This is a genomic window from Arthrobacter sp. UYEF36 (assembly GCF_040547025.1).
In the GTDB taxonomy this organism is placed as follows: domain Bacteria; phylum Actinomycetota; class Actinomycetes; order Actinomycetales; family Micrococcaceae; genus Arthrobacter.
The window spans coordinates 225257-281081 of sequence record NZ_JBEPOX010000003.1 but is presented as its reverse complement, the minus strand read 5'-3'; the positions used below and the strand labels follow the sequence as shown (position 1 = coordinate 281081).

Below are 55825 nucleotides of genomic sequence, written 5' to 3'. Positions count from 1 at the left end.
GGACGCCAGCAGGACGGCGCCCAGGGAACCGTACGTCAACAGCCCGGGACGGCGGATGTCTCCCGCGCCGCCCCGGTTCCGGGGCCTGCCCCCGCGAGGGTTCGGCCGGTTGGCGGCCGCCTTGGCGGCCCCTTTGCCTGCGGTCTGTCGGATCATGGGGATGGAGCTCATTTGCGGCCTCCCTGGTTGGCGATGCGCCGGGTGAGAAGGAAGTTCACCAGGGCGATCAGCACAATCATCAGGAACAGCAGCCACGCCACCGCGGATGCCCTGCCGAAGTTGCGCTGGCCCCAGCCGAGCTCCCAGATGTACATGGTCAGCGTCTGCCACTGCCGGTCAGCGCCGCCGAGTCCGGACTGGTCGAACACCCGCGGCTCGTCGAAGATCTGCAGCCCGCCGATGGTGGACGTGATGGCCACGAAAATCACGGTGGGCCGGAGCATCGGAACCGTTACGGACAGGAACTGGCGGACACGGCCGGCTCCGTCGATGGTGGCGGCCTCGAAGACATCGCGCGGGATCGCCTGCATCGCAGCCAGGAAGATCAGTGCGTTGTAGCCGATCCAGCGGAAGTTCACCATGGTGGCGATTGCCAGGTGGCTGGCGAGCTGGTCGGAATGCCAGCGGACCGGGTCAAGGCCGAGGAGGCCCAGGAGCTCATTGACGAGACCGAACTGGTCCGCGAACAGGTTGTTGAAGATCAGTCCAACCGCCACGGGCGCCACAACGAAGGGCACCAGCACTCCCATCCGCCAGAACGTCTTGGCCCGCAGGTTGGCGTCCAGCACCGCTGCAATCAGCAGCGCCAGCACCACCTGCGGCACGGAGGAGAGCAGGAAGATGCTCAACGTGTTGCTTACGGCGTTCCAGAAGTACGGCTGCCCGAGGACAAAGCCGAAGTTCTCCATGCCGATGAACTTGCCCTGCCCGCCGATCAGGTTCCAGTTGTGCAGGGATACCCAGCCTGTGTAGAGCAGCGGAAACAGTCCCGTGAGCGCAAACAGCAGGAAGAAAGGCGAGATGTAGAGGTAGGGCGAAAACTTGACGTCCCACCTCGACAGCTGCTGCGAAAACGCGAGCCGCCGGACGCTCCTGTTGCTGGGTTTTTCCTCGTCAGATAATTGGCCTTGGGGCCTGACCCGGTCCGTTACCGACATGACTTAGAGGGACTTCACAGCCGTGAGGAACTTCGCCCAGGAGGAATCGGCGTCGTCCGACTTGTCCACGTCCACGCGGGTGAGGGCCTGCTGCATGGCGTCGTTGATGGCAAAGAATTGCGGTCCCTTGAACGGGGAGTCGCCGACGGCCTTGGCGCGCTCGGCGAAGATCTTGCCGGTGGGGGCGTTGTTGAAGAACGCATTGGTCTGGCCCAGCAGGGCGTCGCTGGTCAGCGCCTCAACCTGGCTCGGGAACGTGCCCTTGGCAGTGAAGGCCTTGACCTGCTGCTCAGGGGCGGTCAGCCATGCGGCGAGCTTCTTGGCCTCGGCCTGGTTCTTGCCCTGCGCCGGGACGGTCAGGTACGAACCTCCCCAGTTTCCGCCGCCGCCCGGGAAGACGTTGGCGACGTCCCAGCCCGTGACGCCGGCGGCGTTGCCCTCGATCACACCAAGCATCCAGCCCGGGCAAAGGGTCGTGGCGAACTTCTGGGACTGGAAACCGGCCACCCAGTCGCTGCTCCACTGGCCCAGGTGCGCCGAGAGGTTGTCCTTCGTCGAGGCGTCGAGGACCTTCGTGTAGACGTCCTTGACCTCAGGGTTCTCGGCGGCGATCACAGTGCCGTCTTCGTTTTCGTATGCCTTCTCCATCTGGTTGCTCATGCCCTGGTAGATGGCTCCGGCGGAATCGAACCATGCCGGGCCGGTCCCCGCGGCGACAAACTTCCGGCCGGCGTCGAAGTAGCTGTCCCAGGTGGTGCCGAGCATCTTGGCGACAGACTCGCGGTCCGCAGGCATCCCGGCCGCTTCAAGCAGTGCCGAGTTGTAGCAGACAGCCTCGGGTCCGGAGTCGGTACCGTAGCCGATGAGCTGCCCGTCCTGGGTAGTGGCTGCCTCCGTCTTCCACTCCAGCCAGCGGCCCTCCACGGCAGGATCCTTCAGATCCACGAACTGATCGGGGTACTGCTTAAGTTCGGAAAGCCAGTCGACCTCGATTGCCTCGACGTCCGAGAGGCCTGATCCCGCGGCCATGCGCGTGGTCAGGTTGTCGCGCGCCTCGTTCGTGGTGGCGGCCTTCTTGTGCTGGATCTTCACGTTGGGGTTGAGGGTCTCGTATTCCTTGAGCAAGTCCTCGTAGCCGAACTCGTTGAAGGTCGCGAGGCTCAGGGTCACCTGTTCCTTGCCGGTTTCGCCTGAGGCGCCGGTGGTTTTAGGGGCATCTGCTCCACAGGCGCTTAGGGCAAGGGTGAGGCAGGCAGCTGACGCCGACAGGGCGGCAAGCTTGCGGGGGAATTTCACGCGGGGACTCCTTTGTCAGGGTGTGGGGAAGGGTGCAGGGCTGGCAGCCCCGGGCCGTTTCATGGGAGCGCTCCCAGGCTGTTCGTGGGAGCGCTCTCACAAGCATGGTGTCGTACATCACTTCCGATTGTCAAGGCTGGCATAGCGGGACGTTTCGAGCTCTTGCCCGACGTCGGATGCGGTGTTACGCTTCCCCGACGAGAGCGCTCCCACACCTCTTGGGGTGACCGGGATGGGGCTCTCCTTGTTTGGCAGTCCGATCATCCGACCCGCGTCTTCATCCACCGGCACCCCCAGCGCCGCCGACGCGGTCCCGCGCTTCCCCGTGCCGCTGGGCCCGATTACACAGCAGCCCGTCACGCAGCCCGTGTGGAGCCCGCGCCCCCACAGAGAGCAGGACCAGCAATGCCGCTAGCCCACATCCGCCCACGATCCGAGGCCTTGCAGCCCCGACTCCGGAGGCCTTTGCGCCTCCACAGCCGGCTTTTCGCCGGTACCGTCGCCGTGTTGCTGGGCGTGCTGTCCACCGGCGCCGGTGCCGCCTCCGCTGCCGACGTCGCCGTACCAGGAAAACCGACCCCGGCCCAGCCGCAGCCCGCCGCGGCGCCTGCTTTCGGTCCCAACGTCCGGATCTTCGACCCCAGCATGCCAGTGGCTGAGATCCAGGCAGAAGTCGACGCCATTGCGGCCACCCAGGTCGACGACGAAATGGGCACCAACCGGTACTCCCTGCTCTTCAAGCCCGGCATCTACGGCAGCGCCGAGGAGCCTCTCATCGTCCAGGTTGGTTACTCCACGGAGGTCGCGGGCCTGGGCGCCTCACCCACGGACGTCACCATCAACGGGCACGTCGACGTCTACAACCGGTGCCTGACCGCGGACAACTGCATCGCGCTGAACAACTTCTGGCGCTCGTTGTCCAACCTCACCATCAACGTCACCGGCCTCGACGGCTGCCGCGGATCGGCCAACTTCTGGGCTGCCTCGCAGGCCTCCCCCATGCGGCGGGTCAACGTCACCGGCGGCAACCTCTCCCTGATGGACTACTGCACCGGCGGGCCGCAGTTCGCCAGCGGCGGCTTCATTTCCGATTCGAAGACCGGCCCCGTCATCAACGGCTCACAGCAGCAGTACTTCGTGCGCGACAGCAGCATCGGCGATTGGTCCAACGGGGTCTGGAACCAGGTCTTTTCCGGAGTGGAGGGGGCCCCGGCGCAGTCCTTCCCGAATCCGCCGTACACAAACCTGGCGAGTACCCCGGTCAGCCGGGAGAAGCCGTACCTCACCTTCGACGACGCAGGCCAGTACGGCGTCTTCGTTCCTGCGGTCCGTAAGGACTCCGCCGGAACCACTTGGGAAAACGGTCCGACGGCCGGCCGCAGCATCCCGCTGTCCGACTTCTACGTGGCAAGCCCCGCCGATTCGGTGAAGACCATCAACTCCCAGTTGGCCCGCGGCAAGAACCTGCTGCTGACCCCGGGGGTCTACGACATCGACCAAAGCATCGAGGTCAAGCGTGCCAACACCGTCGTCCTGGGGCTCGGGATGGCAACCCTCACCGCCGTCAACGGCGCCGTACCGCTGACCGTCGCGGATGTCCCCGGCGTCGACATCGCCGCCGTCACAGTGGATGCCGGCGAGGTGAACTCGCCCGCGCTGATGCGCATCGGCAAGGCCAAGAATCCAGAGGCCGGCGGATCCTCGAATTCACTGAATCGCAGCGATCCGGCCAATCCCACCACGCTCCACGACGTGTTCTTCCGTATCGGCGGCCCGCACGTGGGCAAGGCCTCGCTCAGCCTGGAAGTCAACAGCGACAACGTGCTCCTGGACCACATCTGGGCCTGGCGCGCAGACCACGGCAACGGCGTCGGCTGGACCACCAACACGGGGGACAACGGCGTCATCATCAACGGCGACCATGTCACGGCCACCGGCTTGTTCGTGGAGCACTACCAGCAGTACAACGTCATCTGGAACGGCGAGCACGGCAAGACCGTCTTCTTCCAGAACGAACTGCCCTACGACGCCCCCAACCAGGCCGCCTGGCAGCATGACGGAGTCCTGGGCTGGGCGGGCTACAAGATCGCCGATTCGGTCAAAAACCACGAACTCTGGGGCGGGGGAAGCTACGTCTACAACAACGTCGACCCCACCATCCACGCCACCCGGGGCTTCGAAGTCCCGGTCACGCCCGGAGTGAAGCTCCACGGCCTGCTGACCGTCAACCTCGGCGCCGGGACCCTGGACCATGTCATCAACGACACCGGCGCGCCGGTCTCGACGGACGCCGTCGGGGTGCCCAGCTACGTCGCCAGCTTCGGCTAAGACAACGTCCGGCGGGCGGGACACCATGTCCCGCCCGCCGGACAGGCACAACTGCGCCGCCCGCCGGCCAGTCCGCCCGGCGTGCCGCGGAAAGACGCCCGTGCACGGAGGCCACTCCCCAAATGGTCAACAGGCAGGCCACCAGCAGCAGCCCCGCCTCGCCCAGATCGATCTGTCCGAGCCAGGTGGTCACAGGATCCTCGAGCCCGAAGGCGCTGTTGAAGAACCCGCCCAGGGTGATGAATGAAATGGCCAGGGCCGACACGGCGGAGACGCCGGTGATCAGCGCGTTGAAGCCCAGCTTCCGCTGCGGATTGTGGATGGCGGAGCTGTACATGCGCATCATGGCTACCCCGTTGGCGGTGTCGCACAGCGTCATCGCCGCCGTGAATGCCAGCGGAAGCGCCAGGAGGGCCAGCGGGGAGACCCCGGCCAGGGACGCGGCCGTCGCCATCACCAGCAGGCCGATCGTGGTGGCTGTGTCGAAACCCAGCCCGAAAAGGAAGCCAATGACGTAGATGTTCCGCGGCCGCTGCACGCGGGACAGGGGTTTCGCCAGCAGCCGGGCCACGAATCCCATGGCCTCAAGATCCTCCGCCCGCACTGCGCTTCCGCCCTGCACTCTCCGGTAGGCCTGCGTGGCCCGGATGAAGGCGGATCCGTTGAACAGCCCCATGGCCAGCAGGAAGATCCCCGAGACGCCGCTGCCGATCAGCCCCAGCACGAGGTTTCCGGTAGTGCCGTCCTCCATAAACTGGCCCACCATCGCGGCGCCGCCCACCACGAGGGTCCCGGCCAGGATCACCACCGAGCTGTGGCCGAGGCTGAAGGCGAAGCCGACGCTCACCGGGTCCTGGTGCTGGGCCACGAACTTGCGCGTCGAATTGTCAATGGCGGCGAGGTGGTCCCAGTCGTAGCTGTGTTTGATGCCCGCCAGATAGGCAGTCAGCACCAGGCCCAGCGCCAGCGGTTCACCGGCCGTCACCAGACCGGCCAAGAGAAGCACGACGGCGGCCGCGTGCAGGGCGACTACGGCGCCGAAGGTGGCAAGCAGCCGGGTCCGCAACGGGAGTTGCTCGCGCCCGCGGTACAGAGCGGCGAATCCGGTCAACGTGGTCATCAGTATTTCCTGAGGTCCAGGGGCGCCGTGCCGTGCCATCGCTGCCGGAGAAGGGCGCTGCAGGCGCCCAGCAGCCGGTTGAGGTCTTCGGTGCTGTTCGAGAGGGACCGGAGCACCAGGCCGCTGATGCCGTCAACCGTGGCAGTCAAGGAGACGCCGGTATAGGCATCATGCCCATCGGTCAGCACGTGGAGTTCGTCCGCGAGGGCCTGGTCGACCCGCCGGTCAACCACGATCAGGGATCCCACATGGCTGAATCCCTCCATGAATCCCAGCCCTGTCACGTCATACGTCGGCGGCCGGATCAGCAGGTTGTCGAGGGCCAGCAGACCGCTCCTTCCTGAGGATTCGACCAGGATTTCGGTCCGGAGCCGCAACTCCTCGTAACGGAACGAGGCACCGTCCGGAGACCAGCCGGGGGTGATGACCTCGGACATGACCAGGCTCGACGTCGGGTGAAGGCTGATGTGCGTGTTCTGCCGGTAGCTGGCCTCCCGGTAGGCGATCAGCTGGTCCGGGGCCAGCTCCAGCTGCGATCCCTCCCCCAGCCGCAGCCGCAGCCGCTGCTCCGCAAAGGAGCCCGGCGTCCGGTAGATCTTGGTGGCGGACTGGGTGGTGAGCAGCAGCTTCGCCCCCTCTTCCACCTCCACGTCAATGACAAAGAGGTCAGCCCCCAAATACGCCCCGCCAGGATTGACCACGACATAACAAACCTGCCCGGAGTCATCCAAGTAATGCGGCCGCAGTATTCTCAAGGCGCCTTGATGAAACTGATGCGAGGCCACCGACCGTCCACCCCGCACGCCGATGCGCAAAGCAAGCTCCCCCATTGGCGCGACAACAGCAGTAGGGGAAACCGCCGTCGTGCTCATGACGCCAGGTCGAGCATCAGGACATCGCGCCGCACCCATTCGATGACGCGGTCCAGTCCTTCGTCGGTTTTGAGGTTGGTGAAGCAGAACGGCTTCACGCCCCGGAATTCACGCGAGTCCCGTTCCATCACGGACAAGTCCGCGCCGACGTGGGGTGCGAGGTCGGTCTTGTTGATGATGAAGAGGTCGGACTTGATCATGCCCTGGCCGGCTTTACGCGGGATCTTCTCGCCTTGGGCCACGTCGATGATGTAGATGGAGAAGTCCACCAGTTCGGGGCTGAACGTCGCGGAAAGATTGTCCCCGCCGGATTCCACAAAAATCACCTGCAGGTCCGGGTGCCGCCTCTTGAGTTCCTCGATGGCGGCCGTGTTCATGGAGGTGTCCTCGCGGATGGCTGTGTGCGGGCACCCGCCGGTTTCCACACCGATGATCCGGTCGATCGGGAGGATGCCGTTGGCCGCAAGGATCTTGGCGTCCTCGATCGTGTAGATGTCGTTCGTGATCGCAGCCATGGAGATCTCCCGGCTCATGTGGCGGGTGAGGCGCTCGACGAGCTGGGTCTTGCCGGCGCCCACCGGGCCGCCGATGCCGATTTTGATGGGCTCAGACATATTCTTCTCCAGACATATTTCTTGTGTGGCTAGCTCATGAACATGCGGGCACGCTGGCGCTCGTGCCGCATCTGCGAAATTTCCAGGCCGGGGCTGACCGCGCCGAAGTCGGACCGGTCCAGGCTGCCGGCGCGCCCCACCGCGGCAGCGACGTCGCCGGCCGCCTTCCGCAGCAGCCGCTGGCCGGCGTTCTGTCCCAGCGGGATGGCCCGGACGGCGTTCTGCGTCAGCGACGTGACCGCGGCGAACAGGTAGGCGGCCAGGGCCTCGGGCAGCGGAACACCGAGGGAACGCGCCACGACGGCGAACGCCAGCGGCTGGTGGCCGGCGGCGCGGCCGGAACCCACCAGCTCCCGGTACTCCGCCAGCTCAGGTGACGGAAAGATCTCCGCACCGATCTCGAGGAGCCGGGTGCCCATTTTGATGCTGGCCTCGCGCAGCTGCCGGGGCAGCAGCTGGGCCGTCAGCAGCGAATCCAGCTCGGACAGCGGGGCGCCCTCATAGAGGAAACGGATGGCCAGGGCGTCCGAGTAGCTCAGCTGCTGCCCCACAAAGGCGGACAGCCACACGCCGAAGGATTGCTCGTCGTGCACCAGCCCGCGGTCGATGTAGCTCTCAAACCCCAGTGAGTGAGCGAACGCCCCGGTGGGCAGCGCCGAATCACACAGCTGCTGCAGGGCCAGCTGGTAGGACGCCGGGCTAGTGGGAGTGTTCGGCATGGCGGAAGGGGACGGGCATCACGCGCTCCTGGCGGTCGTAGGGCGCTCCGACGTGTTTGAGGTAGTCCTCCACAGTGTGGTCGTACTGGCAGACCATGACCTCGGCCCGGTACTCCGAGGATGCGTCGAAGAACTGGGCCTGCAGGTGCCGGTTGCCGAGCGAGTGCGCCACCACCCCCATCTCATGGATGGAGCGCGGCGCGATGACGAGGACATCGGTGGGCAGCACCGACACCACGATCATGTTGGTCTCCGCGACGTGCAGGATGTCGCCGTCGCGCAGGTCCCCGGAACCGGAGGGGAGGCGGATGCCGAGTTCCTTGCCGTGGTCGGTAGTGACACGCTGGAGACGTTTGACCAGCTGGGCGCTGGGGAGCACCACCTTTTCCCGGTGCAGCCCGGCATACGGGTCCGGACCCGGAGGAAGGTCGTGCGTGTTGCCGAGGACCTTTTCAATAATCATTCCTGTCTCCTCTGGTCGCCTAGAAAAGGAAGTAGCGCTGCGCCATGGGCAGCACGTCGGACGGCTCGCAGGTGATGTCCTCGCCGTCGACCGTCACCTTGTACGTTTCCGGGTCCACCTCGATCTCCGGGGTGGCGCCGTTGTACTTGAGGTCCGCTTTCGTGAGGCTGCGGATGCCGGACACGGGCCGGATGACCTTCTCCAGGCCCAGCTCCGCCGGGACCCCGGCGTCGATGGCGGCCCGGGAGAGGAAGGTAATGGAGGACTGCTGCAGGGCCTTGCCGTAGGCGGCGAACATGGGCCGCATGGTCCGCGGCTGCGGGGTGGGGATGGAGGCGTTGGCGTCCCCCATGAGCGCGTAGGCGATCTGCCCGCCCTTGAGCACCAGTTCCGGCTTGACCCCGAAGAATGCCGGGTCCCAGAGCACCAGGTCCGCGAACTTCCCGGCCTCCACCGAGCCGATGGAGTCCGCCATGCCCTGCGCGATCGCCGGGTTGATGGTGTATTTCGCCACGTAGCGTTTCAGGCGGAAGTTGTCGCTCTCTGCGCCCCGGCCGGACGCGGCGCCGTGCACACCACCGTCCGGGTCCTTGAGCACCCCGCGCTGCTTCTTCATCTTGTCCGCCACCTGCCAGGTGCGGATCACCACCTCGCCCACCCGGCCCATGGCCTGGGAGTCCGAGGACGTGATTGCGAAAATCCCCAGGTCCTGGAGCACGTCCTCCGCGGCGATGGTCTCGGCGCGGATGCGCGAGTCCGCGAACGCCACGTCCTCCGGAATATCCGGGTTCAGGTGGTGGCAGACCATGAGCATGTCCAGGTGCTCTTCGATCGTGTTGCGGGTGTACGGCAGGGTGGGGTTGGTGGAGGCCGGCAGGACGTTGGGCAGCCCGGCAATCTTGATGATGTCCGGGGCGTGCCCGCCGCCGGCGCCCTCGGTGTGGAACGTGTGGATCACGCGCCCGTCGATGGCCCGGATGGTGTCCTCCACAAAGCCGCACTCGTTCAGGGTGTCGGTGTGGATGGCCACCTGGACGTCGAAACTGTCCGCGACCTTCAGCGAGGTGTCGATCGAGGACGTGGTGGATCCCCAGTCCTCATGGACTTTCAGCCCGATCGCGCCGGCGCGGATCTGCTCGGCCAGGGGCTCGACGGCGGACGCGTGCCCCTTGCCGAACAGGCCGATGTTGATCGGGAGCCCTTCGGCCGCCTGCAGCATCCGCTGGATGTGCCATTTTCCGGGGGTGACAGTGGTGGCCTTGGTGCCCTCGGCGGGGCCGGTGCCGCCGCCGATCATGGTGGTCACGCCACTGCACAGGGCGGCGGGGACCTGGTCCGGGGAGATGAAATGGATGTGCGAGTCCACGCCGCCGGCGGTCAGGATCTTCCGCTCACCGGCAATGATTTCGGTGCTGGCACCGATCACGATGTCCACGCCGTCGGTGATCTGCGGGTTGCCGGCCTTGCCGATCCGGAGGATGTGGCCGTCCCGGAGCGCGACGTCGGCCTTGTAGATCCCGGTGTAGTCCAGGATGACCACGTTGGTGATGACGGTGTCCGGGACGGCTCCCACCTGGACGTCCCCGTCCCTGGTCAGCTGGCCGTTCTGGCCCATGCCGTCGCGGATCACCTTTCCGCCGCCGAAGACCACTTCCTCGCCGTACGCGGTGAGGTCTTTCTCGATCTCGAGGAAAAGGTCGGTGTCGGCGAGGCGGATGGAGTCCCCGGTCGTGGGTCCGTACAGATCCGCGTATTGCCTGCGGGATATTTCGAAGCTCATTTGCGTACTCCTTCAGCCGGTGTAAGGCGGCCGTTGACCGCGTTGCTGAGGCCGTAAACCTCGCGCCGGCCGGCGAGTTCGATCAGCCGGACGGTCTTGCTGTCCCCCGGCTCGAAGCGGGCCGCCGTGCCCGCCGGGATGTCCAGGCGGCGGCCGTAGGCGGCCCTCCGGTTGAACGTCAGGGCGGCGTTCGCTTCGGCAAAGTGGAAATGCGAGCCCACCTGTACGGGGCGGTCGCCAGTGTTGGTCACGACGACGTCGATCGCCTCCCGGCCGGCGTTGACCAGCACGGGCTCCGGGCTGAGGACGTATTCTCCGGGAATCATCTTGGCTCCCCTAACGGATGGGATCATGGACGGTGACGAGCTTGGTGCCGTCCGGAAACGTGGCTTCGATCTGGACGTCGTGGATCATCTCGGGCACGCCCTCCATGACGTCCCCGCGGCGGAGCACGGTGGTGCCATAGCTCATCAGCTCCGCCACCGTCCTGCCGTCCCGGGCGCCCTCGATCAGCTCGTAGCTGATGATGGCCACCGCCTCCGGGAAGTTCAGCTTCAGCCCCCGAGACTGGCGGCGGCGGGCGAGATCGGCCGCGACCACGATCATGAGCTTTTCCTGCTCACGGGGCAGAAGATGCATTACGGAGTCCCTTCACGGCCGGCGGTCACGGGCCTGGCGGCGCCGCGGTGTTGCCAGAGTAGACGGAGAACGTTTCATGCAGGTTTCCGGCCGACACAACTTGCTTGAGGTAAAGAACATCTCCGCCTACTACGGCGACGCGCAGGCCCTCGAAGACGTCAGCCTGAACCTTCCGGCCCACGGCGTCACCGCCTTCCTCGGCCCCAACGCTGCAGGCAAGTCGACGACCTTGCGGGTCATCAGCGGCCTCATCCCTGCAGCGACCGGAACGATCACATTCGAGGGACGGGACATCACCAAATCGTCTCCGCAGGAACGCGTGGCCATGGGCATCGTGCACGTTCCGGAAGGCCGCCGACTCTTCAACACCATGACAGTTGAAGACAACCTGATCCTGGGTGGATACACCCAGCGCAAGGACCGAAAGACGACCGAACGGCTCAACGACATCTACGACCACTTCCCGAAGCTGGCGCCGGGCTGATGTCCGGCGGCGAGCAGCAAATGTGCGCCGTGGGTCGCGGGCTCATGGCCAACCCCAAGGTGCTCATGATCGACGAGATGTCCCTGGGACTGGCACCTTCTGGTGGAGCAGCACGTCAAGAATGCCCTGGAGGTCGCAGACTTCGGGACCATCATCGACGGCGGCATCACCCGCGTTTCGGGCTCGGCAGCCGAGCTGCGCGAGAGCGATGTCGTCCGGGAGTCCTACCTTGGCCACTAGCGCCAGCACGATGGCCGCACTGCGCAAGCGCAGTCAGGTGCCGCGCGACTTCGGTGTGGGGCAGCTGCCGGTCCCGGTCCCCGGGGCCGGGCAAGTCCTGGTCCGCTCCATGGCGGTGGGCCGGCGGGCTTGAGTGCATACGGCGCGGCGCCGACGTCGTGATGTACGGGCCGGAGACAGAGGGCGAAGCCCGGCTCGAGTTCGCCCGAAACCTGGGCATGCGCCTCGGAAACCCGGTAGGACCCCGTGAACCCGCACACCACTGGGTCGAAGCGTCCGGCGCCGGACCTGCCCTCGCAAGCGCGATCACGGCGACCCGGATGCAGGGGCGCATCGTCATGCCGGCGATGTATGGACGGCTACCTGAGGTTGACCTGAACCAGGTCGTGCGCAAGGGACTGTCAATCCACGGCTCTTATGGTTACACCCGTGAAGACTATTCGGGCGGGGCCGCCATGGTCTCCGAATTTCGCGGAACGCTCGAACGAATGGTTTCGCTGTTTCGCTGGACGAAGGCGTGGAAGCGATGAACCGCACAGAGCGCGCAGAGCTCATCAAGGCCGTCGTGTTGCCCACCGGCGTTCCGGCCGGGCAGGACTGAAAGGAACCCATGATCTTTCCGACTGAGCAGGATGCACTCGAGCTGTTGACCACCCACGGGCTGGGCACCTGGGACACGGCGCTGGCACAGATTCTCTACACCAAAGCACAGGGGGCCGGGCGGGGCGTTACACTGCCTATCGATGGCGCCCCGACAGAAGGAAGGCGATAAGAAATGGCTGAACGCATCGGCATCGTAGGCGGCGGTATCGTGGGAATCGCGATCGCGCGAGCCTTGATGAGAACCGGAGACTTCGACGTGACGGTCCTCGAGAAGGAATCAAGAGTCGCGCAACATCAGACCGGACACAATTCAGGGGTGGTGCACGCAGGCCTTTACTACCAGCCCGGCTCACTCAAGGCGACGCTCTGCGCCCGCGGACGACAGCTGACCCGTGAGTTCTGCCAGGAACGCAACCTGCCCTACCGTGAGCTAGGCAAGCTCGTCGTCGCAGTGACCAACGCGGACCTGCCAAAGCTCGACGATATCGAGCGACGCGCCCGGGAGAACCAGGTCCCTGGCTTGAAACGGCTGAACGCCCAGGAAATGCGCGAAATAGAACCCCACGTCGCCGGTGTCGCTGCAGTGCATTCACCTGAGACCGCGGTCGTCGACTACGCGGCAATCACCGAGGCCCTGGCCGAGGACGTCCGCCGCGCTGGCGGCAAGATCATGCTGGGACAAGAGGTCACCGCCGTGAACATCGCCGGCGGGACTGTTAATGTCTCCACCACTGCCGGTGCCCACTCCTTTGACCGGTTGATCGTCTGTGCCGGCCTGCAGTCCGACGTCGTCGCCAAGATGGTCGGGGCCTCACCGTCGCCGAAGATCCTGCCGTTCCGCGGCGAGTACTGGATGATGGCTACGGACCGGCGGGACCTCGTCAAGGGCATGATCTACCCGGTGCCGGATCCACGCTTCCCGTTCCTGGGCGTTCACTTCACCCGCGGCGTCTACGACGAGGTGCACGTAGGTCCGAATGCTGTGCCGGCACTGGCCCGCGAGGGCTACAGCTGGGGCAAGATTTCGCTAAAGGACACCCTTGAATCGATCCGGTGGCCCGGCGCGGCAGCCTTGGCGAAGCAGCACTGGCTTATGGGCGTGCGCGAGATTTCCTCGTCGCTGGTCAAACCGCTCTACTTCCAGGAAGCCCGCAAGTTCGTCCCCGAGCTGCAGTCAAGGGACCTCGTTTCCAAGTCGGCCTCAGGCGTGCGCGCCCAAGCGTGGGACAAGGACGGCACACTGCTTGACGACTTCGCCGTCGACCAAGTCGGTCAAGTGACCTTACTCCGCAACGCGCCGTCACCGGCAGCGACCTCCGCGATGTCCATCGCCGACTACGTACTAAAGGAATACCTGAAAATCACTCCCAAAGTGGAGCGCTCTTAGGGAGGAATCGGAGCTGCGCTGCTGAACCCTGTCAGAGCCTCCCGCATCCCGGTACCAGCCGTGCTTGTTAGGGTGGATGAATGAAACTCCGCCTCGCCGCCCTGTCAGCTGCCACCCTCATGATTGCTTTGACGGGCTGCGGCCAGGTGCAGGACGCCGCGAACAAGGCCGTCAGCGACGGCGCGTCCCAGGTTGCCACGGCCGCCGGCAGTGAAGTGAAGAAGCAGGCCTGCACACTCGTCGAGGACGGGCTGGTCAGTGTCCAGGACAAGGAACTGCTCGGCGGCCTGGTCGCCGGTGCCGAGACCGCAGGTGTTCCCGCCGAGATCACCACCCCGCTGCGCCAGATCGCCGACTCCGGCGACCAGGTTCCGGGCGACTCCGTCAAGGCCCTGCAGGACGCCTGCGCGAAGTAGGCCATCCGGGCAGGGCAGCGTCCTAGCGTTTGCCCTTTTTCCGTGATCCCTTGCCGCGGCCTTTGTCCGGGTTGGGCGCGTAGCGCTGCGCCACCTTGGGCTTCTTGACCGCGGGACCGCGCCGGTCCGGCTTCGGTTCCTTCTTGGGCTTTTCCTGCTGGGCGGAGGGCTGGCGGGAGCTCGCGGCGGTCCGCCCGCGGACTATCCCAATGAACTCCTCGATCACCTCGTCCGTGCTGTCGCTCGGCCATGCCACGGCGATCTCGGTCGTCGGCGCGCCGGTGAGCTGGCGGGCCACGGTGCCTTTGACGTTGAAATGGCGTGCCACGGACATCGGCAGGATCACCAGGCCGGCTCCGGAGGCCACCACCTGCAGGGCGATCTCCGGTCCGCCGAGTTCGGCGACGTCCAGGAACGTCTCCGCGGACAGGTCGGCGAAGGCCACCTCCTCGAACACCGAGATCTCGTGCCCTTTGGGTGCCACCACCACGGGTTGTTCCTCGTACAGGGGGATGACGCTCAGGCCTTCCCGGTCCACCGGCAGCCTGACGAAGCTCAGGTCAGCGGACCCGTCCCGCAGTACCGTGAGCTGGGCGCCCTCGTTGGACATAAAGGAGTGCAGCGGAACATCGGGCATCCGCTCTTCCCAGCGCCGGGTCCACTTGCCGGGCGTCACGCCGGCGACATAAGCGAACCGCAGCTCCCGTGCTGCTGCTTCGGCCGGGACGGCGGCGGTTTCGTCGGGGGTCTGGGGTGTTTCTTCTGCTGCGGACACATGTTCACAGTACCGCCCGGGCTGGCGCCGGGCTCAGCGCCGGTGCCCGGCGGTGTAGTGCCAAGGCCCGGGCCGGATACCCTTGAAGCATGACCTCTGCAAACTCCCAGTCCATGAAGCCGGCCACCGTTGCCAAGAAGCTTGGCATCTACCTGCCCGCAACACCTCAGGAGTTCCAGGATTCGGTCATCACCCGCGCCGATTTCGCCGAGCTCCAGGCCAACCCGCCGGAGTGGCTCGCCGAACTGCGCCGCAACGGCCCGCACCCCCGCCCGGTGGTGGCGCAGAAGCTCAACGTCTCCATCAGCGGCCTGGCCCGCGGCGGCGTTGAGGAAGCGCTGACGACGGCGGAAATCACCGCGCTGCTGCAGGCTCCCCCGGCATGGCTTGTCGCCGAACGCTCCACCCACGCTGCCGTCCGCGCCGAGGCCCAGCGGGTCAAGGACGAGGCTGCGAAGAAGGAAACCAAGAAGGCACGCGCCGCAGCCGAATAGCAGCGGCTTCCGTCCAGGGCACGCCCAGGATCCCGGCCGCCGCCTGTCCTGCCTCAGTCCTGGTGGAGCTGGACGAAGTTCCCGCACCCGTCGTCGAACACCGCTGTGGTGCCGCCCGGACCGTCGGAGGGCTCGCCCTGGAATATCACGCCCTTGGACGAGAGCCGCTTGTACTCTGCCCGGACGTCGGTCACACCCAGAACTATCGCGGGCATCCCGGCGTCGTGGAGTGCGTTCATGTAGGTGGACCCGATCGGGTTGTCGCTGGGCTCCAGCAGGAGGCCGACTGATCCGCCGCCGGACCCGGCCGGGTCTTTTACGATGAACAGGTTGTGCTCCGGCATGGCCAGGAGGCTCTCGAAGCCCAGGATTCCGGTGTAGAACTCGTAAGCCGCAGCGGGGTCCCTGACGTGGATGCTGCACATTTTCAGTCGCATGGGCCCTAGGCTACGCCGGGACGGACCAGGTGTGAACCGGACTCACGGTGCCGGGCTCCCGCACAGTGCTGGGACCATTGACGGCCCGCCTTCAATGGATTCCAATGGAATCAGCGGAACCGCGCCCGCCCGGGCCGGATCCCTGGAGGTGTTGTAATGCCGTCCCTGTTCGAACCCGGACCCTATGCGCTGTGGCAATTGTTTGCCCTGGCCGTCGTCGTCGTGTGCGCGTCGGGAGCCGCCGTTTATCTCATCCGCAAGCATGTGGCCGCCGACGGCGACGGCCTGCCGGATGCCGTGTTCTGGGACCTCTTCGCCGGGCTGGCCATTGTGGCGCCGGCCGTGATCCTCCCCGCCCTCGCCGCACCGTGGGCCGGCCTGCTGCTTGGTGTCCTCGCCGTTGCCGCCGCAACTGCCTCCTACTTCTGGACGCCCCGGGTCCTCAGCCGGCGCGAGGACCGGCGCGTTTTCCGGCACATCGCGGCCAGCAATGAGGCGGCCGCGGCCCGGCACCGCAGCGCCGTGGCCCGATGGCAGCGCTACGAACTGGATCCCGCGCACGGCATCGATTATCCCGCCATGAGTGATCCGCGGCAGCCCGAGACGGCGGCCCTGATCCGGGCGATGAAAGCCGCGGAGCGGCTCCGCGGCGGGACGGACGCCGGTTATGCCCCGGCGGTTGCGCGGCTGGAGCAGGCCCTCGCCGACGCCGAACGGGCCGCCGGGGTCGGGCAAGACACCACGACCCGACCCGCCGGACGTCCCACCGCGGATCCGGCGCGCGGCTGAGCGCACGAACCGCAACAGCTGAACCCCCACCTGCCGCATTCCACGTCCCGCAATCCACGGTCATCCCCGGAAGGAAGCACCATGGCAGACATCACCATCATCGGCAGCGGCAACATGGCACGGGCGATCGGAACGCGCGCCGTGGCCGCGGGACGTTCGCTCCAGATCCTCAGCCGGTCCCCGGAACACGCGGCCAAACTCGCGGCAGAGCTGGGTGGTGACACTGCGTCCGGAGGACTGGGCGATATCCCGGAGGGCGACATCGTGGTGCTGGCCCTCTACTTCGGACCGGCCAAGGAAGTGGCGACGCACTACGGCGACACCCTAAGCGGCAAGACCGTGGTGGAGATCAGCAACCCGACCAATGCGGAGACCTTCGATTCCCTCACTGTGGAACCTGGGTCCTCCGCCGCCGAGGAAATCGCCGCCCTGCTGCCCGGGGCAGAAGTCGTCAAGGCCTTCAACACGACGTTCGCCGGCCCGCTGACGGACGGCGCAAAGGGCGGGATGCCACTGGATGTCTTCATCGCCTCGGACTCCGAGGAGGCGGCCAACAAGGTCGCGTCGTTCGCGGCGGCCGCGGGACTGCGGCCCCTGCGTGTGGGCGGGCTCCGGCATGCCCGCGAGCTGGAGGGATTCCAGCTCCTCGTGATGGCCCTGCAGGCCAACCCCGCCTATGAGGCCTTCAATTGGGCCAGCGGGCTCAAGATCATCGACTAGTCCGACGCCGGTACGCCCGCGGCGGGTCTGCTGACCCGCCGCGGTGCAGGACGGGCCTAGAGTTCGACCGTGCCGCTTTCCCCCACGCTCATCCGGCTGTGCGTGACCTTGGACTTGACCCACTGCAGCACCGTGGCGGCGGTTCCGCCCGGGCTGGTCCAGTACTCGGCGGAGTCGGAATCGACGTGCAGCAGGACCACCTCCGGGGTGTCCGGACCGTCCGGGAACCAGGCCTCCACCATCTGGTTCCAGAGCTCGTGGATCTTCTCGCGGTCGTCGACGACCTCCGCCGTCCCGGCCACCGACACCCATTCCGTGCCCTTGCCGAAGGAGACGTGACTCGCGGGTGCGCCCGGACATGGGCCACCTGGGAGGTGGTGGCGGAGGTGAAGAACCACATATCGCCGTCGTCCTTCACGTCCTGGACGGCCAGCGGCCGGCTGACGAGGGCACCTTCTTCGTTGACGGTGGTGAACATCCCGATCCGCGAATCGTTGATGATGTCCGTAACTTTGCTGATGTTTTCTGCGTCCGACATGCTGTCACCTCGTTCTGGTTCCGAACGGGGGAAGGTCCCCCTCCCGCCAGCCTATTGGTAAGTTTGCTTACTTTCCAGTGGCTGCCGGAAGGAGGACCGTCCTGGCGCGTTTACGGCGCTGGCCTAGTACCCGGTGGGCAGGACCTTGCCCTTGAAGAACTCCGGGCGGATCTTGGCCATGACCAGCATGAGCACTACACCCAGCAGAATCACACCCATGCCCAGGATGAACACAAGGCCAATGCCGCCGACAGATGATCCGGAACCGTACGCCGGGTCCAGGGAGTCATAGGCGGTCTTGACGAACATCACCAACAGAATGACGCCGCCCAGGAGCGGGGAGAGGAACTTGAAGAAGAATGCCCGTGCCCCGCTGAAGGCCTCGCTCCGGAAGAACCAGACACAGGCCAGGGCGGTGATGCCGTAGTAGAAACAGATCATCATGCCGAGCGCGGTGATGGTGTCCCACAAGGCGTTCTCGGAGGTGGTCCGGGTGATCACGTAGAACCCCGCCGCGGCAATGGCCGCCGCGATCGTGGCGTAGCTCGGGGACTTGAAGGTAGGGCTGATCCGGCCGAACTTGGTCGGCAGCGCCTTGTAGTGGCCCATGGCCAGCAGTGTCCGGGCCGGAGAGACGAACGTCGACTGCAAGGACGCGGCCGAGCTGCTCAGGATGGACAGGGACATCAGGATGGCGAACGGGCCCATGACCGGTCCGGCGAGGACGGCGAAGATGCTGCCCTGGTTTTCCGGGTTTCCGGCTCCCAGGCCCTCCTGCCCGATGCCGGCGAACGCCAGCGTGGCCAGAGCGACGGTCATGTAGATGATCACGATGACGAGCACGGTGACGGTGGCCGCGCGGCCCGGGGTTTTCTCCGGGTTCCGGGTTTCCTCGTTCATGGTCAGGGTGACGTCCCAGCCCCAGTAGATGAAGATCGAGAGGGAGACGCCGGCGGCAAAGGCCGAGAAGGATTCGACGGCGAACGGGTTGAACCAGTCGGGGGTGATCGCGGTGGCATCGAAGGCGGTGCCGTTGGCCACGTGGCTGAAAGCGGCGACAGCGAACCAGCCGAGCACGAAGAGCTGGAACGCGACCAGCACATACTGCACACCCTTGGTGGTTTCCATACCGCGGTAGGAGATCCAGCAGGCCAGCGCGATGAACACCAGCGTGGTGGCGATATTCAGCGGCAGGTTCAGGGTCAGGTCAGCCAGCTCGGGGTTGCCGAACAGCTGAGCCAGCATGAGGTAGAAGAAGTCCACCGCCACGGCGGCCAGGTTGGACAACACAATGATCGTCGCGGCGATCAGTCCCCAGCCGCCCATCCAGCCGATCCAGGGGCCGAAGGCACGCGATGCCCAGGTAAAGGAGGTTCCGGCGTCGGGCATGGCGTTGTTCAGTTCCCGGTAGCCGAACGCGACGAGCAGCATCGGAATGAAGCCCACCAGGAAGATGGCCGGCAGCTGGACGCCGACTTCGGCGACCGTGGGGCCCAGGGCCGCGGTCAGTGTGTAGGCAGGGGCAATACAGGACACCCCGATGACCACGGCGCCGATCAGGCCGACCGATCCGGCTTTGAGGCCCTTGGCGCTCAGTCCTGCGTGGGTGTCGTGCGAGGCCGTGGCCGTCACGTGTTCGGTGCTCATTGGGGTGCCTCTCCGGACGTGTCATTCGATGTTGACGGATTCTGGTGCTTGAGTTCGTAGCCGCTGGGGACCACGAGCATCGGCACCGGCAGGGCGCGCAGGATCCGGTTGGCCGTGCTGCCGAGGAAGATGGACCGGCCCTGGGCCAGGCGGCTCGAACCGATGACCAGGACCTCGCCATCCTCCCAGTCGAGACCGTCCACCGCCTCTTCGATGCTCCGGCCCTGCGCGACGACGACGTCCGTCGTGGCTGCCAGCTGGACGCCCGACGGGCTGACCGGCGCAGCGGCCGCGACGGTCTTCTCCGCGTACTCGCGGGCGGCATCGGCCGCGCCCGGGTCCCCGCCGTCGAGGGCAAGCAGCGACACCACCCGCAACGGGACCGCCCGGTTCGCCGCCATGCCGATGGCGAAATCGAGCAGCTTCTCCGCTCCCGCCCGGGTGCCGAGTCCGCAGCTGATGCGGGTCAGGGCCTCCTGGCGGTAGTAGCCGTGCGGCGCCAGGGCCACCGGAACGGTGGACGCGTGAAGGAGTGCACTGGCCACCGAACCGATGGTGAACCGCCTGAACAGGCCGGTGCTGCTTGCCCCGATGACCAGGACGTCCGCCCCGAGTTCCTCGGCCGCCTCGATCAGCGCCTGGGCGTCCGAGTCGCCGCTGCGGATATGCGCCTGCGTCGGAACCTCCGCCGGGACGAGGGCCAGGGCCTCGTCGAGCCATTGGCGGGCCTGCTCGTTCAGGAGGTTCTCGAAGCCTGCCTTGGGCGCGTGGGCGGCGCCGAACTGCTGGACTTCGGGCACCACCAGGACGAGATCCAGGCTGGCACCGCGGCCGCGTGCCAGCGCTACGGCCAGATTAACGGCATCGTGGCCTCTGGCATTGGCTGAATACCCCACTACATAACGCATCTGGCCGGTCCTTTCTGAACTGTTGGGCGGGGGTGGGAGCGCCGGGCTAATGGGAGGCCACGGGGGTTCGGTCTGCCGCTGCGACGATCCGGACCGCCGTCTGGCGTCCCATCCGGACCGCGCCGTCGACGTGCTGGTAGCCCTCGGCAGCGAGGTCCGAGGAGGACCAGTAGATCGGGCCGACCGGGGCGTGCTGGTCCTTTCCGTAGCGGTGCAGTCCGCCAAGGTCGTAGCTGGAGGCATAGGCGCCGCGGGTCCACTCCTCGGAGCCCCAGTCCGACTCGTAGTAGACCTCCGGCTCGAGGGCCTTGTCACCCAGGAATCCGGCCATCGATTCGAGGATGGCGCGGCGGCGTTCCCCGGCGCTGAGCTCGAACATTGCATCCGCCTTCTCATCCGAGACAAAACCGACCAGGGTGCCGCGGGTGTCTTCGTGGTTGGTGTTGTCGTAAACCTCCTGGACCAGGGCGCCGGCGCCGAAGCAGGTTCCGGAGAGGCCGTCCTCGCGCCAGAACGGCGTGCTGTAGACAGCGTGCACCTTGATGACCAGGCCGAGTGACTGGTGCTGGTGCATCTGGTGCTGGCGGCGCGGCAGCGGCGGGTTGAAGGAGACCCTGGAGTAGAGGTTCGGCGGCACGGCCATGATGACGAAGCGCGCGTTCACGGTGGCACGCTCCGAAACAGCGGTCACGCACTGGCCGGCAGTGCTTTCCTGAGTTCCTCCTGCGGAGGACGCCGCCCAGTTAATGGTGCGCACCGGACTGTCCAGCACGACGTCGTCACCCAGTTGCGCGGCGATCAGCTCGGAGAGCTGCTGCATTCCGCCGACGACGCGCTTGTCCAGGATGAAGTCCTCATCGGTGAGGTGGCTGAAGGATCCGGCGGAGGCAGCCATCAGCACGGCCTGCAGCGCGGAGAACGCATGGGCCGGCTTGGTGAGCATGCCGCCGGCAATGAAGAGCCCGATGTTGTTGCAGGCTTCCTCATCCGAGGAGTTCTGCCGCAGCCAGTGGTGGAAGGAGATGGTGTCCAGCTCGCTGGCCTTGGGGTGCGCCCACGGCTCGGTGGGGCCGATGTCGGCGGCAAGGGAATCCAGCAGGGCGGTGAGTTTGTCCATTTCGGCGGCGGTGGTTTCGCTGACCGGGAAGGTATCGCCCGAGTACAGGGTGCGTTTGCCGTCGGAGCCGATGTAGACAGATTTGCCGTCGCGGTAGCGGGAATAGGTCTGCAGGCCGAGCTCGTCGAGGAGTGCCAGCAGTTCGGTCTGGTCCGGGGAGACCCACTGGCCGCCGATTTCCAGCATGGCGCCGTCAATCGTGTCGGTCCAGGTGCGGCCGCCGACGCGGTCGCGCGCCTCCAGGACGGCCACACTGAGGCCGGCCTTCTTCAGTTCCCGGGCGGCGGTCAGCCCGGCGGGGCCAGCTCCGACGATGACGACGTCGCGGTCAAGTTCCAGCATGATGTCCTCTCTGTGGCCGCTGAAGTGATGCGGACCACTAAATGAATGCCATTCATTTAGCTTGACTATAGCCCCTTCGCAGACATCAGGGAAGACCTCCCGCACAAGAAATTTCACTGGCGATGTGGCCGTAAAGTTGGGGACACAATGGGAGCACCCAGGAAACCGACCCCCAGAAAGGCCAGCAATGCCGGCATCAACCAGCGCCCCTGCAGATCCACACCGCCACGACGCGAACCCGCGCCGCCGGGTGGGCAGGCCCGCTGCCGCCGTCCTCGACCAGGACGGCATCACCGCGGCGGCGCTGCAGCTTATCGGGAAGAGCGGCTACGACGGGTTCACCATGGCTGCCCTGGCACGCACGCTGAATGTGGCGCCGTCGGCCCTGTACAACCATGTTTCGTCCAAGCGCGATGTCCTGGTCCTGGTCCAGGACCATCTGACGTCGTTCGTTGACGTGTCCGCCTTCGAATCCGAACCGTGGGACCAGGCCGTGCGCAGTTGGGCCTGGAGCTACCGCGACGTCTTCTCCAAGCACACGCCGCTCATCCCGGTGATCGCCGTGCTCCCGGTGACCGATGCCCCCAAGACGCTGGCCATGTACGAGGCCGTCAGCGCCGGATTCAGCCGCGCGGATTTCCCCCAGGGGCAGATCGTTTCCGCAATCGTGGCTATGGAGTCCTTCATCTTCGGCTCCGCCTATGACGTCACCGCGCCGGCGGACATCTTTGACTCCGGCAGTATGGCGGACTCGACGCCGAACTTCACCGCTGCAGTCAAGCAACAGGACCTGGAAGGCTACGAGAAGCCCGCCGACGTCGCCTTCAACCTGGGCCTGGAGGCGATGATCGCGCGCTTCGGGGCGCTCCGCGGCTGACCCCCAGAAAGCAACGCGGGGTCACTTCCGGCCCATAATTCCCTCCGGGATGGGCGGGGAGTGACCCCGCGTTGCTGGGTCCGGCCCCCGACCACCGGCGCGCCCGGCCAGTTATGCCGACGTCGACGGTGCCTGCCCGGATCTCCTCAGCATGGCGTCCTCCAGCAGGGCGACAAGCGTGTACAGAATGATCGACACGAGCGTGATCACCACCACCAGCGCCCACACCTCGTTGTTCCTGGCGCGGGAGACGGCTGAGATGATCGCGTAACCAACACCTTTACCTGTGGCCAGCCATTCGGCCAGCAAGGCCCCGGTCACCGCTCCCGGGATGGAGACTTTGACTGCGGTAAAGAAGGACGGAAGGGATGACGGCAAGGCAACCTTCAGGAGCGCCGTCCACCGGGAGCCGCCGTAGACATCGATGACCTCCAGCATGGCCGGCGACGCCGAGCGGAGTCCGAAGACGATCGTCACCAGGGCGGGAAACAGCACCACGATGCCCCCGATGGCGGCCACGGCCGGTTCCTGCCGCCCGAAGATGAGAATAATGATCGGCGCCAACGCGACCAGCGGCACGGAGCGCAGCAGCATCGCGATCGGCATCAGCGCGTTCTCCACACCGCGGAAGAGGACGAAGACGGCCGCGATCACCACGGCCCCCGTTATCCCGGCGGCGAAGCCGAGGAAGGCGTCGATCATGGTCTGGCCGAGGTTCTGCAGGACAGCCTGCCGGTTCCCGCCGGATGCCGGCACGGTGAAGAGGAAGTTGAAGACATCCAGGGGGCCTTTGCCCACGAACGGCGAGATGTTGAAGAGCCTCAGCAGCGCCACCCACAGCAGCAGCACGACGGCGAGAGACACCAGCAGCCCCACGACCGCACGGCCGAGGCTCCTAAGGACAGCGGGACCGTGGTTTCGCGGCGTCATCGGGAGGCCCCCTGGCGGCCGGCGGACCACGGAATGACGAACCGTGAGATCACGGCAAAAACTCCGTATCCGGCGCCAGCCAGGAGTCCGGCGACCAGGGCGACCCCCCAGGCCCGGGCAATTTCGAGGTTCTGTTGCGCGTTGACCAGCGCCGGGCCGATCCCGCGGTCCACTCCTCCCACGTATTCGCCAAGGACTGCCCCCAGCACGGCCGCGGGAACAGCGATCTTGAGCGCGGTGAGGATCCCCGGCAGCGCCGAAATGAGCTGCACTTTGACCAGCTGCTTGAACCTGCCGCCGCCGTAGACGGCAACGAGGTCCAGGCTCGCCTGGTCCGCACTTTTCAGCGCGGACAGGGCGCCCACCACTGTGGTGAAGAAAACGGAGATGCCGGCCAGGAGGACAGCTGTTCCCGAGGCCTGGCCGCGCGCGGGGGATCCGATCACAATGAAGGCCAGCGGTCCGATCGCCACGATCGGCAGGCAGTAGCTGATGACGGCCAGCTGGGTGACGAGCCGCTCCAGGGCAGGCAACACGAGCACGCTGCCGGCCAGCAGGAGCGCTGCAATATTGCCCCAGAAATAGCCGGTGGACGCCTCCACGACCGTGACCGCAAGGTTGGGCCAATAGAAGCCGACGCCGTCGCCGGCCAGTTGGCTAAAGACCTTGCCCGGTGTGGGAACGGCGCCGCCCGTTCCATCGGCTGCGGCTCCCACCCCTGAAAGCATGGTGGCCGCGGCCAGCCACCAGAGCGCAAAGGTGGCCGCCACCCCGATTCCTGCCGCCGCCCACGGCGGTAGCGGCCGGGAAACGGCCGCTGTCTTCGTGTCAGTCGTCGTCACGGGACGGTCCCTCCCCTGGGTGCGCACCGACGTCGCCGAACAGCAGCTCGGAAGCCCGGTCGCACAGGGCGTGGAATTCTGGCGTCCGCATCATCTCCGGTGTCCTTGGCCTGGGGAGGTCAACAGTGATGATTTCCTTGATCCGGCCGGGCCGTGCACTCATGACGGCGACGACGTCGGAGAGGAACATTGCCTCCGCGATTCCATGGGTGACCATAAGCGTGGTGGCCGGCTTCTCCGTCCAGATGCGCAGCAGTTCAAGATTGAGGCGCTGACGCGTCATGTCATCCAGGGCGCCGAACGGTTCGTCCAGCAGGAGCACCGACGGCTTGAGTGCCAGCGCCCGGGCGATGGAGACCCGCTGCCGCATACCTCCGGAGAGCTGCGCCGGCTTGGCCTTTTCAAACCCCCTCAGGCCGATCAGCCCGACCAGCTCGTCCACCATGGCATGGTCAACGGGCAGACCGGCCACTTCGAAGGGCAGACGGATGTTGGAGACCACGCTTCGCCATGGCAGGAGGGCCGGATCCTGGAAGGCGATACCCAGTTCATGCCGGCTGCGCAGCTCAGCCGGGGTGTGGCCGTCCACGGTGACCTGGCCGGTCGTGGGGGTTTCCAGACCGGCCAGGATCCTCAGGATGGTGGACTTGCCGCATCCTGAGGGCCCCAGCAGGGACAGGAACGTTCCCTGCGATGTGCTCAGGTTGGCGTCTTCCAGGGCCACGACGCTCCGGCGGCCCATGCGGAAACTCTTACCCAGCCGGCTGAGCGATATACCGGTACCGGAGAGCATGCCGTGGGAGACGGCAGCCGTGCTCACGTCAGTCATTCATCCTACTTACATTCGTCAAACGTACTTCCGGGCGTGGCTACTTCAGGGTCGGGTTCTCGGCGAAAACCTCGTCGAGGAGGCTCAGGTCGAAGATCTGCTCCGCCGTCGTGTCGTAGCCGGCCAGCTTGAGGATTTCGATGTTCTTCTCCATCAGCTCCTGGGAGATGGAGAAAAGCCCGTTGCTGTCCGTATCGGGAGTCTCGATGAGCTTGCTGTTCTGCGCCTCCGCCTGGGCCTTTTCCTTGTCCAGGGTGAGGCCGAGCTCCTTGCCATAAACCTCCACGGCAAGCCTGGCCGATTCCGCCGGGTCCGCCAGCGCGTCCTTCCATCCCTTGATGGTTGCCGCCAGGAACGCTTTCAGCTCTGTCCGCTTGCTCTTGATGGAATCCTCCGTGGCGACGAAGCTTTCGGCGACGAAGGGCAGGCCGTTGTCCGCGAACGGCAGCACCGCGGTCTTGTGCCCGCCCAGCTCGAGGGTCAGGACCTCGTTGGTGAGATAGGCGAAGAACCCTTCGACGTCGCCGTTCAGCAGCGGCTGCGGGTCGTACTGCACCGGCACCTTCGTGACCTTGGACGGATCAATCTTGTTGACCTCCAGGAGGGCATCGAAGAGAGTCTCGTTGACGCCGGCCTGCACTCCGATCTTCTTGCCGACCAGGTCACCGGGGGCGGTGACCGGATTTTCCGCGAGGGACACGATGGTGAACGGGTTTTTTTGGTACGTGGAGCCGATGATCTTCAACGGCGCACCCTCGTTGAGCACCACCGGGGCTACTCCCACTGGCGACGAGGTGCCCACCAGGGCCCTGCCGGAAAGGACCATGGTCTCCGCCGAAGCGCCGCCCGGGCCGCCCGCAATCAGATTGACCGCTGTGAAGCCCGCATCTTTGTAATAGCCCTTGCTGTCGGCAAAATATTCACCGGCAAACTCCGCGTTCTTCAACCAGGACAACTGGACCTCCAATGTCCCGAGATCCCCCGCCGCACCACTGGTCGTCGACGTCGCAGCGCTGGTCCCGCCGCCGCAGCCGGTGAGGGCCACAAGTGCGACGGAGGACATCCCCGCCAGCAGCATGCGACGCGTCGGGCGCATTTCCGAACCAAAAGCCGTCATTCTACTTCTCCAAATCGGGAGCCGGTCGCATAAACACGACCCCCGCGGGGTCGTCTGGCACTGACCCTAGGGAACGGTTGTTTCAGGTATTCGCGCCTTGTCGTTTCCGCGAAGTTAACTCTCGGTTAGATCGGCGCCGCGGCGCTGGGCCGTCTTGGTTTCGGGGTTATAGGACAAAACGTGTGTATGGATTGTGCTTGCTTCCCAGTGGCGGCGGGGTAAATCAGGGGTAGCTAAGCTTTGAAAGCTTAGGGTGGCTGGGGTGCTTGTATATCTCTGGAATGTTTGATTTGTGGTCCGGAACGGGAAAACAGCTGCGGGTAAGCAGCGGTACCGGTGCCTGGATTGCGGGGCGAGCCGTTCGGGTCAACGCCCCGATGTGAGCCGGCGGGCGGAGCTTGATGCGTTTCTGGGCTGGTTGCTCGGTACCGGCAGCCAAGCAGGGGCCGACTCGTTCGGCACGGCCCGGTCGTTCCGGCGCCGGACGGCGTGATGCTGGAATATCGCCCCCGGGATCCCGGCGACGGGTGAGATCCATGACCAGGTCCAGATCGACGGGATCTATGTCGGGTCGTGGTGCTGCCTGATCGCAGTCGCCGGAGAGCATGTGATCGGCTGGCAGTGGTGCGACACCGAGAAGAAAGCCGCCTGGGCTGCCCTGCTTCAACGGTTCCCGGCACCCCGGGTCGTGATCACCGACGGCGGGTCCGGGATCGCTGCTGCGCTCTCTGATTGCTGGTCCGACGCCGCCGTGCAGCGCTGCCTGGTCCACGTCCAGCGCAACGTGCGCACCTATCTGACCAGCAGGCCCAGGACCGAGGCCGGCAAAGCCCTCCTGCGCCTTGGCCGGGCCCTGACCCGGGTCAGCACCCCGGCGCAGGCCGCTGCATGGCTTGGCCACCTCAACGGCTGGTACCAGGACCACGGCCAGCTGGTGAGGGCCCGGACCTACCGCACCACTGCCGCGCCGGCTCCGGCGTGGGTTCGGGCGAACCAAACCTGGTGGTTCACCCATGACCGGCTCCGGAAGGCCTACCGCCTCCTGGAACGGCTCAGCCAGGCAGGGACGCTGTTCACCTACCTCCGCAGCGAGTTCACCGGCCTCGATATCGCCGCGACGACCAACCGGATCGAAGGCGGCACCAACGCCCAGCTGCGCCTGATCCTGCGGACCCACCGCGGGATGAGCGAAGAACACCGGACGCGGGCCATCGAGTGGTATCTCTACCTGCACAGCGAAACCCCCGAACCACCCCAACGGCTCATCCGCCCAGAGCACCACACACCCACACGCGGGTCGGCTCAGACCGCCGCAGAGCAACCCCACGGACCCGAGGAATACGGCAACGCAGCCACCGCCGAAGAAGGCCTCTGGGCCCGCAAGGGCTGGGCCGGACGACCGTGACACGCCAGAGATTTACACACGTTTTGTCCTATAACCCTGGTTTCGGGCTGAACCCCATGCGTCAGTTCCGCGGGGTTAAACGAAAGAAACCCCGGTCCGAAGACCGGGGTTTCTTTCTTTGCGTGCGCGAGGGGGGATTTGAACCCCCACGCCCTTTCGGACACTGGCACCTGAAGCCAGCGCGTCTGCCGTTCCGCCACTCGCGCGCAACTTCTTCCACGTAGTTCCTGGTCCAAAATCAGGCCGTGAACCTCGTAAAAGCAGCGAGATCAAGCATAACGGACAACAGCGGGAAAACACCAATCGGCCCTCGGCGAGGGATGGTGCAGGACGTTTTGCGCCCGAAATCCGGGGCCCGGCACCACCCGGGCCCGGGGCTCGCAGTGCCGCCAGGAACCCGTCCCCGCCGGGCGGATCGGGCCGATGTCAGTGCACGTCAGAGCCGGTCCGGCGCAATTTCCCGGCGCGGAGCGGCGACGCGCATTAAGGCCATTCCCAGACTCGCCCAGTAGTATCTGATGTAGGAGTGCCCGTTAACAGCGGGCTCCCGCAGATGTGGGAAACCGAGTTCCGGAACGAATGCTGCCCTGCAGCCGTCACGAAAGGAGAAGGACCATGGGATTGCTGGACAAAGTCGAGCGCGGCATCGAAAAGGCCGTCCGCGGAGTCTTCTCCACCGGTTCTCGCGCCCAGGTTGAGCCTGTCGAGATCGCCAGCCACCTCCGCCGCGAGGTTGACAACAAGGCCATCACCATCGCCGCCGGGCGGACCCTCGCCCCCAACGTTTTTGACGTCCTCCTCAGTGACGATGACTTCCAGCGGGCCCAGGAATGGGGAACCCCGCTCGCCGAAGAACTGTGCGACGTCGTCATCAACCACGTGCGCAGCCAGGGCTACACCCTGCAGGGTCCCGTCCGGATCAGTTTCCGCCGTGACGGGGACCGCCGCGCCGGAGACTTCGAAATCAAGTCCCGGACCGAGAAGTCCTCCTCCCCCTCCGCACAGCCTCCGGCGCACGCCGGAATGCCTGCCGCGCCGACGCGCCAGCCCTCCCGGATGCAGCCTGTGCTGGACATTGACGGGCAGCGCTACTCCTTGAACGCGCCGTCGATTGTGCTGGGGCGCTCCTCCGAAGCAGACATCCTTATTGACGACACCGGCGTTTCCCGCCGCCATCTGGAAATCCGCACGGGGCAGGGCAACGCCCAGGCCGTCGACCTGGGATCCACGAATGGCAGCTACGTCAACGGCCACAAGATCGTGGGCTCCTCGGAACTCAACGACGGCTCCACGATCACAATGGGACGGACCAAAATCATCTTCCGACTCTTGCCCGCCAGCCCAGGCGGCCGCCAGTGAGCGAACTGACCATCACCGCCCTGCGCTTCGGTTTCCTCCTGCTCCTGTGGGTACTGATCTTCAGTATTGTTGCCGCCATGCGGCGCGACCTCATGATCGGCCGCAAGGCAGCAGCGGGCGCCCCCACGGCGAGGCAGGTCCGCAAGAACCCGGCCCTGGCCGAACCGGCGGCCCCCGTCAAGCAGCAGCCACGCCAGCTGGTCGTGACCGAAGGACCACTCAAGGGCACCACGATCCCCCTGGCGGCGAGCCCCATCCTGCTCGGCCGCGCGCAGGAAGCCACCCTTGTGCTGGAGGATGACTATGCCTCGGGCCGCCACGCCCGGCTGTTCCCGCAAGGCAGCCGCTGGTTCATCGAGGATCTTGGCTCGACCAACGGCACCTACCTGGCCGACCAGCAGCTGACCAGGGCACTGCCCGTAGAGCTGGGTGTCCCCGTGAGAATCGGCAAGACGGTCATTGAATTGAGGCCGTAGCCGTGGCTGCCCCGGATCACCCCGAAGACAGGGCCGAAGGCGAAACAACTGCCTCCAAGCGGCCACTCATCATGCGCTACGCCGCGCGTTCCGACGTCGGCCGGGTGCGCGCGAAGAACGACGACTCCGCCTACGTTGGCCGCCACCTCGCCGTCGTTGCCGACGGCATGGGGGGACACGCAGGCGGCGACGTCGCCTCTGCCGCCACGGTGCTGGACATGATCCACCTCGACAGCGACGACTACGACGGCGACGCCGGCACCGTCCTGGCCGACGAGATCCAGACCGCCAACTCGCTGCTCTCCGAACTCGTCCACATGAATCCCAAGCTGGCCGGCATGGGGACCACTGTCACTGCCCTCCTGCTGGCCGAGGGCAAGCTGCACTTCGCACACATTGGCGACTCCCGCGCGTACCGGCTCCGGAACGGCGAATTCGAGCAGGTCAGCGTGGACCACACGTTCGTCCAGCGCCTCATTGACGAAGGCCGGCTCCGCCCCGACGAAGCGGAGTCCCATCCGCACAAGAACGTCCTGATGCGCGTCCTTGGCGATGTCGACGCCAGCCCTGAACTTGACCTGGACACGCTTGACGTCGAGCCGGGTGAGCGCTGGCTGCTCTGTTCCGACGGCCTGAACTACGTGGCCGGGCACGTCGTGGAACGCACTGTCCGGGAGACCAAGGATCTGCGTGAATGCGTCGAACTGCTGGTCGATCTCACCCTGGACGCCGGCGCCCCGGACAACGTCACCGTGGTGATGCTCGAGATCGCCGAACAGACCACCGACGACGTCCGGACGGCCGCCGTCGAAATCGTCCCGCTGGCCGGCGCCGCAGCAACGGCCCCCATCCCGCCGGGGGCCGCGGCATCCCCTGTGGACGCCGGTACACCGGGCGACAAGCCGGCCGGTGGTGCCCCCGAAAACGGCGAACCGTCCACCTCCACCGATCCGCACCTGGGTGAGCATCTGTCCGCCGAGGTGCTCCGCGAGGAACTTGCCGGGCGCCCCCACGAACTCGTGGGCGCGGCCGCGGCCGCCGCGGAGTCCGGTTCCATCCCCACCATCGCGGGGCGCACCATGGCCCGCCGGGCTGCGACGGTCCTGACGCACAAGTCGGAGCAGACGAGGGACGAAGCCGACGAGTACCGGCCGGCCGGCCGGCCCCGCCGCTGGGTGACGGTCTCCATCGCCGCGGCCATCGTGGCACTGCTCACGGTGGGTCTGTGGCTCGGCTACGCCTGGACCCAGACGAGGTACTACATCGGCGAGCACGACCAGCACGTGGCCATCTACAACGGGGTCTCCCAGCGCCTGGGACCCATCCAGCTCTCCACCCTCGAAGCGGTGACCGAAATCCGGATGTCAGATCTCCCCGAATTTTCCCAGCAGCGGGTGCGCCAGACCGTGCCGGCCCGGGACCTCTATGATGCCCAGCGCATCGTCAAGAACCTTGAGCGTACCGGCACCACCGCTCCTGCGGACGAATGCATCACCCCGTCCCCCACCCCAGCCACCCCCGGCGCGACAGCCGATCCCAGCGCGACAGCCGATCCCAGCGCGACGGCGAGTCCCGGCGCGGCCGGGACTGCGGCACCCTCGCCGACGGCGACGGCTCCCATCTGCGAGGGGGACCAATGACACCTATCGACCCCACGCCGAGACCACGGCGGAACGTTGAACTGGTCCTGCTGGTGCTGGCACTCGCCGTCGGCATCGGGGCCAACGCCCTGGTCGGGGTGGACCAGCAGAAGGCGTTCGACACCGATTTCTGGTTCCAGTCGAGCCTGCTCGCCGTCGCCGCCCTCGCTTTCCACATCGTCCTGCGGATTCGGGCGAAATATGCCGATCCGGTAATTCTTCCGCTGGTGGTGGCGCTGAACGGCCTCGGCCTCGCCATGATCCACCGGCTGGACCGGGTTGGGGAGGACACCGGCAACAACCAGCTGCGCTGGACCCTGGTGGCCATGGCCGTTTCGATCGCCGTCATTTGGTTCCTCAAGGACCACCGGATCCTGCGCCGTTTCACCTACATCTCCCTGGCTGCCAGTGCGTTCCTCCTGATCCTTCCGCTGGTCCCCGGCATCACGGCCGGTGAAATCCTGGGCGCGCGGGTCTGGATTAAGGTCGGCTCGATGACCTTCCAGCCCGGCGAAATCGCCAAGATCACCCTCGCTATATTCTTTGCCGGGTATCTTTCCTCGAACCGCGATTTGATCCTGCTGGCCGGCCGGAAAGTCGGCCCCATCCAGTTCCCGCGGTTCAAGGACATGGGCCCCATGATTGCCGCGTGGCTTGTGAGCATCGGCGTGTTGATCTTCCAGCGGGACCTGGGCTCGTCGATTCTGTTCTTCGGCCTGTTCCTGGTGATGATCTACGTCGCCACGAGCCGCATCAGCTGGGTCATCATCGGTGTCGGGCTCATCGCCGCGGGCGGGTTCGTCGCCTCCCGTGTCTTCTCCCACGTCGCGCTGCGGATTGACGGCTGGATCAACGCCTTCACCGACGAAGTCTACGGACGGGCGTTCGGCGGCAGCCTGCAGATCGTCGAGGGACTGTTCGGCATGGCCAACGGCGGCCTGGTCGGCACCGGCCTCGGCCAGGGACGCCCCAATCTCGTTCCTTTCGCCAACAGCGACATGATCATTGCCTCCTTCGGCGAGGAATTGGGGTTGATTGGCCTCTTCGCGATCGTCCTGATGTATCTGCTGCTCTTCACCCGGGGGTTCCGGGCGGCACTCGGCACCCGGGATGCGTTCGGGAAACTGTTGGCCACCGGGCTCTCCTTCGCCATCGCGTTGCAGTGCTTTGTCGTGATCGGCGGCGTCACCCGGCTCATTCCCCTCACCGGCCTCACCACCCCGTTCCTGGCCGCGGGCGGCTCCTCATTGCTGGCCAACTGGATCATCGTCGGACTGTTGCTGATGATCTCGCACACGGCACGCGGCCCGGTGGACACAACACCGCTGGCTCCCGGCGAGGAACCCGACCCACAGAAAGTAATGCCTGCCATGCCTTCGAAGCCGGCCGCCGTTCCCGGCACCGGACGGAACAGTCCGGACGCCCCCACCGAGGTGGTGAAGCTGTGAACCAAGCCATTCGTAATGCCTGGATCGCCGCGATCGCGATGTTCGTCCTGATCTTCGGTGCCCTCAGCTACGTGCAAGTGGTCGGGGCGGACGAGCTGGAGGCCAATGCGTGGAACAAGCGCACCCTCCTGCAGAATTACTGCAACGACCGCGGCGCGCTCATCGTCGGCGGTGCCCCCGTGGCAGAGTCGGTGCCTGCCGCGGAGAGCTGCAAGTTCCAGCGCACCTACAACCAGCCGGAACCATACGCCGGGATCACCGGCTATTTCTCCAGGAGCTTCGGCGTGACCGGGCTCGAGAAGACGATGAACGAAGAGCTCGCGGGCAGCTCGGACCAGCAGTTCCTGGACCGGGTTGGCCAGCTGTTTCTGGGCAACCAGCCCAAGGGTGCCTCAGTGGAGCTCACACTGGATCCGGAGATCCAGAAGCTCGCCTTCGACCTCATTCCGGATGGCCAGCGCGGATCGATCGTGGTGACCAATCCGAAGACCGGCGCGATCCTGGCCATGGTGTCCAAGCCCTCCTACGATCCCAACCTGATCGCCACCCAGGATCCCGTGGCCGAGGCCGCCAACTTCGCCGAACTCAACAAGGTGCCCGGGATCAACCTGAACCAGAACGTCAGCGGCCCGACCGGGGAATTGCTGGCCCCGGGCTCGGTCTTCAAGATCATCGACACGGCTGCGGCCCTCAGCTCAGGAAAGTACAACAAGGACAGCGTCCTGCCCAACCCGGCGGAGATGTCCTTCCCCGGCATCCAGTACACGCTGCCCAACTATGCCGGCGGCAACTGCTACACCCGCGACACGGCGACGTTCGCCTTCGCCCTGCAGCAGTCGTGCAACACCCCGTTCGCCAGCATTGCCCTGGATCTGGGGCAGGCGGCCATCGCGGACCAGGCGGGGAAGTTCGGCTTCGGCAAGGACTTCGGCGACCAGTTGAAGCTGGACTCCGCCACGAGTTTCTTTCCGACCGAAGAGCTGGACGACGCCAGCCTGGCACAGTCGTCGATTGGCCAGCGGGACGTTCGGGCCACGCCGCTCCAGATCAACCAGATGACGGCCGCAATCGCCAACGGCGGGGTGCAGATGCAGCCGAACCTGATCAAGGCCGTACGTTCCCCGGACCTGCGGCCGATCAGCGAGCCGAAACCTCAGGCCCTGCTGACCTCCACCACACCGGAGATTGCCCGGCAGATCAACGAGTGGATGGTCAGCGTTGTCAGCGAGGGCATCGGCCGCGGAGCGGCAGTGCCCGGCGTGAGGGTGGCTGGCAAGACCGGTACCGCCGAACTCGGCGACGGCCTGAACAACTCATGGTTTACCGGGTTTGCCCCGGCGAATGACCCGCAGGTGGCAGTCACTATCGTCATGGAAGGCGTAGACATCACCACCGGCGCAAAGCTAACCAGTCCGAACGCGAAGAAGATTTTTGAGGCGGTGTTGAATAAGTGAGGCCTTCATCAGGAATCACCCTCGGCGGCAGGTTCCAGCTGACCACGCGTATTGCGATCGGCGGCATGGGAGAGGTCTGGAAGGCCAAAGACCTGATCCTTGGCCGCATCGTCGCCATCAAGGTGCTCAAGGAGGAGTACACGGGCGACCCCGGCTTCCTCCAGCGGTTCCGCGCCGAGGCCCGCCACACGGCGCTCCTGAACCACGTGGGCATCGCCAACGTTTTTGACTACGGCGAGGAAGAGGGCTCCGCCTACCTCGTCATGGAGCTGGTCCCGGGCCAGCCGCTGAGCAGCATCATCGAACATGAACAGGTGCTCTCCCCGGACCGCACCCTGTCCATGATCGCGCAGACCGCCCGCGCCCTCTCGGTAGCCCATGCCCAGGGCCTGGTCCACCGCGACGTCAAGCCGGGCAACCTGCTGATCACCCCGGACGGGCGCGTCAAGGTCACGGACTTCGGCATCGCCCGCCTGGCCGACCAGGTCCCCCTCACCCAGACCGGCCAGGTGATGGGCACTGCCCAGTACCTCGCGCCCGAGCAGGCAACCGGGCAGCTGGCCACCGGCGCCTCGGATATCTACGCCCTCGGCGTGATCGGCTACGAGTGCCTTACCGGGCATCGTCCGTTCTCCGGGGAATCCCAGATCGCGATCGCGCTGGCCCAGGTCAACGACGCTCCGCCGCCGCTGCCGGAAACCCTGCCGAAGCCGGTACGCGCCCTGCTGATGTCCATGCTGGCCAAGGACCCCAAGAACCGCCCGGCCGACGCCCTCAAGCTGTCCGAGGCTGCCGAGGCCATCCGCAACGGCGACATCGCGGCGGCACACGCCGCGGTCCCGGGCATGCTGCTCTTCGAGGCAGCAACCGGACCAATCACGGCACCGGTGGACATGCCCACGGCAGCAACCGGTGTCCTCGGCGCTGCGGACCGTACGACGTCGGCCACCTCGGCGTTGCCGGTGGTCGGCGCCGCCGGTGCGGGCGCCGCGGCAGGGACGGCTGCCGGAGCCGCCGCCGCCAGCGCGTACGGAGCACGGAACACGCTGTCGCGTGCCGATGCCCTTGCCGCGGAACGCAATTGGGTCCAGGAGGAGGACGATGACTACGACGAGCCGGTCAATGATCCGGAACGCCGCGGCCGCAGCCCCTGGACCTGGCCGCTGATTGCCCTGATCCTGCTCGTGCTGTTCGCACTGGTGGGCGTCATGCTGACCCAGGCCGGGATCCTGTTCCCGCAGACTCCGGCGAGCAGCAGCAGTGCGACCACTACCAGCGCGTCACCGACCACCACCAGCGCCTCGCCCACGTCCACGAGCCCCAGTCCCACCAGCAGCTCCGCCACGCCCACCCAGTCGACACCGGCTGCGATCAACCTGATTCCGGAAGAGTACTTGGGCGAGCAGTACAACGACGTGCGAACCGCACTGATCGGCCTGGGACTCAAAGTCGACGGTGCCGAGGTCTTCAACGCCGCCCCTCCTGGAACCGTCACCAATATCAATCCCTCCGGCCCGGTTGAACGGGGCGAAACCATCACCGTGACCTACTCCAAGGGCCCCGAAGCCCCCCAAACCGTGACCGTCCCGACGCTGGAGTCCGGCGCGAGCGAAGCCACCGTCCAGCAGGCCATCCTAAATGCGGGACTGCGGTGGGCCAAGGGTGTCGATGTCAATCCGACGAACAAGGACGAGGACCCCGGGACCTTCGTCCGCTCCGAGCCCGCTTCTGGCAGCAAGGTTCCCGCCGGTTCGCTCGTGACCTATCACCTGGCCAAGGCCGCGGTCGTGGAATCAACCCCCAGCCCAACGGGAACGTAGCCCACCATGCCCACTTCACCCCGCACCCCATCGCACCGGGAGGACCGCCGCCCCGTGAACACGCAGCGCGTCCTCAGCGGGCGCTATGAGCTGGGTGAGCTGATCGGCCGCGGCGGCATGGCCGACGTCTTCCGCGGCCTCGACACCCGGCTGGGACGCACCGTGGCGGTAAAGCTGCTCCGTCCGGACCTGGCCCGGGACCCCCAGTTCCAGGCCAGGTTCAAACGCGAAGCGCAGGCCGTCGCCGCCCTGAACCATCCCTCGATTGTCGCGATCTACGACACCGGGGACCATGCCGTCCCCGGGGACCACGAGGACACCGTCCGGGTGCCGTACATCGTGATGGAGTTTGTCTCCGGCAAGACGATCCGGGACCTGATCCGGGCCAAGGAAGTCAGCATCGACCAGGCGATCGACTTCACCCTTGGAGTGCTCGCGGCCCTGGATTACAGCCACAAGGCCGGTATTGTTCACCGCGACATCAAACCCGCCAACGTGATGTTCTGCCCGGACTCCAACAGCGTCAAGGTGATGGACTTCGGGATTGCCCGCGCCATGGCGGACTCGGGAGCAACCATGACCCAAACCCAGGCCGTGGTGGGCACTGCCCAGTATCTGTCACCCGAGCAGGCCCGCGGTGAAACCGTCGATGCCCGCAGCGACCTCTACTCCGCCGGCTGCCTGCTGTACGAGATGCTGGCCGGCCGGCCGCCCTTCATCGGGGACAGCCCCGTTTCCGTGGCCTACCAGCACGTGCGTGAGATCCCCGAACTGGCCAGCAGCCTGAATCCTGACGTCTCCGAAGCACTGGACAGCGTGCTCATGAAGGCGCTACAAAAAAACCGAGCGGACCGCTTCCAGGATGCCGCCGCGTTCCGCCGAGCCCTGCGGGCTGCGCGGAGCGGAATCGGCGTCACCGCCCCGGCCGCGAGTGAAGCTCCCACCGATCCCAATAACACGGTCCCGGCCCCGGACGGCACCCCGACGGCGGCCTTCTCCGTGACCGGCGCGAAGTTCCTCGATGAGACCCCCACCGGCCGGCTCCGGCCCGTGCTGGAAACCCCGGCTGACGATGAGAACGCCCTGATGGCCCACGGTGTCCTCTACGGCGCCGCTGATACCGGAAGCCTGCCGCTGGTCCTGCCGCCCGAACGCGAGCACACTCCGCGTCAGAAGTCCCGGCGTCGGACGTGGATCACCGCCCTGATGCTCGTCACCGTCCTGGTGCTGGCAGGAGGGGGCCTGTGGCTCTACAACATGATGAACCAGCCGCCGCCCCCAATCGCTAAAGTCCTGGTGCCGTCGGTGACGTCACTAACCGAGACCGAGGCCCTCCAGAAGCTCTACAACGTAGGACTGAAACCCCAGCTCAGCCGGATGCAGCACGAAACCGTCGCCAAGGGCATCGCGATTGGTACCGTCCCGGCAACGGGGAGCTCGCTGGATCCGAATTCCGACATTACGCTCAACATCTCTGAAGGCCCCAGCGTCATCACCATCCCAGCCGACCTGCCGGGACGCACGGAGGCCGCCGCACGCGACATGCTGCGCCAGAAGGGTCTCGCCGGAGCGCCGGGCACCACCATGGCCAACAGTCCCACGGTCCCGGCGGGCATCGTGATCACCACCAACCCGGCGCCGGGCCAGAACGTGCCCACGGGCAGTATCGTGGAAATCATCGTCTCCACCGGCAAGGTGGTGGTTCCCCAGCTCGTCGGGCTACCCCAAGCCGAGGCTGAAGCCGCTCTGAAGGCACTGGGCCTGGGCATGACCGCCACGGAAGTCGAAAACTCCCAGGTCGAACCGGGTAAGGTCACCGGACAATCCGACCCTGCGGAGGCGCTGGTGGAACAGGGCAAAACGGTGACGGTCACCGTGGCCAAGGCTCCGCCCCCGCCACCAAGCCCCACACCCACACCAACGCCCACGCCGACCCCCACCCCCACCAAGGGCGACAAGGGCGACTGAGCGTTACGGGGTGGGCTAGTGCTTGATGAGCGGGCTTAGCGACGCTGCACGCTGGGCCGCGCCGGCCATACCAAGGGACTCCAGCCAGTTCCCGAGCATCTGGTAGCCGCCTTCGGTGAGCACGGACTCCGGATGGAACTGCACTCCGCAAAGGGGGGCACTGCGGTGCTGGAGCCCCATGACCACTCCGGTTCCCGTCTCCGCGGTGATCTCCAGGACCTCCGGGATGCTCTCACGGACAGCGGCGAGGGAGTGGTAGCGGGTCGCGGTGAAAGGCGAAGGCAGCCCGGCGAACACGCTGGTGCCGTGATGCTCCACGAGGGACGTTTTGCCGTGCATCAGCTCGGGCGCGTGCGTGACGGTTCCCCCGTAGGCCTCGGCCAGCGCCTGGTGTCCCAGGCAGACCCCCAGCATGGGTTTGTTGTGGCTGCCGCACCACTTGATCAACTCGATGCAGACGCCGGCGCCCGCGGGATTCCCCGGGCCCGGGGAGATGAGGACGCCGTCGCGTGCCGCCGCCAGGTCGGTGGCCTCGGCCAGGGTGACGTCGTCGTTGCGGACCACCGTGGTCTCCGCGCCGAGTTCCTGGAGGTATCCCACCAGGGTGTACACAAAGCTGTCGTAGTTGTCGACGACGAGAATCTTGGTTGTGCTCATGGGTGCCTTGCTGAACCAATCGTTGAATCAGAGAACAGGGTGAATCGTGCCATCCCGGACATTCGCGGCGGACATCCCCGTGGTGTGAACTACGGCTAGAATTGGCTCCGAATAAGAACTTCAACGTGACCAAGAGCGCTGACCGCCGCGGTATTCCTTCTTGCAGGATATCAAGCCAGGGTCCCGCTCCTGGTCCAGCCGCCTAGGAGGACCCGTGCCCGAGTCAAAGCGCCGCAAACGGACTGCCCACGAAACGCCGCAGACTTCCGCCGCGCAGGCCAACAAGCCCAACCCGGTCTGGTTCAAGCCGGTGATGTTCGGCCTGATGATCATTGGTCTGCTGTGGATCATCACCTTCTACATCAGCGAGGGCACACTTCCCGTTGCCGCCTGGGGATCCGGCAACATCATCGCCGGCTTCGGCATTGCCATCATTGGCTTCCTGATGACCACCCGTTGGCGTTCCTGAACGCCGCAGCACGTGACGGAGACCGGTACACCCTGTGTGCCGGTCTTTCGCGTTAACATCTGTCCTCCGAGGGGCAGATAATGCTGGAGCGGAAGAACAACGCGAGCGAAGGAGTCCAGATGGCCCCGGTAATAACCGGACCGGTAATCGGCGACGACGGTCTGGCCCGGCCCCCGTGGGCGGCCGTGGATCCGATGCTGCGCGAGTACTACGACACCGAGTGGGGACTTCCCGTCCGGGACGAGCAGGGCCTGTACGAGCGCATCAGCCTCGAGGCCTTCCAGGCTGGACTGTCCTGGGCGACAATTCTCCGGAAACGGCCGGCATTTCGGGCTGCCTTCCACGACTTCCATCCCGACACGGTGGCCGCGTTCACCGACGCCGATGTTGACCGTCTCCTCCTTGACGCCGGCATCGTCCGGAACCGGCTGAAGATCCGGGCCGCCATCACCAACGCCCAGGCCACCCGTGATCTGCGGCCAGATGGCGGGCTGGTTGACTTCGTGTGGGCCTTCCAGCCGGAGTCCACACCCGAGCCGAGATCCCCTGCGGAAATCCCCACCACCTCTGCCGAGTCGATCGCCCTGTCCAAGGCCCTGCGGAAGCGGGGCTTCGTGTTCGTCGGACCCACCACGATGTACGCACTAATGGAAGCCATCGGCATGATTGACACCCACCTGCTCGACAGCCATCGCCGGGGCACCTCCGGAGTCTGGCCACGCTGAGGCTCCTCCTGTGCACAACTCCGGATGGAGTTATCCACACTGTTGATAACTTTGCAGGGGTTTCGATCCTGGGCGGACTTTTCCTGCGCGTTGTGGCGCTCAGGAAGACTCTCCGGAGAACGCGCGGCTGAGAATGACAAGCTTGTGAGTTATTAACAGTGTGGATTCCCTGTGGATAAGTTCGGAGTACCTTCCTTATTGCCGGAAGAGGGAGCCGTGACGCGGAATCGACAGCGCCTGTTCAGCGCCCCCGCCGGCCCGGCTTAGTTATCCACTTAACAACACTGCAGTACCCACAACTTATCCACACCTGGGGATAAGTGGGTGGATTGAGACAAGTTCCGCGGGATTCGGCCCCAGATGGCGCCGATTCTGGCCGGAATACTGCAAACCACAAGTTATTAACATTGTGAATAACCCTGTTGAAATCAGATTTGATCCCGGGACCCTTCCCGGGTCGGCGTGGGCATCGGCAGCGTTTGCTCAACCGGGCCAGCGCCCGACAGCGGGCCTGCCCGGATTCCCGCGGAAGTTGTCCACTTAACCACAGGGCTGCCCACAGGAGTTATCCACAATTGTGGAGATCGCCAGGCGACCCGGCCAGGAAGCGCCCGGTGTGGCCGTCAGATCCGGGACGACCGTATGAACTACAGGCGTGTAAGTTACCAACAGTGTGGATAAACCCTGTGGACAACTTTCCAGTTCGACCGGTGCGCGGGCGTCTTTGAACTTCCCGCTGACTGCTGGGGAGACTGCAAAAAGCACGCGCGGGCAGGTTGCGCTGTGGAAAAAGGGAACAGGCTGTGGGAAACCCCAGGACGAGGGGTTCGCGAGAGAGATGCGCGGCAGGGCGGCAGGCGCGCGACGGCAGGGCGGCACGGCGAGGCAGGACGGCGAGGCGGCGGACGCGGCGCAGGGGGAGGCCCCGCGGGGTCAGGCGCGGCGCAGGGGAGGCCCCGCGGGGTCAGGCGCTGGCGACCCGGAGGGCAGAGGCGGCGACCAGCAGGACGAGGACCAACACCAGGCCAGTGGCCTGCAACAGGGGTTGGCGCGGGCCGCGGGGGGTGTACGCCAGCACGGCGGCACACAGGGCACCGGTGACAGCCCCACCCAGGTGCGCCTGCCAGGCGATCGAGGGGACCACAAAGCCGATGGCGCCGTTAATAAGGATCAGCACCCAGAGTTGCCTGGTGTCGCCGCCGCGGCGGCGTTGGACCACCAGCATGGCTCCGAAGAGCCCGAAGATCGCGCCCGAAGCGCCGACAACTCCGCTCAGTTGCTGGCCCGGGACGTATCCCGGTGTCAGCAGCAGATAGCCGACCGAACCGCCGAAGGCGGACAGCAAATACACCGCCAGGAATCTGATTCGTCCCAGGAGCGGTTCGAGTGCCTGGCCAAACACCCACAGCATGTACATATTGAGCACAATGTGGAGGATGAAACCCTGCGAATGCAGGAAGGCGGACGTCACCATCCGCCAAGGTTCGAAGGCCCCGGACTCCGGGCTGGCGAAGACGGTGGCGAAGGCCAGGTTCCGGTAGATCCCGTCGTTGGGAACCAGCCACTGGAGCACAAAGACCAGGGCACACAGCCCGATAAGGGAAAGCGTGACCACCGGCTTGCCCGTGGTCACGGCGCCGCCGTAGACGGTCTTGACGTCCGGCGTGGTGCGTTTCGTTTCGTTGACACAGTCAACGCATTGGAATCCGACGGCGGCCGCCCGCTGGCAGTCGGGGCAGGCGGGGCGCCCGCAACGCTGGCAGCGCACATAGGCGGGCCGATCCGGGTGCCGGGGGCACACCGGGATCTCCGCGGACGGCTCTGCCGCCGGAATTCCGTAGCTCATGCGCTGGGGCTTAGAGCTTTTCTACGTCAATGCTGTTGATGGTGACGTCCTCGACCGGGCGGTCGCCCGCTCCGGTGCGGACACCCTCGATGGCGTCGACAACCTTCTTGGAGTCCTCGTCTGCCACCTCGCCGAAGATGCTGTGCTTGCCCTGCAGCCAGCCGGTGGGGATGGTAGTGATGAAGAACTGCGAGCCATTGGTGCCGCGGCCCATCTGGATGCCGGCGTTCGCCATGGCCAGCTTGTAGGGCTCGTTAAAGGTCAGCTCCGGGTGGATTTCGTCGTCGAACTTGTAGCCCGGTCCGCCCACGCCACGGCCCAGGGGATCGCCCGCCTGGATCATGAAGTCCTTGATGATGCGGTGGAAGATGGTGCCGTCATAGAGCGGCGTCCCGGTCTTGTCCTCGCCGGACTCCGGGTGGGTCCAGGCCTTCTCGCCGGTGGCCAGTCCGGCGAAGTTCTCGACGGTCTTGGGGGCGTGGTTGCCGAAGAGGTTGACGACAATGTCGCCCATGCTCGTGTGGATGGTTGCTTTTGCAGTTGCGATGGCAGTCATAGGCCCCATTCTTCCATGAGAGGCCATCCCGCACCCGGCCAGTCCGCCAGTTCCGCGCTGGGTGAAATCGGCCCAAAATCCGCTTGAAGAATAGCCCGTGAGGTCTGGGACACGTAGGCTAACTGCAGAACCGTCACATTAATCGGGAGGTAGTTGTGAAGAAAACGGACCGTATTGCCCGTGAGCTGGAGCATTCAGTCAGCACCGGAGTAGAGAACGCCAAGGACTGGGCAACCCCGCGGGTTGAAGCCGCAGTCAACTGGGCCGTTCCGCGTCTGCAGCAGGGCCTGGACACCGCTTCTCCCAAGATCCAGGAGGGGCTGAAGTCGGCGGCCCACAATCTCGCCGATGGCGTGGCGACGGTGACCCCGCGTCTCCAGGACGGGCTCGCCCACCTCGCGCCAAAGATCAACGACGCCGTTGACAGCGCCACCCCGCGCCTGCACGAGGCGCTGGACAAGGCGACGCCGGTGATCGCAAACGCGCGCGACCTCGTGGTCGTGGAGTACCTGCCGAAGCTTTCGGATCAGATCGGCCACGCCTCCGACGCCGTGCACCGCACGCTTCAGAGCGCTCCGGCGCATGTGGATGCGGTTGCCCAGCGGCTCGGCGAAGCGGGAATCATCCACTCCGTCCAGGAGCAGGCGAAGACCGCGGGAAGCCACGTCAAGATCGCCGCGAACAAGGCGAGCAAGGCCGTCAGCGGTGAGCTGGTCAAGAAACAGAAGCCCAAGCACCGCGGGCTGTTGATTTTCGGTATCATCGCCGCGGCAGTTGCCGCCGGTGTTGCCGCCTGGCGGGCTTCCAGGCCGGTCGAGGACCCCTGGAAAACGCCGGCTCCGGTCACGCCGGCGCCCGTTCCGGCCACCACCGTCAACGACGTTAAGGATTCCGCCAAGGAAGCTGCCGGCCTGGCCGGCGCCGCCGCGGTTGCCGCCGCCGACACCGCTGCGGACGCGTCGGCTGACGTTGCCGAGTCCGCCGACGAACCCGCGGACAAAGCCAAGCACGCGGCCGAGGACGCGGTTGAGGACATCCAGAACGCTTCCGCCAAGGTTGCCACCGATGCGAAGACCGCCGTCCGGAATATCGCCGCGAGCCGCAACAACGGCACGGACAAGACCACCGGCAGCTAAGACAGATCGCCGGGCGCCTGCGGGCAGCCGTTGAGGGAGGGATTCCGCCACTGTGGCGGGATCCCTCCCTTTTTTGCGCGCGATGTTTACCAGTTCGTAGCCGGGGCACTGCCCGGAACCGGACTCGAAAAACCGCGTTGGTGCTAAATTTGGGGGAATGTCACCCGAAAAATCCTCTGAGGATGCCTTACACGATGCTGTGCACACGCCGGCTGTGTCCATTGTCATCCCGGCCTACAACGAGGAAAGCGTCATCCGGCAGTGCCTCATTGCCGCCGTGTACCAGTCTGTGCCGGCACACGAGATCATCGTTGTCGACAACATGTCCAAGGACCGCACGGCCGACATCGTCCGGCAGATGCAACTGGAATACCCGGAGAGCCCCATCATCCTGCTCAGCCAGGACCGGGACCAGGGCCTGATCCCCACCCGCAATTTCGGCCTCGACCATGCCACCGGGGACATCCTGGGCCGGATCGATGCCGATTCCGTCCTGGAACCCGACTGGGTTGAACAGGTACAGAAGGCCTTCCGGGAAAAATCCGTCCACGCCGCAACCGGGCCGGTGGTCTACTACGACATGCCGATGCGGCGCTTCGGCCTGAAGGCTGACGACAAGATGCGCCAGCTGATGCTCAAACTGGCCAAGCACCAGTACCACTTTCTCTTCGGCTCCAATATGGCCCTCCGCCGCTCGGCCTGGGAGATCATCCGGACGGAGACGTGCCGGGATGAGAAGGACGAGATGCACGAGGACATTGATCTGTCCCTGCACCTGGCCGACCACGATCTCCGGATCCAGTACTGGCCGCAGATGGTCTCCGGCATGTCCGCTCGCCGGCTGGAAGACTCGCCTCGGGACTACCGCTACTACGTGACGCGATTCGACCGCACCTACAAGGCCCACAACGTCAAGAAGATGGCGCTCAAGGCTCCCATGGTGGTCTTCTTCTCGGTGTACTTCCCGGCCAAACTGCTGCGGGCGATCCACACGGTCAACACGGCCCAGCCTGCCCGCCGCGGCGGCCAGTAACCCCCAGCGCTGACGGCGCCGCCCGCCGTCGTCGTCAATCCGTCCCCAGCTCCGCCAGTCCGGCAGCAGTGCGCCGCCCGGCGCGGGAACTGCGCTGCCCCAGGACGACGACGGCGAGCCCCACGAGGATCATCGCCAGGCCTGCGTAGGTTCCGACCGGCAGGGTCTCGGACAGGAACGCAGCGGCGAGCAGCGCGGCCCCCGGAATCTCCAGCAGGATGATCATGGACACCAGCAGCGGACTCATGGTGGCGAGCAGGTGGTTGAAGGCGGTGTGCCCGATCAGCTGGGCGCACACCGTGATCGCCAGGATGCCAATCCAGCCGGCGGCCTCAAAACCTGCCAGCGGCTGCTGCGAGAACAGTGCCAGCACCGCCACGACGGCCGCGCACATCCCGTAGCACAGGGTGGTATAAACGCCCGTCCCCATGGTCTGCCGCGCCTTGCCGCCGGCCAGCGTGTAGACCCCGGCCAGGGCTCCGCCCGCCACCGCGAGCAGGTCGCCCAGCAACGCCTGCGGCGAGGTACCCATGTCGAACCCGGTAATGGCGACGACACCGCCAAACGCGATGCCCAGGCCCGCCAGGACCGGCCACCGGTGTTTGACGCCCCGGAAGAGCTGGAAGACGGCGATCCAGCCGGACTGCAGGCAGACGAGGGCGGTGGCTGCCGCGACCGAAGTTAACTGCAGCGAGGTGATGAAGCAGGCGAAGTGCAGCGCCAGCGCGACGGCAGCCGCCAGGGACCAGCGAAATTCGCGGCCGGTAACCCGGCCGAACTGGCGGGGGTTTCGGACCAACACAGGGCCGGCCATAACGACTGATCCGATGGCGTTGCGCCAGAAGGCGATCGCCAGGGCGCTGACGGAGGTGGCACCCAGGGTGGCGGCAATGAGTGGCCCGGACGAGGCCACGCCGAGGACGCCCAGAGCGGCGAGGAAGAAGTTCACGGTCCAACAGTAGTGGGGGCTTGCAGCTGCAGCCTGAAGCTGGTGCATCCTTGACCGTGGCTGGCGGCGGTGCCAGTCTTAAATCCGGTCTCACAATCATCCACAAAGGAGACCATTATGGCTTCAACCATCCGCAAGAGCCTGGACCATCCGGAGGAGACCCGCCCCGTCAAGGACGGCATGGGTCAGGTGGAGATTGTCAATCTGGACGCCGATGCCGTGGCACGGGTGACGTTCCTGCCGGGCTGGAAGTGGTCGTTGCACGTCAAACCGATCGCCCAGACAGAGAGCTGCATGGTTGCCCACAAGGGGTACACCATCTCGGGCCGCCTCAAGGTCCTCATGGACGACGGCGAGGAGAACGAGTTCGGCCCGGGTGACTTCGGCATCATTCCGCCGGGACACGACGCGTGGGTTGTCGGCGACGAACCGTACGTCTTCATCGACTGGCAGGGTATGAGCAATTACGCGAAGCCCAAGGAATGAGGAGTGGCTCCCCGGCTGTCAGAGCGGGCATGCAAAAGGCCCCGGACCGCGTTTCCGCGATCCGGGGCCTTTCCTATGGTGGAGGCACGGGGACTCGAACCCCGAACCCCCTGCTTGCAAAGCAGGTGCGCTACCAATTGCGCCATGCCCCCATAAGAAGCAACCCGACAATCATACCCTAGTCCGAGGAGCTAATTACCAGCTCCCGATCCGGGGAGTCCGGGCTAGGCAACCGTATCGGTTGATTTGCTCCAGACAGTTTTCCGGGCCTCGGATTCCTGCACTTTCTTGTAGAGCAGGACGCCTGCGATCGTAGCTGCAACAACGAGCAACTTCTTCACATGCACCCCGTTCCGGTTCGGCGATAAACAAATACCAACCGAACCTCCACTTGAATCCGTACAGATTCCGTGGGCGTACCAGGACTTGAACCTGGGACCTCTTCGTTATCAGCGAAGCGCTCTAACCGCCTGAGCTATACGCCCCGATGCCTCATCGGGCCGAGATACGACTTTACAGCACATCCCGGCCCGATCTCAAATCGAGGCATTTCCCGGGGAAAAATCCGGGAAAACTATGGGTTTTAGTCGTCCGTGAGGGTGACGCCGATGCCGCCAACCAGGGTGGCCGAGATGTTGTAGAGCACGGCCGAAAGCATCGAGAGCGCCGTCAGCAGGACGACGTTGATGACGGCGATGATCGTGGCAAAGGATGCCACCTGTCCCAGCGAGGCGACCTTCTTCAATTCGAAGCCGCCGCCCTCGGAGCCTGCCAGGGTGCCGAGCAGACCGTCGACCTGGTCGAAGATTCCGGTCAGGTCCAGCACCGTCCAGAGCACAATCGCGGCCACAACGGTCACGATGCCCAGCGCTACCGAAAGCAGGAAGGCCATCTTCAGCACGGACCAGGGATCCACCTTGCTCACCAGCAGGCGGGCACGGCGGACCTTGGCCTTGGGGGCCGGCTTAATCAGCCCTGAAGTGTTCTGGCCCGGACGGTTCTGTTCCGGGCGTTGCCCGGGGGTGGCCGGGCGCTGCCCGGGAGCGACCGGGCGTCCCTGCGTCGCAGGACGCTGGCCGGGCACCTGCGGGCGCTGTGCGGAACCATTGGGGCCACCTGCCACCCCCGGGCGCTGCTCGGGACGGGACGGCGCGCCTACCCGCGGAGCGGCGGCAGGCTGCCGCACTCCGCCGGGAACGCCGCTGTTCGGCTTGGGATATGAGTCGGAATTACTCACTCGTTACCTCCGGTGTTGTCTTCGTCCAGCTCGGCATTGCCTGATGACTCATCTGACTCCGGGGCCGGTGCTGATTCTTCCGCTGCGGACCCATCAAGTGATCCATTATTTTCAGCCAACGTTACGTCATCCGCCGCCGAAGCCTGACTTTCGGCAGCGTCGTCTGCATCTTCGCCTGCGTCCGCGTCTTCGGTTTCGAGGCCCCGTTCGCTGTTGCGCGCCACCTCGATGATGCGGTCGTTCTTGTCCGGCTTGGCGAAGATGACACCCATGGTGTCGCGTCCCTTGGCCGGCACTCCGGCCACGGAGGAACGGACCACCTTGCCGCCTTCCATGACCACCAGGACCTCGTCTTCTTCCTGCACGATCAGGGCACCCACGAGGTGGCCGCGCTCTTCCTGGTACTTTCCAACCTTGATGCCGAGACCGCCGCGGCCCTGGAGACGGTATTCCTCCACGGCAGTGCGCTTGGCGTATCCGCCCTCGGTGACGATGAACACGAAGGAGCCGTCCGTGACCACATCGGCCGCCAGCAGTTCGTCATCCTCGCGGAACTTCATTCCGGTGACACCGGACGTTGCCCGGCCCATCGGGCGCAATGCCTCATCGGTGGCGGTGAAGCGGATCGACTGGCCCATGCGGGAGACGAGCATCATGTCATCTGTTTCGGAGACCAGCTGGGCGGAGACCAACTCGTCGCCGTCGCGGAGGTTGATCGCGATGACGCCTGCGGAGCGGTTGGTGTCGTAGTCCTCGAGGCGGGTTTTCTTCACCAGGCCGCGTTTGGTGGCCAGGACCAGGTACGGCGACTGCTGGTAGTCCCGCAGGTCAAGCACCTGGGCGATGTGCTCGTCCGGCTGGAATGCGAGCAGGTTTGCGACGTGCTGGCCCTTGGCGTCGCGTCCGGCTTCCACGAGTTCGTAGGCCTTCGCCCGGTACACCCGGCCAAGGTTGGTGAAAAACAGCAGCCAATGATGGGTGGTGGTGACGAAGAAGTGCTCGACGACGTCGTCTCCGCGGAGCTGCGCGCCCTTGATGCCCTTGCCGCCTCGCTGCTGCGAGCGGTAGTTGTCACTGCGGGTGCGCTTGACGTAGCCGCCGCGGGTGATCGTGACGACCATTTCCTCCTCGGGGATCAGGTCCTCCATCGACATGTCGCCGTCGAAGCCCATCAAAACTTTGGTGCGGCGGTCATCCCCATGTTTGGCCACGATTTCGGCCAGCTCGGTGCTGATGATCTCTCGCTGGCGTTCTTCCGAAGCAAGGATCGAGTTGTACTCGGTGATCATGGCCTCGAGTTCGGCGTGTTTGTCCTGGATCTTCTGGCGTTCCAGGGCCGCGAGGCGGCGCAGCTGCATGTCCAGGATGGCCCGTGCCTGGAGATCGTCGATATCCAGGAGCTGCATCAGCCCGTCGCGGGCAGCTTCGGTGGTGTTCGACGCCCGGATCAGCGCGATGACTTCGTCGAGCGCGTCGAGTGCCTTGAGGAGGGCACGCAGGATGTGCGCCTCTTCCTCGGCCTTGCGCAGGCGGTAGCGGGTCCGGCGGGCGATGACGTCCATCTGGTGAGTGACCCAGTGTCGGATGAACGCATCCAGGCTCAAGGTGCGGGGGACGCCGTCGACGATCGCGAGCATGTTCGCTGCGAAGTTGTCCTGCAGCTGGGTGTGCTTGTAGAGGTTGTTCAGCACCACCTTGGCTACCGCGTCGCGCTTGAGCACGATGACCAGGCGCTGGCCGGTGCGTCCGGAGGTCTCGTCCCGCAGGTCGGCGATGCCGGAAATCTTGCCGTCCTTGACAAGTTCCGCGATCTTGATCGCCAGGTTGTCCGGGTTGGCCTGGTAAGGCAGCTCCGTGACCACCAGGCAGGTGCGGCCCTGGAGTTCCTCCACATTGACAACGGCGCGCATGGTGATCGAGCCGCGGCCCGTGCGGTAGGCGTCCTCGATCCCCTTGTGGCCCAGGATGGTGGCCCCGGTCGGGAAGTCGGGTCCCTTGATGCGGACGATCAGCTCTTCGAGCAGTTCCTCGCGGCTCGCGGTCGGGTTGGCCAGGTACCACTGGACGCCATCGGCGACCTCGCGGAGGTTGTGCGGCGGGATATTGGTGGCCATGCCGACGGCGATGCCCGAGGAGCCATTGACCAGAAGGTTCGGGAAGCGCGCCGGCAGGATGGTCGGTTCCTGGTTCTTGCCGTCGTAGTTGTCCTGGAAGTCGACAGTTTCCTCGTCGATGTCGCGGACCATCTCCATGGCCAGCGGGGCCATTTTCGTTTCCGTGTACCGCGGCGCGGCAGCGCCGTCGTTGCCGGGAGAGCCGAAGTTGCCCTGGCCCAGCGCCAGCGGGTAGCGCATGGTCCAGTCCTGGATCAGGCGGACCAGCGCATCATAGATGGCGGTATCACCGTGCGGGTGGTACTGGCCCATAACTTCGCCGACCACGCGGGCGCACTTGTTAAACGACCGCTCCGGGCGGTAGCCGCCGTCGAACATCGCGTAGAGCACCCGGCGGTGGACCGGCTTGAGTCCGTCGCGGACGTCCGGAAGGGCACGGCCCACAATCACGGCCATCGCGTAGTCAAGGTAGGAACGCTGCATTTCCGTCTGCAGGTCAACTTGTTCGACGCGGTCGGTCAGCACATCGGTATCAAGGACAGTGCCCTCGAGAACGGGCTCGACACCGGCCGGGCCGGCCGGAACTTCTGGTGTTTCGTCACTCATAGTCTGTATTTTCCGTTTCAGGTATATATCGGTTCGAGAATATTTAGGACCTTGGGCCCGCTAGATATCGAGGAACCGAACGTCCTTGGCGTTTTGCTGGATGAAGTTTCGGCGCGATTCGACATCCTCGCCCATCAGGGTGGAGAAGGTCTGGTCCGCGGCCAGGGCGTCGTCCATGGTGACTTGCAGCAGGGTGCGGTGATCCGGATCCATTGTGGTGTCCCACAGTTCGGTGTAGTCCATCTCACCGAGACCCTTGTACCGCTGGATGCCGTTGTCCTTGGGGATCCGACGGCCGGCGGCCTGTCCGGCCACCAGCCGTGCATCGCGTTCCCGGTCGCTGTAGACATAGTCGTGCGGGGCGTTGGACCACTTGATCCGGTACAGCGGCGGCTGCGCGAGGTAAACGTAGCCGTTCTCGATCAGCGGACGCATGTAGCGGAACAACAGGGTCATCAGCAGGGTGGTGATGTGCTGGCCGTCGACGTCGGCATCAGCCATGAGGACGATCTTGTGGTAGCGCAGTTTGCTCAGGTCGAAGTCCTCGCCGATCCCCGTGCCGAAGGCGGTAATCATGGACTGGACCTCGGCGTTGCCCAGGGCTTTGTCCAGCCGGGCCCGCTCCACATTCAGGATCTTGCCGCGCAGCGGCAGGATGGCCTGGGTTTCCGGGTTGCGGCCGCGCTTAGCGGAACCGCCGGCGGAGTCGCCCTCCACGATGTAGACCTCGCATTTCTCCGGGTTCTTCGAAGAGCAGTCGGAGAGTTTGCCTGGCATACCGAACGATTCCAGCGGGCTCTTGCGGCGCGCGTTGTCGCGGGCCTTGCGCGCTGCCATCCGTGCCTGGGCTGCCGAGATGGCCTTGCGGATGACATCGCGGGCCGGACCCGGGTTGCGTTCGAGCCAGTCGCCCAGTCCGTCCGTGACGACACGCTGGACGAAGCCCTTCACCTCGGAGTTGCCGAGTTTGGTCTTGGTCTGGCCCTCGAACTGCGGCTCGGCCAGTTTGACCGAGATCACCGCCGTGAGGCCTTCACGGATGTCATCACCGGTGAGGTTGTCATCTTTTTCCTTGATGATGCTCTTCTCCCGCGCATAGCGGTTGATCAGCGAGGTCATCGCGGCGCGGAAGCCCTCTTCGTGGGTGCCGCCCTCATGGGTGTTGATGGTGTTGGCGTAGGTGTGGACGCTCTCGGAATACGCGTTGGTCCACTGCATCGCCATTTCCAGTGCGATGTGCCGTTCCTTGTCCTCGGTTTCGAACGCGATGACGTCCTCGTGGACCACATCGACCTTTTTACCGGAGTTGAGGTGTTTCACGTAGTCCAGCAGCCCGTCGTCGTACTGGTACACGACAGTGTGGAACTCGGCCGGGACTTCACCTTCGGTCGGAATGGCGTCGAGGTCCAGATCCCCGTCCTCGGACGGTTCCTCCGCGGCGCGCCTCTCATCGGTGAGCGTGATCCGCAGCCCCTTATTCAGGAAGGCCATCTGCTGGAACCGGGCGCGGAGTGTTTCGAAATCGAAATCCGTGGATTCGAAGATGCCGGCATCCGGGTAGAAAGTCTGGGTGGTGCCGGTTTCAGATGTCTCTTCACCCTGCACCAGCCCGCCCTGCGGCTTGCCGCCGTCAGCGAAGGACATCCGCCAGACGTGGCCCTGCCGGCGGACCTCGGTGTCGACGCGGCTCGAGAGCGCGTTGACCACGGAGATGCCGACGCCGTGCAGGCCGCCGGACACCGCGTAGCCGCCGCCGCCGAACTTGCCGCCCGCGTGCAGGATGGTCATAACGACCTCCACGGTGGGCTTGTGCTCGGTCGGGTGCATGTCAACCGGAATGCCGCGGCCGTTGTCGACCACTTTGACCCCGCCGTCGGCCTGCAGCACGATTTCGATGTGGGTGCAGTAGCCGGCCAGAGCCTCGTCCACGGAGTTGTCCACGACTTCATAGACCAGGTGGTGCAAACCGCGCGGCCCCGTGGAACCGATGTACATGCCGGGACGCTTCCGGACAGCTTCCAGGCCTTCGAGCACCGTGATGTCGCTGGCGCCGTAGCCGTGGGGAGTTGCGGCTTCCGGCGGGGTGTCCGCCGTTCCCGCCACTACTGGTTCCACTGCCGGGATCTCTGCATTGTCGTTAGCCACAGGCGCTTTCGACTCCTCTTTTTTCGTTAAGGGCCAGCCGTTGCCCCTTCCCGAAAGGAAAGAGCTACTGCCAACGGGCACGTCGCTGAGGACACCGGTTGTGCTGCTGGCTCGAGGATCCGTCTACCGCACGCGGATATTGCGTCGGAAACGGACTCAGTCAACGTTTCACCGGCGCCCAGTTATCTACCCCCGATTCTACCGTGTTATAGGGGCGAATCCCGCATTCCTGAGGGCCAAACGGGGAGGAAAGTACCGCTGGGAGGCCACAGGCCATACCTGCAAGGCTCCAGGACCACCGGATGCGGGTGCCTATACGACTCCGGTGCGTCTGAGCGCCCTACACGCCGTTTGCGGATTTTTCAATAGTTTTGCAAGGAGTGCTTCAGATCCGGTGCGGCGGGAGCCACGGAAGTTATCCGGAATCATCCATAGGTATCCCGCGGGCCGCGCCCGTTGACGGTCCGGCCACCCTTGCGCCAGCTCGGCGCCGCAGGTCCGAGGACCTGGATCTTGGTCACGACGCCGTCGCCGAGTTCGGTGCGGAACTTCTCCAGCAGGCTCATGCTGAGCAGGCGCAGTTGGGTTGCCCAGGCGGTGGAATCACAGCGGACGTGGAGGGTCGTGTCGGTGAAGCTTTCCGGAGTGCAATGGGCGGAAATCTCCGGGCCCACGAGTGTTGCCCACTCGGCCATCACCGAGCCGACGGCGACCGGTGAGCTCCAGCCGCGCTCCGCGACGAGCCGGCCAACCACCTTGCCCAGCCCCATCGGGTCCCGGCCGGTGCCGTGGAATTGTCCGAAGCCGCGGGTGCTGCCCGAACTGCGGCCGGCCTTCTGCGGGGTGCTGCCCGGGCGCGGAGGGGCCTTGCGCCGGATTTCGCCGCGGGAAGCGGCCGCCTCGCGCATCCTGTTCAGGGCCGACTGGGCAGCATCGATATCGTCGGGATCGCGGCCCGGCTGCAGGCCGCCGTCGGTATCCTTATTCATCGATCTTCCCGCTCATCGATTCCTCCCGGGATTACCTTCACCCGCCGCCCTGCCAGTTCCGATGGGATATCTTCCTCGACGGCAGCAGTCACGAGCACCTGCTCGGCGCCGGATACTATAGCGGCCAGTTTACGCCGCCGCTGGACGTCAAGCTCGGCGAAAACGTCGTCCAGGATCAGGATGGGAGCGGATCCGCCGGTGCGGGCGTCATCGAGCATCACGTAGTACGAGGCCAGCCGCAGCGACAGGCACATGGACCAGGTTTCACCGTGAGAGGCATAGCCCTTCGCGGGGGCCTCCCCCAGGACCAGTTCGAGCTCGTCACGGTGCGGGCCTACGAGGGAGATCCCACGTTCCAGTTCCTTACGCCGCGACGATGCAAAGGCCTGGACATAGCGTTCGCTGAGTTGGTCGACGGAAAGCAGCCGCAGATCCTCGGCGGTTCCGGCAGCGGCGGCCGATACCGCGCCGTCGTCTTCCACGGCACCCTGCAGCGTTGAGCGGTAAACGGCACCCGCTTCCTTGGACCCGTCGGTGAGCTGGGCATAAGCGTTCCTGAGGTGCGGCCGGAGGCGTTCCACCAGTTCGAGCCGTGCATGCAGCAGCTCGGCTCCCGCCCGGGCCATGTGCTGATCCCAGACATCCAGGGTAGCTTCATGCCCCGAACTGAATTTCCCGGCGCGGGCGGATTTCAGCAGCGCGTTGCGCTGCTTCAGTACCCGGTCGTAGTCACTGCGGGTGGCCGAGTGCCGAGGGATGAGACTGACCAGGAGCTCATCCAGGAATCGTCGCCGGCTGGACGGATCGCCCTTGACCAGGGCGAGGTCCTCCGGGGCGAACAGGACAGTCTGGCAGATACCCAGGATGTCCCTCGCCCGCACCGGATTGCTGCGGTTGATCCGGGCGCGGTTGGCGCGGGAGCTGTTAATTTCCAGTTCCAGTACGGTGGACTGCTCACCGCGGACCAGTTTCGCGCGGATCATGGCCCGTTCGGTGCCGAACCGCAGCAGCGGGGCATCGGAACTGACCCGGTGGGAACTGAGCGTGGCCAGGTAGCCAATGGCTTCCATCAGGTTGGTTTTGCCAATGCCGTTTGAGCCGACCAGCACCGTGACGCCGGGCTCCAGGCTCAGCTCCACCTGGGCGTAACTGCGGAAATCCGTGAGCGAAAGTTGTTCTAGGTACACGCCGGGTTCAGGATTTCAGGGCAGGACTACTTGGCCGGACGGGTCGCATGCCCGCCGAACTGGTGACGCAGCGCGGAAACCATCTTCATCGCCGGGGAGTTGTCCTCACGGGAGGAGAACCGGGCAAAAAGTGCCGCCGTGATGGCCGGGGCCGGCACGGCGTTGGCGATTGCTTCTTCCACCGTCCAGCGTCCCTCGCCGGAGTCCTCGACGTAGTCGTCGATCGATTCCAGGCCGGGGTCCTCATCGAGGGCCTTGACCATGAGGTCCAGCAGCCAGGACCGGACCACGGTTCCCTTCTGCCAGGCACGGAATGTGCCGGGCAGGTCGGAGACGATGTCCTTGGCGGCTAGGAGTTCGTACCCTTCGGCGTAGGCCTGCATGAGCCCGTATTCGATGCCGTTATGGACCATTTTGGCGTAGTGCCCGGCGCCGACCGCGCCGACGTGCACGAAGCTGTCGGCGCGGTCGCCCTCGGGACGGAGTGCGTCGAAGACGGGCATCGCACGTTCGATATCCGCGGCGTCCCCGCCGGCCATCAGGCCGTATCCGTTCTGCAGGCCCCAGACGCCGCCGGAAACACCGCAGTCGGCAAAGCGGATGTCCTTTTCCGCCAGTGCCGCCCCGTGTTTCTGGTCCTCGGTGAAGCGGGAATTGCCGCCGTCGACCACCAGGTCGCCGGCATCGAGCTTGCTGCCAAGTTCGGTGATCACGGCATCGGTGATCTCGCCGGAGGGAACCATCACCCAGATCAAGCGTGGGGCCGGCACGGCGGCGATCAGTTCGTCCACGCTGGCGACGTCGGTGACGTCCGGGTTGCGGTCAAAACCGGTGACGTCGATTCCACCCCTGCGCAGCCGTTCGCGCATGTTGAAACCCATTTTTCCAAGACCGATCAGTCCGATGTGCACTTAGATGATCTCTTTTCTGCGCTGGGGTGTTTCGGGCGGTGGCGTCAGCCAGAGGGTCTAGCCGTTCCGGAGGATCACGGCGGAACCAGCTGCCAGCTAGTTGGGCAGCCGGACCGGCATGACGAGGTAGCGGTAATCGCCCTGATCCTCGCCGTCGGCCTCTTTCTGGGCCGTGATCATGGCCGGCTTGGGCGCACTGGTGAAGGAGAAGCGCACAAACTTGGTTTCGATGACGCTCAGGCCCTCGATCAGGTAATGCGGGTTGAAAGCCACGGTGATGTCGTCACCGGTGAGCTGGGCTTCGAGTTCTTCCGAGGCCTGCGCGTCTTCGCCGGTCCCGGCGTCGAGGTGCAGCTGGCCTTGGGTGAAGGCGAGCCGGACGGGAGTGTTGCGTTCCGCCACGAGGGAGACGCGCCGCACGGCTTCGACCAGTTCGGAGGTCTGCACGGTCGCGTGGATTGGGGTGGACTCCGGGAAGAGTGAGCGGATCTTGGGGTAGTCCCCGTCCACCAGGAGCGACGTCGTGGTTCGGCCGCCGCTTTCGAACCCGATCAGCCGGCTGTCATCGTCGGCGAGGGCAAGGTTGATGTCGCCGCTGCCGCCAAGGGTCTTCGCTACTTCGTTGAGCGTCTTGGCCTTGACCAGCGCGCTGGTGGAGATGCCCGGGGTGACGGGCTTCCACGGGACCTCCCGCATGGCCAGCCGGTAGCGGTCGGTGGCCAGCAGGGT

57 protein-coding genes, 3 tRNA genes and 1 pseudogene (2 of these 61 cut by a window edge) are annotated in these 55825 nt (G+C 65.5%); 25 read left to right on the top strand and 36 right to left on the bottom strand.

Annotation, left to right across the window (positions count from 1 at the left end):
* The 3 genes in view from ABIB29_RS07730 to ABIB29_RS07720 are tightly spaced (at most 3 nt apart) and all read right to left on the bottom strand, a layout consistent with a single transcriptional unit that may run on beyond the window.
* Positions 1-171, bottom strand: partial view of a carbohydrate ABC transporter permease gene (locus tag ABIB29_RS07730; protein ID WP_354171540.1) — the beginning only. 756 nt of this gene lie to the left of the window's left edge; only the first 171 of its 927 coding nucleotides appear in the window; its start codon is at positions 169-171; the stop codon falls past the left edge of the window.
* Entirely contained in the window at positions 168-1157 is a 990-nt protein-coding gene (locus ABIB29_RS07725; protein ID WP_354171538.1) for a carbohydrate ABC transporter permease, read from the bottom strand. Before ABIB29_RS07725 ends, ABIB29_RS07730 begins: the two co-directional genes overlap by 4 nt.
* A gap of 3 nt (positions 1158-1160) precedes the next feature.
* Entirely contained in the window at positions 1161-2453 is a 1293-nt protein-coding gene (locus tag ABIB29_RS07720) for an ABC transporter substrate-binding protein (protein WP_354171537.1), read from the bottom strand.
* Between the two features lie 405 nt (positions 2454-2858).
* Between ABIB29_RS07720 and ABIB29_RS07715 the strand changes: the two genes are divergently transcribed.
* Positions 2859-4781 carry a pectate lyase-like domain-containing protein gene (locus ABIB29_RS07715; protein WP_354171535.1) on the top strand — a complete coding sequence of 641 codons (1923 nt, stop codon included), beginning with the start codon at positions 2859-2861 and terminating at the stop codon, positions 4779-4781.
* On the opposite strand, the gene ABIB29_RS07710 is transcribed toward ABIB29_RS07715, so the two are convergent.
* From ABIB29_RS07710 to ABIB29_RS07675, 8 genes are read right to left on the bottom strand one after another with little or no spacing between them, the layout of a single operon-like run.
* Positions 4711-5901, bottom strand: coding sequence for a HoxN/HupN/NixA family nickel/cobalt transporter (locus tag ABIB29_RS07710; protein ID WP_354171533.1), 1191 nt, complete (start codon positions 5899-5901; stop codon positions 4711-4713). The two genes, ABIB29_RS07715 and ABIB29_RS07710, sit on opposite strands and share 71 nt — an antisense overlap.
* On the bottom strand, positions 5901-6773 hold the full coding sequence (locus tag ABIB29_RS07705) for an urease accessory protein UreD (RefSeq protein WP_502915574.1): 873 nt from the start codon (positions 6771-6773) through the stop codon (positions 5901-5903). Before ABIB29_RS07705 ends, ABIB29_RS07710 begins: the two co-directional genes overlap by 1 nt.
* Entirely contained in the window at positions 6770-7387 is a 618-nt protein-coding gene (gene ureG / locus ABIB29_RS07700) for an urease accessory protein UreG (RefSeq protein ID WP_354171530.1), read from the bottom strand. The genes ABIB29_RS07705 and ureG overlap by 4 nt, the downstream gene beginning before the upstream one ends.
* A 29-nt stretch (positions 7388-7416) precedes the next feature.
* The gene (locus tag ABIB29_RS07695) at positions 7417-8106 is read right to left on the bottom strand and encodes an urease accessory protein UreF (RefSeq protein WP_354171529.1); all 690 of its coding nucleotides are present in this window, start codon (positions 8104-8106) and stop codon (positions 7417-7419) included.
* Entirely contained in the window at positions 8087-8569 is a 483-nt protein-coding gene (gene ureE, locus ABIB29_RS07690) for an urease accessory protein UreE (protein WP_354171528.1), read from the bottom strand. The genes ABIB29_RS07695 and ureE overlap by 20 nt, the downstream gene beginning before the upstream one ends.
* 19 nt (positions 8570-8588) lie before the next feature.
* Positions 8589-10349 carry an urease subunit alpha gene (ureC, locus tag ABIB29_RS07685; RefSeq protein WP_354171526.1) on the bottom strand — a complete coding sequence of 587 codons (1761 nt, stop codon included), beginning with the start codon at positions 10347-10349 and terminating at the stop codon, positions 8589-8591.
* Entirely contained in the window at positions 10346-10675 is a 330-nt protein-coding gene (locus tag ABIB29_RS07680) for an urease subunit beta (protein WP_354171524.1), read from the bottom strand. Before ABIB29_RS07680 ends, ureC begins: the two co-directional genes overlap by 4 nt.
* Positions 10676-10685: 10 nt before the next feature.
* Entirely contained in the window at positions 10686-10988 is a 303-nt protein-coding gene (locus ABIB29_RS07675; protein ID WP_354171523.1) for an urease subunit gamma, read from the bottom strand.
* Between the two features lie 76 nt (positions 10989-11064).
* Between ABIB29_RS07675 and ABIB29_RS07670 the strand changes: the two genes are divergently transcribed.
* The 6 genes from ABIB29_RS07670 (at position 11065) to ABIB29_RS07645 (ending at position 14118) form a co-directional block, all read left to right on the top strand.
* Entirely contained in the window at positions 11065-11472 is a 408-nt protein-coding gene (locus ABIB29_RS07670) for an ATP-binding cassette domain-containing protein (RefSeq protein ID WP_354171522.1), read from the top strand.
* Between the two features lie 102 nt (positions 11473-11574).
* Complete coding sequence (locus ABIB29_RS07665) at positions 11575-11712, top strand: hypothetical protein (protein WP_354171521.1); 138 nt, start codon at positions 11575-11577, stop codon at positions 11710-11712.
* Complete coding sequence (locus tag ABIB29_RS07660; RefSeq protein WP_354171520.1) at positions 11702-11845, top strand: hypothetical protein; 144 nt, start codon at positions 11702-11704, stop codon at positions 11843-11845. Before ABIB29_RS07665 ends, ABIB29_RS07660 begins: the two co-directional genes overlap by 11 nt.
* A 187-nt stretch (positions 11846-12032) precedes the next feature.
* A complete protein-coding gene (locus ABIB29_RS07655; protein WP_354171519.1) occupies positions 12033-12242 on the top strand; it encodes a hypothetical protein in 210 nt (69 codons plus the stop codon).
* Positions 12243-12487: 245 nt separating this feature from the next.
* Positions 12488-13702, top strand: a complete 1215-nt coding sequence (lhgD, locus tag ABIB29_RS07650; protein ID WP_354171518.1) for an L-2-hydroxyglutarate dehydrogenase — start codon at positions 12488-12490, stop codon at positions 13700-13702.
* 80 nt (positions 13703-13782) lie between these two features.
* Positions 13783-14118, top strand: a complete 336-nt coding sequence (locus tag ABIB29_RS07645; protein WP_354171516.1) for a hypothetical protein — start codon at positions 13783-13785, stop codon at positions 14116-14118.
* Positions 14119-14140: 22 nt separating this feature from the next.
* Here the strand turns inward: ABIB29_RS07645 and ABIB29_RS07640 are convergent, their stop codons facing one another.
* Positions 14141-14893 carry a LysR family substrate-binding domain-containing protein gene (locus tag ABIB29_RS07640; RefSeq protein ID WP_354171515.1) on the bottom strand — a complete coding sequence of 251 codons (753 nt, stop codon included), beginning with the start codon at positions 14891-14893 and terminating at the stop codon, positions 14141-14143.
* A gap of 89 nt (positions 14894-14982) precedes the next feature.
* Between ABIB29_RS07640 and ABIB29_RS07635 the strand changes: the two genes are divergently transcribed.
* Positions 14983-15387, top strand: a complete 405-nt coding sequence (locus ABIB29_RS07635; RefSeq protein ID WP_354171513.1) for a DUF5997 family protein — start codon at positions 14983-14985, stop codon at positions 15385-15387.
* A gap of 53 nt (positions 15388-15440) precedes the next feature.
* Here ABIB29_RS07635 and ABIB29_RS07630 read toward each other — a convergent pair whose 3' ends face one another.
* Positions 15441-15824, bottom strand: a complete 384-nt coding sequence (locus tag ABIB29_RS07630; RefSeq protein WP_354171512.1) for a VOC family protein — start codon at positions 15822-15824, stop codon at positions 15441-15443.
* A 156-nt stretch (positions 15825-15980) separates the two neighbouring features.
* On the opposite strand from ABIB29_RS07630, the gene ABIB29_RS07625 reads away from it, so the two are divergent.
* Together ABIB29_RS07625 and ABIB29_RS07620 are read left to right on the top strand one after the other, a co-directional pair.
* Positions 15981-16613, top strand: a complete 633-nt coding sequence (locus ABIB29_RS07625; RefSeq protein WP_354171511.1) for a hypothetical protein — start codon at positions 15981-15983, stop codon at positions 16611-16613.
* Positions 16614-16694: 81 nt separating this feature from the next.
* On the top strand, positions 16695-17333 hold the full coding sequence (locus tag ABIB29_RS07620) for an NADPH-dependent F420 reductase (RefSeq protein ID WP_354171510.1): 639 nt from the start codon (positions 16695-16697) through the stop codon (positions 17331-17333).
* 56 nt (positions 17334-17389) lie between these two features.
* Here ABIB29_RS07620 and ABIB29_RS07615 read toward each other — a convergent pair.
* The 4 genes and pseudogenes from ABIB29_RS07615 to ABIB29_RS07600 form a co-directional block, all read right to left on the bottom strand.
* Positions 17390-17871: pseudogene (locus ABIB29_RS07615) on the bottom strand (pyridoxamine 5'-phosphate oxidase family protein).
* Between the two features lie 123 nt (positions 17872-17994).
* Positions 17995-19518, bottom strand: coding sequence for an APC family permease (locus tag ABIB29_RS07610; RefSeq protein ID WP_354171508.1), 1524 nt, complete (start codon positions 19516-19518; stop codon positions 17995-17997).
* A complete protein-coding gene (locus ABIB29_RS07605) occupies positions 19515-20426 on the bottom strand; it encodes a universal stress protein (protein ID WP_354171507.1) in 912 nt (303 codons plus the stop codon). Before ABIB29_RS07605 ends, ABIB29_RS07610 begins: the two co-directional genes overlap by 4 nt.
* A 46-nt stretch (positions 20427-20472) precedes the next feature.
* Positions 20473-21885, bottom strand: coding sequence for a flavin monoamine oxidase family protein (locus ABIB29_RS07600; RefSeq protein WP_354171505.1), 1413 nt, complete (start codon positions 21883-21885; stop codon positions 20473-20475).
* Positions 21886-22072: 187 nt separating this feature from the next.
* Between ABIB29_RS07600 and ABIB29_RS07595 the strand changes: the two genes are divergently transcribed.
* The gene (locus tag ABIB29_RS07595; RefSeq protein ID WP_354171503.1) at positions 22073-22762 is read left to right on the top strand and encodes a TetR/AcrR family transcriptional regulator; all 690 of its coding nucleotides are present in this window, start codon (positions 22073-22075) and stop codon (positions 22760-22762) included.
* A 111-nt stretch (positions 22763-22873) separates the two neighbouring features.
* On the opposite strand, the gene ABIB29_RS07590 is transcribed toward ABIB29_RS07595, so the two are convergent.
* The 4 genes from ABIB29_RS07590 to ABIB29_RS07575 are packed head-to-tail and all read right to left on the bottom strand — an operon-like array spanning position 22874 to position 26480.
* Positions 22874-23692: an ABC transporter permease gene (locus ABIB29_RS07590; RefSeq protein ID WP_354171501.1), complete on the bottom strand. Its 819-nt coding sequence runs from the start codon at positions 23690-23692 to the stop codon at positions 22874-22876.
* A complete protein-coding gene (locus ABIB29_RS07585; protein ID WP_354171499.1) occupies positions 23689-24534 on the bottom strand; it encodes an ABC transporter permease in 846 nt (281 codons plus the stop codon). The genes ABIB29_RS07590 and ABIB29_RS07585 overlap by 4 nt, the downstream gene beginning before the upstream one ends.
* Positions 24521-25363: an ABC transporter ATP-binding protein gene (locus tag ABIB29_RS07580; RefSeq protein WP_354171498.1), complete on the bottom strand. Its 843-nt coding sequence runs from the start codon at positions 25361-25363 to the stop codon at positions 24521-24523. Before ABIB29_RS07580 ends, ABIB29_RS07585 begins: the two co-directional genes overlap by 14 nt.
* A gap of 40 nt (positions 25364-25403) precedes the next feature.
* Positions 25404-26480, bottom strand: coding sequence for an ABC transporter substrate-binding protein (locus ABIB29_RS07575; protein ID WP_354171496.1), 1077 nt, complete (start codon positions 26478-26480; stop codon positions 25404-25406).
* Between the two features lie 292 nt (positions 26481-26772).
* Here ABIB29_RS07575 and ABIB29_RS07570 point away from each other — a divergent pair, with 292 nt between their 5' ends.
* Together ABIB29_RS07570 and ABIB29_RS07565 are read left to right on the top strand one after the other, a co-directional pair.
* Positions 26773-26973, top strand: coding sequence for an IS1/IS1595 family N-terminal zinc-binding domain-containing protein (locus tag ABIB29_RS07570; protein ID WP_354171495.1), 201 nt, complete (start codon positions 26773-26775; stop codon positions 26971-26973).
* 9 nt (positions 26974-26982) lie between these two features.
* Positions 26983-27885 carry an IS1249 family transposase gene (locus ABIB29_RS07565; RefSeq protein ID WP_354171592.1) on the top strand — a complete coding sequence of 301 codons (903 nt, stop codon included), beginning with the start codon at positions 26983-26985 and terminating at the stop codon, positions 27883-27885.
* A 123-nt stretch (positions 27886-28008) separates the two neighbouring features.
* On the opposite strand, the gene ABIB29_RS07560 is transcribed toward ABIB29_RS07565, so the two are convergent.
* Positions 28009-28091, bottom strand: a tRNA-Leu gene (locus ABIB29_RS07560).
* A gap of 409 nt (positions 28092-28500) precedes the next feature.
* Between ABIB29_RS07560 and ABIB29_RS07555 the strand changes: the two genes are divergently transcribed.
* Genes ABIB29_RS07555 through pknB form a run of 7 tightly spaced genes read left to right on the top strand, consistent with a single transcriptional unit; the run spans position 28501 to position 38050 of the window.
* On the top strand, positions 28501-29244 hold the full coding sequence (locus ABIB29_RS07555) for an FHA domain-containing protein (RefSeq protein ID WP_354171493.1): 744 nt from the start codon (positions 28501-28503) through the stop codon (positions 29242-29244).
* The gene (locus ABIB29_RS07550) at positions 29241-29720 is read left to right on the top strand and encodes an FHA domain-containing protein FhaB/FipA (RefSeq protein ID WP_024368146.1); all 480 of its coding nucleotides are present in this window, start codon (positions 29241-29243) and stop codon (positions 29718-29720) included. The genes ABIB29_RS07555 and ABIB29_RS07550 overlap by 4 nt, the downstream gene beginning before the upstream one ends.
* A gap of 2 nt (positions 29721-29722) precedes the next feature.
* Entirely contained in the window at positions 29723-31360 is a 1638-nt protein-coding gene (locus tag ABIB29_RS07545; protein WP_354171491.1) for a protein phosphatase 2C domain-containing protein, read from the top strand.
* A complete protein-coding gene (locus ABIB29_RS07540) occupies positions 31357-32808 on the top strand; it encodes an FtsW/RodA/SpoVE family cell cycle protein (protein ID WP_354171489.1) in 1452 nt (483 codons plus the stop codon). Before ABIB29_RS07545 ends, ABIB29_RS07540 begins: the two co-directional genes overlap by 4 nt.
* Positions 32805-34262, top strand: a complete 1458-nt coding sequence (locus ABIB29_RS07535; RefSeq protein ID WP_354171487.1) for a peptidoglycan D,D-transpeptidase FtsI family protein — start codon at positions 32805-32807, stop codon at positions 34260-34262. The genes ABIB29_RS07540 and ABIB29_RS07535 overlap by 4 nt, the downstream gene beginning before the upstream one ends.
* On the top strand, positions 34259-36082 hold the full coding sequence (locus tag ABIB29_RS07530; RefSeq protein WP_354171486.1) for a protein kinase domain-containing protein: 1824 nt from the start codon (positions 34259-34261) through the stop codon (positions 36080-36082). The genes ABIB29_RS07535 and ABIB29_RS07530 overlap by 4 nt, the downstream gene beginning before the upstream one ends.
* 6 nt (positions 36083-36088) lie before the next feature.
* Positions 36089-38050: a Stk1 family PASTA domain-containing Ser/Thr kinase gene (gene pknB, locus ABIB29_RS07525; protein ID WP_354171484.1), complete on the top strand. Its 1962-nt coding sequence runs from the start codon at positions 36089-36091 to the stop codon at positions 38048-38050.
* A gap of 15 nt (positions 38051-38065) precedes the next feature.
* On the opposite strand, the gene ABIB29_RS07520 is transcribed toward pknB, so the two are convergent.
* Positions 38066-38707: an aminodeoxychorismate/anthranilate synthase component II gene (locus tag ABIB29_RS07520; RefSeq protein WP_354171482.1), complete on the bottom strand. Its 642-nt coding sequence runs from the start codon at positions 38705-38707 to the stop codon at positions 38066-38068.
* Positions 38708-38921: 214 nt separating this feature from the next.
* On the opposite strand from ABIB29_RS07520, the gene ABIB29_RS07515 reads away from it, so the two are divergent.
* Positions 38922-39176, top strand: a complete 255-nt coding sequence (locus tag ABIB29_RS07515) for a cell division protein CrgA (RefSeq protein ID WP_354171480.1) — start codon at positions 38922-38924, stop codon at positions 39174-39176.
* A 119-nt stretch (positions 39177-39295) separates the two neighbouring features.
* Positions 39296-39901 carry a DNA-3-methyladenine glycosylase I gene (locus tag ABIB29_RS07510; RefSeq protein WP_354171479.1) on the top strand — a complete coding sequence of 202 codons (606 nt, stop codon included), beginning with the start codon at positions 39296-39298 and terminating at the stop codon, positions 39899-39901.
* Between the two features lie 964 nt (positions 39902-40865).
* On the opposite strand, the gene ABIB29_RS07505 is transcribed toward ABIB29_RS07510, so the two are convergent.
* Together ABIB29_RS07505 and ABIB29_RS07500 are read right to left on the bottom strand one after the other, a co-directional pair.
* A complete protein-coding gene (locus ABIB29_RS07505; RefSeq protein WP_354171478.1) occupies positions 40866-41747 on the bottom strand; it encodes a rhomboid family intramembrane serine protease in 882 nt (293 codons plus the stop codon).
* A 10-nt stretch (positions 41748-41757) separates the two neighbouring features.
* On the bottom strand, positions 41758-42303 hold the full coding sequence (locus ABIB29_RS07500; protein WP_354171476.1) for a peptidylprolyl isomerase: 546 nt from the start codon (positions 42301-42303) through the stop codon (positions 41758-41760).
* A gap of 155 nt (positions 42304-42458) precedes the next feature.
* Between ABIB29_RS07500 and ABIB29_RS07495 the strand changes: the two genes are divergently transcribed.
* Positions 42459-43439 (top strand): hypothetical protein, encoded by a 981-nt coding sequence (locus ABIB29_RS07495; protein WP_354171474.1) that lies wholly within the window; start codon positions 42459-42461, stop codon positions 43437-43439.
* Between the two features lie 157 nt (positions 43440-43596).
* Entirely contained in the window at positions 43597-44472 is an 876-nt protein-coding gene (locus tag ABIB29_RS07490) for a glycosyltransferase family 2 protein (protein WP_354171473.1), read from the top strand.
* 34 nt (positions 44473-44506) lie between these two features.
* Here the strand turns inward: ABIB29_RS07490 and ABIB29_RS07485 are convergent, their stop codons facing one another.
* On the bottom strand, positions 44507-45421 hold the full coding sequence (locus ABIB29_RS07485; protein ID WP_354171471.1) for a DMT family transporter: 915 nt from the start codon (positions 45419-45421) through the stop codon (positions 44507-44509).
* A gap of 117 nt (positions 45422-45538) precedes the next feature.
* On the opposite strand from ABIB29_RS07485, the gene ABIB29_RS07480 reads away from it, so the two are divergent.
* On the top strand, positions 45539-45907 hold the full coding sequence (locus ABIB29_RS07480; protein ID WP_354171469.1) for a cupin domain-containing protein: 369 nt from the start codon (positions 45539-45541) through the stop codon (positions 45905-45907).
* 76 nt (positions 45908-45983) lie between these two features.
* Here the strand turns inward: ABIB29_RS07480 and ABIB29_RS07475 are convergent.
* From ABIB29_RS07475 to dnaN, 10 genes are all read right to left on the bottom strand, one after another.
* Positions 45984-46059, bottom strand: a tRNA-Ala gene (locus ABIB29_RS07475).
* Positions 46060-46131: 72 nt separating this feature from the next.
* Complete coding sequence (locus ABIB29_RS07470; RefSeq protein WP_354171467.1) at positions 46132-46248, bottom strand: DLW-39 family protein; 117 nt, start codon at positions 46246-46248, stop codon at positions 46132-46134.
* A 70-nt stretch (positions 46249-46318) separates the two neighbouring features.
* A tRNA-Ile gene (locus tag ABIB29_RS07465) sits at positions 46319-46392 on the bottom strand.
* A gap of 98 nt (positions 46393-46490) precedes the next feature.
* Positions 46491-47144, bottom strand: a complete 654-nt coding sequence (locus ABIB29_RS07460) for a DUF3566 domain-containing protein (protein ID WP_354171465.1) — start codon at positions 47142-47144, stop codon at positions 46491-46493.
* Positions 47141-49864, bottom strand: coding sequence for a DNA gyrase subunit A (gene gyrA, locus ABIB29_RS07455; RefSeq protein WP_354171463.1), 2724 nt, complete (start codon positions 49862-49864; stop codon positions 47141-47143). Before gyrA ends, ABIB29_RS07460 begins: the two co-directional genes overlap by 4 nt.
* Positions 49865-49924: 60 nt before the next feature.
* Entirely contained in the window at positions 49925-52009 is a 2085-nt protein-coding gene (gene gyrB, locus ABIB29_RS07450; protein WP_354171461.1) for a DNA topoisomerase (ATP-hydrolyzing) subunit B, read from the bottom strand.
* Positions 52010-52434: 425 nt separating this feature from the next.
* The gene (locus tag ABIB29_RS07445) at positions 52435-52998 is read right to left on the bottom strand and encodes a DciA family protein (RefSeq protein WP_354171460.1); all 564 of its coding nucleotides are present in this window, start codon (positions 52996-52998) and stop codon (positions 52435-52437) included.
* Entirely contained in the window at positions 52995-54185 is a 1191-nt protein-coding gene (gene recF, locus ABIB29_RS07440; RefSeq protein WP_354171458.1) for a DNA replication/repair protein RecF, read from the bottom strand. Before recF ends, ABIB29_RS07445 begins: the two co-directional genes overlap by 4 nt.
* 26 nt (positions 54186-54211) lie before the next feature.
* Positions 54212-55096 carry a phosphogluconate dehydrogenase (NAD(+)-dependent, decarboxylating) gene (gnd, locus tag ABIB29_RS07435; protein ID WP_354171456.1) on the bottom strand — a complete coding sequence of 295 codons (885 nt, stop codon included), beginning with the start codon at positions 55094-55096 and terminating at the stop codon, positions 54212-54214.
* 96 nt (positions 55097-55192) lie between these two features.
* Positions 55193-55825 carry the 3' portion of a DNA polymerase III subunit beta gene (gene dnaN / locus ABIB29_RS07430; RefSeq protein ID WP_354171455.1) on the bottom strand. 492 nt of this gene lie beyond the right edge of the window, so only the last 633 of its 1125 coding nucleotides appear in the window; its start codon lies off the right edge, out of view; the stop codon is at positions 55193-55195.

What these genes read in the sequence shown, in the direction of transcription:
- ABIB29_RS07725 (WP_354171538.1), bottom strand. Translation starts at nt 1,157, where the DNA reads ATGTCGGTAACGGACCGGGTCAGGCCCCAAGGCCAATTATCTGACGAG.
- ABIB29_RS07715 (WP_354171535.1), top strand. Translation starts at nt 2,859, where the DNA reads ATGCCGCTAGCCCACATCCGCCCACGATCCGAGGCCTTGCAGCCCCGA.
- ABIB29_RS07710 (WP_354171533.1), bottom strand. Translation starts at nt 5,901, where the DNA reads ATGACCACGTTGACCGGATTCGCCGCTCTGTACCGCGGGCGCGAGCAA.
- ABIB29_RS07705 (WP_502915574.1), bottom strand. Translation starts at nt 6,773, where the DNA reads ATGAGCACGACGGCGGTTTCCCCTACTGCTGTTGTCGCGCCAATGGGG.
- ureG (WP_354171530.1), bottom strand. Translation starts at nt 7,387, where the DNA reads ATGTCTGAGCCCATCAAAATCGGCATCGGCGGCCCGGTGGGCGCCGGC.
- ABIB29_RS07695 (WP_354171529.1), bottom strand. Translation starts at nt 8,106, where the DNA reads ATGCCGAACACTCCCACTAGCCCGGCGTCCTACCAGCTGGCCCTGCAG.
- ureE (WP_354171528.1), bottom strand. Translation starts at nt 8,569, where the DNA reads ATGATTATTGAAAAGGTCCTCGGCAACACGCACGACCTTCCTCCGGGT.
- ureC (WP_354171526.1), bottom strand. Translation starts at nt 10,349, where the DNA reads ATGAGCTTCGAAATATCCCGCAGGCAATACGCGGATCTGTACGGACCC.
- ABIB29_RS07680 (WP_354171524.1), bottom strand. Translation starts at nt 10,675, where the DNA reads ATGATTCCCGGAGAATACGTCCTCAGCCCGGAGCCCGTGCTGGTCAAC.
- ABIB29_RS07675 (WP_354171523.1), bottom strand. Translation starts at nt 10,988, where the DNA reads ATGCATCTTCTGCCCCGTGAGCAGGAAAAGCTCATGATCGTGGTCGCG.
- ABIB29_RS07670 (WP_354171522.1), top strand. Translation starts at nt 11,065, where the DNA reads ATGCAGGTTTCCGGCCGACACAACTTGCTTGAGGTAAAGAACATCTCC.
- ABIB29_RS07655 (WP_354171519.1), top strand. Translation starts at nt 12,033, where the DNA reads ATGCAGGGGCGCATCGTCATGCCGGCGATGTATGGACGGCTACCTGAG.
- lhgD (WP_354171518.1), top strand. Translation starts at nt 12,488, where the DNA reads ATGGCTGAACGCATCGGCATCGTAGGCGGCGGTATCGTGGGAATCGCG.
- ABIB29_RS07645 (WP_354171516.1), top strand. Translation starts at nt 13,783, where the DNA reads ATGAAACTCCGCCTCGCCGCCCTGTCAGCTGCCACCCTCATGATTGCT.
- ABIB29_RS07635 (WP_354171513.1), top strand. Translation starts at nt 14,983, where the DNA reads ATGACCTCTGCAAACTCCCAGTCCATGAAGCCGGCCACCGTTGCCAAG.
- ABIB29_RS07630 (WP_354171512.1), bottom strand. Translation starts at nt 15,824, where the DNA reads ATGCGACTGAAAATGTGCAGCATCCACGTCAGGGACCCCGCTGCGGCT.
- ABIB29_RS07625 (WP_354171511.1), top strand. Translation starts at nt 15,981, where the DNA reads ATGCCGTCCCTGTTCGAACCCGGACCCTATGCGCTGTGGCAATTGTTT.
- ABIB29_RS07620 (WP_354171510.1), top strand. Translation starts at nt 16,695, where the DNA reads ATGGCAGACATCACCATCATCGGCAGCGGCAACATGGCACGGGCGATC.
- ABIB29_RS07610 (WP_354171508.1), bottom strand. Translation starts at nt 19,518, where the DNA reads ATGAGCACCGAACACGTGACGGCCACGGCCTCGCACGACACCCACGCA.
- ABIB29_RS07605 (WP_354171507.1), bottom strand. Translation starts at nt 20,426, where the DNA reads ATGCGTTATGTAGTGGGGTATTCAGCCAATGCCAGAGGCCACGATGCC.
- ABIB29_RS07600 (WP_354171505.1), bottom strand. Translation starts at nt 21,885, where the DNA reads ATGCTGGAACTTGACCGCGACGTCGTCATCGTCGGAGCTGGCCCCGCC.
- ABIB29_RS07595 (WP_354171503.1), top strand. Translation starts at nt 22,073, where the DNA reads ATGCCGGCATCAACCAGCGCCCCTGCAGATCCACACCGCCACGACGCG.
- ABIB29_RS07590 (WP_354171501.1), bottom strand. Translation starts at nt 23,692, where the DNA reads ATGACGCCGCGAAACCACGGTCCCGCTGTCCTTAGGAGCCTCGGCCGT.
- ABIB29_RS07580 (WP_354171498.1), bottom strand. Translation starts at nt 25,363, where the DNA reads ATGACTGACGTGAGCACGGCTGCCGTCTCCCACGGCATGCTCTCCGGT.
- ABIB29_RS07575 (WP_354171496.1), bottom strand. Translation starts at nt 26,480, where the DNA reads ATGACGGCTTTTGGTTCGGAAATGCGCCCGACGCGTCGCATGCTGCTG.
- ABIB29_RS07555 (WP_354171493.1), top strand. Translation starts at nt 28,501, where the DNA reads ATGGGATTGCTGGACAAAGTCGAGCGCGGCATCGAAAAGGCCGTCCGC.
- ABIB29_RS07540 (WP_354171489.1), top strand. Translation starts at nt 31,357, where the DNA reads ATGACACCTATCGACCCCACGCCGAGACCACGGCGGAACGTTGAACTG.
- pknB (WP_354171484.1), top strand. Translation starts at nt 36,089, where the DNA reads ATGCCCACTTCACCCCGCACCCCATCGCACCGGGAGGACCGCCGCCCC.
- ABIB29_RS07520 (WP_354171482.1), bottom strand. Translation starts at nt 38,707, where the DNA reads ATGAGCACAACCAAGATTCTCGTCGTCGACAACTACGACAGCTTTGTG.
- ABIB29_RS07510 (WP_354171479.1), top strand. Translation starts at nt 39,296, where the DNA reads ATGGCCCCGGTAATAACCGGACCGGTAATCGGCGACGACGGTCTGGCC.
- ABIB29_RS07505 (WP_354171478.1), bottom strand. Translation starts at nt 41,747, where the DNA reads ATGAGCTACGGAATTCCGGCGGCAGAGCCGTCCGCGGAGATCCCGGTG.
- ABIB29_RS07500 (WP_354171476.1), bottom strand. Translation starts at nt 42,303, where the DNA reads ATGACTGCCATCGCAACTGCAAAAGCAACCATCCACACGAGCATGGGC.
- ABIB29_RS07490 (WP_354171473.1), top strand. Translation starts at nt 43,597, where the DNA reads ATGTCACCCGAAAAATCCTCTGAGGATGCCTTACACGATGCTGTGCAC.
- ABIB29_RS07480 (WP_354171469.1), top strand. Translation starts at nt 45,539, where the DNA reads ATGGCTTCAACCATCCGCAAGAGCCTGGACCATCCGGAGGAGACCCGC.
- gyrA (WP_354171463.1), bottom strand. Translation starts at nt 49,864, where the DNA reads ATGAGTGACGAAACACCAGAAGTTCCGGCCGGCCCGGCCGGTGTCGAG.
- ABIB29_RS07445 (WP_354171460.1), bottom strand. Translation starts at nt 52,998, where the DNA reads ATGAATAAGGATACCGACGGCGGCCTGCAGCCGGGCCGCGATCCCGAC.